This is a genomic window from Microvirga tunisiensis (assembly GCF_009296175.1).
Taxonomy (GTDB): Bacteria; Pseudomonadota; Alphaproteobacteria; order Rhizobiales; family Beijerinckiaceae; genus Microvirga; species Microvirga tunisiensis.
The window spans coordinates 1-40,547 of record NZ_VOSK01000041.1 but is presented as its reverse complement, the minus strand read 5'-3'; the positions used below and the strand labels follow the sequence as shown (position 1 = coordinate 40,547).

Genomic DNA, 40,547 nt, shown 5'->3' with positions numbered 1-40,547 from the left:
GCGGCGCCATGGACCTGGTGGCGGGCGTCAAGCGCGTCGTCGTGGTTATGGAGCATGTGGCGAAAGCCAAGGATGGCTCGGAGGACCCGAAGCTCCTGAAGGAGTGCAATCTGCCGCTCACAGGAACTGGCGTGGTGGATCTCGTCATCACCGATCTCGGTGTCTTTTCCATCGACAAGAAGGGCGGCTCCGGCATGACGCTCATCGAGCTCGCCGACGGCGTGACGGTGGATGAGATCAAGGCGAAGACGGCGGCGGATTTCAAGGTTGCCCTGAACGGCGGTCAGTCCGACGCTGCATAGCAATCAAGGCGCCAATGCGCGGCGATCGAAGGCTTCTACATAGGCCTCGGGTATGCCCGAGGCCTTTTCTTTGCACCTGAAAATTGGAAACGCTATTTCCGATATTCGAGCTGCATAGCGACGAGATCGGCCGTGGGCATTCCGTAGCGGGCGGCAATTCCCTGCAGGGCCTGGTCCAATGCCTGGGCCGGCCGCTGGCTGCCGATCGCCGGCAGCAGATGATCCGCAGACCAGCTCGTCGCAACCTTGTCGGGGATGATGCGGATGCGGCTGCGGGTCACAAGCGCATCTTCTGTGCGCGCGAACGTTACCGCGCGTGACCGATAGGTCCTCGACCAGGCGTCCGCCACGAGGGCAAGCGAGACTTCGTCGGCGCCGGGTCGAAGATCTATGCCGAGTTGCTCGCGGCCCCAGAAGGCGAGCGTGTTTCCGATGGCCGTCAGTGCAAAGGGGCGTGTGAATGTGAACGCGTCGCTCTTGTGGCGCGCGTCCCATTAGGGAAGACCGAGATCGGGGGCGACCGCATCGGCCTTGTCCCGGCCTGCGATGGCCTCGATCAAGGTAAGCGCCATCGGCATGGAGGCCGAGATCCCCGTCGTCGTTGCAACGCCCCGGTCGACCACAAGCCGCCGGTCCGCGACATAGCGGATCGCAGGATGCTTCTCGCGCAGTTTATCGAGATAATACCAGTGCGTCGTTGCGGCTTTGCCGTCGAGCAGTCCGGCCGCGCCAACGACCTTGGCGCCTGCGCAAACAGCGATGACGAATGCGCCCTTGGCGGCCTGATTCCTGATCCATTGCAGCACAACCGGATCGTCGTCTCGGCTCATGGCGGGAACGATGACGTAGTCGGCGCCGTCCGGATGCCGCGTGTCGAAATCCGCGACCGTCATGTCGGACACGACCTTGAATGCAGGATAAAGCGTCACTGGCCCGGGCTTCGTTGCCAGCGCCACCACATCGGCGACGTCGGCGCGCTGGAGAATGCCATAGGGCATGAGATAATCGGTGGTCTCGGTCGCGTCATTGATACCGACAATCGCGATGAGAGGGCGCTGGCGTTTGGGCGGCCTCAAGGCCGCGAGCATGGCATCGGCCTCTTCTTTTGCAATCGGCGGCGCGGCGCCGACATCCGGCGACGGAGGCAGGGAGAGGACCCAAGCCATACCAATTGTCGCGAGGAGCGTGGCGACACCCAGACCGCTCCACAAGACAAGCCGCTTCTTCATGCCACTCACGCTCCGATGAGCTTGCCGTAAGACATCCTAAAGCATCGGATCCAAAAGTGGACTCCACTTTTGGGATCAATTCCGATGCTTAATTCCTTGGCTACCGCATCCTAGGGGGTGGAAAATCGGATCCACTTTTCGCTGACGTAGACCTTCGGTTCCGCACGATGCTCGAGGTCGTGTTCCGGATGTGGCTCACCGCGTCTCCTTCAGTGCCGTTGCCTCTTCAGAGTCTGATCAGGCACGATGGCTACGGAGGCGAATTGTGTAGCTTTTCAAGGATCTCTCTCAATGCCGATCGTCCGGGCTCGGAGAGCCCGATGCCGCGCTGCTCGGGCTCTCCGCCACTCGCGGCCGGGCTTCGGCGCTGCGCACGAGCTGGATCACCGGGAGGAGGCCGACGAGGACGATGACGAGGGCGGCGAGGGATCCATCCTCGAAGCGGCCCCGCGAGGCATAGGTGTAGACGAGGGTCGAGAGCGTTTCCGTGTTGAGGGGCCGCAGCAGCAAGGTCGCCGGCAGTTCCTTGATGCAATCGACGAAGATGAGCAGGGCAGCGCTGGCCAGGGCCGGGCGCATGAGCGGGATCTGAATCGCCCAGACCATTTCCCGCCGTGAGGCGCCGAGGGTGCGCGCCGCATCCTCGAGACTCGGCGATACGCGGTCCAGCCCGGCCGACAGCGAGCCGGTCGCAATCGACAGGAAGCGGATCACGTATGCAATGACGATGCCGCCCGCGGCTCCCATGAGCAGGAGGCCGAGGCGCTCCCCGGTGAGGTTGCGCCAGAGGGTGCCGATCAGATTGTCGATCCCGACCAGTGGCGTCATCAGCCCCAGCGCGAGCACCGTGCCGGGAAGCGCATAGCCTAGGCCTGCGACAAAGAGTGCTCCCTTGGTCAGGGGCGTCTTGGCCAGGCGGACGGCCGAGACCAGCACGACGGCGAGGATCAGCACCGCGCAAGTCGCCACGACCGAGAGGCCGATGGTCGTCATGAAATGAGCGAGGAAATCCGCATCGAACTGATCGAAGAGGCTGCCGCGAAACGTCTCGCGCAGCAGGAAGGCCGTTGGCAGAACGAAGCCAAGGACAACCGGCATGGTGCAGAGAACAGTCGCAATCCAGCCGCGTGCTCCGACGAGAGGAACAGGATGCACCGTGCGGTGCCGCTTGGGCGAAGCGGCGTAGCGCCGGTCCCGCCGGCCGTAGCGTTCGATCAGGATCAGGCCCATCACGAAAGCGAGCATCACACAGGCAATCTGCGCCGCGCCCGGGAGGCTGCCGCGGTTGAGCCAGGTGTTGTAGACCGACACCGTAAGCGTGCGCACGCCGAGATACTCGCTCGCGCCGATGTCGTTCAGCGCTTCGAGAAGCGCGAGCGACACGCCGACTGCGAGAGCAGGACGGGCGAGGGGAAGCGCGATGATGCGGAAGAGCTTGATGCGGCTGGCGCCGAGGGTCCGCGCCACTTCCAGCATGCTCGCGCTCTGCGTCAGGAACATCGCGCGTGCCGCGATATAGATGTAAGGGTAGAGCACCGCAGACATCACGAGGATGCAGCCGGGGAGCGAGCGAACTTCAGGAAACCAGTAATCGCTTCGCGACTTCCAGCCCATGACATCGCGCAGAGCCATCTGCACGAGGCCGGCGGAGTCGAAGATCTCCACGTAGATATAAGCCGTGATGTAGGTCGGCACGGCGAGCGGCAGCGGCAGCAGCCACACCAGGATGCCGCGTCCCGGAAAGCGGTGAGCGGTGACGAGCCAGGCCGCCGTGATGCCCATCGAGCCCGCCACGACGCCGATCCCGGTCAGCAGCGCCAGGGTGTCCAGGGTGCTCGCCGGCAGAACGTTCGCGATGAGATGCGGCCAGATCTCCATATCGCCTTCGGCGGCGATGCCGATCAACGCGGCAAGCGGCAGAAGAACGATGAGACCGATCGCAGCCACGGCGGACGAGAGCCACCAGGGAAGGCTTTTTGCCTTTCGCGGGGCCGATGGGCGGATTGCGGTCTGCGTTTCTGCGATCACGGTGGAACTGAAATGGCGCTACCGTCGCCGGCAGCGCCTTGTGGAGCAGGAGAGGGCAGCTGGAAATGCTGCCCTTTGTCTTATTGGTCGAAGCGAACCTTGTCGACCAGCTCGCTCGCCTTCTTGCGCAGCTTGGCGATCTCGGCGACCGGCACGTTATCGGCCTTGAGCTCGCCGAAGGACGCGATGGTCGGGTGGATCTTGATGCCGGCCTTGATCGGATATTCGGAATTGGCTTCGGCGTGGATCTGCTGGGACGCATCCGAGACCATGTATTCCATGAACTTCACGGCATTGGCCTTGTTGGGCGCGTGCTTCGCCAGAGCGAGACCCGAAACGTTCACGTGCGTGCCGCCGCCCTCGAAGGTCGGCAGGATCACGTTGATCGCCTCGCCCCACTTCTTCTGTTCGGCATCGTTGCCGTTGAGCATGAGCGAGACGTAGTAGGTGTTGCCGACAGCGATGTCGCAGACGCCGGCGAGGATGTCCTTGGCCTGCTCGCGGTCGCCGCCCGAAGGCTTCTTGGCAAGGTTGGCCTTCACGCCCTTCAGCCACTCCTCCGCCTTCGCCTCGCCCTTGTGGGCGATCATGGCGGCGATCAGGCTGATGTTGTAGAGGTGCTGGCCCGAGCGGATGCAGACCTTGCCCTTCCACTTGGGATCGGCGAGTTCCTCATAGGTGATCTTGTCCTGCTTCACGCGCTCCTTCGAGGCGTAGACGACGCGGCCGCGCAGGGCGATGCCGAACCAATGCCCTTCCGGATCGCGGTAGGCTGCCGGGATGACCTTCTCGAGCGCCTCGGACTTCACCGGTTGCGTCACGCCGTAATCCTTCGCGGCCGCCAGACGGCCGATATCGACGGTGATGATCAGATCGGCAGGGCTGTTCTGGCCCTCGGTGCGGATGCGCTCTTCGAGACCGTTGGCGATGAAGATCGTGTTGACCTTGATTCCGGTCTCCTTGGTGAACTCGTCAAGGACGGGCTTGATCAGGCCCGGCTCGCGGGTGGTGTAGATGTTCAGCGCCTCTTCGGCCGAGGCCGAGAGCCCCGATCCTGCCAGGATACCGAGAGCCGCTGCACTGAGAAGGAGCCCGCGTCCGAACGAAAAGTTCACCATTATGCATTCCTCCAGCAACCGTGCCGGGCAGGCGTTTCATCCTGCCGCGTTGACGTTGCTAGAACCATGATCGGGATATCGGGTCAATTGAAAATCAAGTGATTTCAATACCTTATAAGAATTCTAAACTGCAGCTTCCTTATAGGCATTCTAAGCTGAGGCGGCCTTCTGAATCGGCTCGATGTCGGGGAGGGCGGCGCGAAGGCGGACGATCTCCTCTTCCATCTTCTCCATGTTGGAGAAGAGTCGTTCACTGGCGAGGCGCAGGAAGTAGAAGCCAAACTCGGGATTCTGGAAATAGAGCTGGCGCACCTCGTCATATGAGATGCTGAGCACCTCACCGGCTTCCAGGCATTCGAGGGTCTGGGTGCGCGTGTTGCTCGGGGACATGAAGCCCATCTCGCCGACGACCTGCCCCTGGAGCAGCTCGATATCGATCTCCTTCAGGCGATAGCGTCCGGAAATCGTGAAGAACATGCAGTCGGCCACATCGCCCTTCGCGAACAGCAATTCCCCGGTCCTCGTCTTGTGACGGGTCATGAAGGGCTTGAGCCAATCCATGGACAGGTCGCTCCTGGAGGCCTGCTTCACCCGCTTGATCAGGCCCAGCATCTGGTACAGACGCATGCCATTCAGCGGCAACAGGATCAGGTTGACGACGAGGCTCGGGTAATTGCCCGTGAAGGAGGAGAAGATCAGGGAGCAGATATTAGCCCCGATTCCGATGCAGCGCAGCGGGATGATGGTCCTCATAGCGCTGCCCGTGACGGCAAGGACTGCTCCGAGCCAGCCGATTGCTTCGAACCAAGTCATGAACACTCATCCCCGCATTCTGATCTATCGTTACGGCATATAGCACCAAGATAGGAATGTGCGCCAGCTACGCATTGGCGCAGTATAAAAGGCTCTTTAGGAGAGTGCCCATCCAGGGCGCAAGCATCGGCCAACCCGACGCGGCCAGTGCTTGCATTCCAAGGAGGTCAGGGGCGGGGAGTGGAGGCTTGGCGAGGCACGCTCAGACCCTGTCGCTGAGACGTGGCACCGGTCCGGGGCGCGGCGGAGGGACGCCTTGCGGCCTCACCCGAGACGGATGGTGGGGGCGGAACGGGATCACGCGGCAGGACTCCGACGGGGGTCGTGGAGGCGACGCAGCCGCTCAAGGCAAGCCCGGCAAGCACAACGGCAGGAAACGTTACGGAAAGACGCATGGTTTTACTCCACAAGGATCGTTGCAGAAGCTAGACCATAAGAAATGGAAGTCGAGTCTTGTGTCGATGCTCCGATTTTCACCGAGACACGGTCCAGCGTGCGAATCGAAGGCGCTTTTCTGTGGCTTACACGAGGAAAGTTGCATCGAAAGGGCTCCTCCGGACGGGCGTGATGCCTAAATATTGAAAGAGAAACTTGAGAGGACTTAATGGAGGATCGTTTCCGCGTGAAGATTGCAGGAGCCTTGATCACCGCTGTCGTGTGTGCCGGTCCGGCTTGGGCCAAGTGTCAGGATGGCCCGGGCCCCGGAATTGACTGGTCCGGATGCTCCAAGGCGCGCCTCATGCTGACCAACGAGGATCTGACGGGCACCATCTTCCAGCGCTCCCTTCTGACCCTGAGCGATTTTGCGTCCTCGAAGATGGCCGGTGCCAATTTGAGCGAAACGGAGGTCAGCCGCACCCGCTTCGAGGGGGCCGACCTGACAAAGGCGGATTTCACCAAGGCGCTCGGCTGGCGGGCCAATTTCGGACAGGCCAATCTCACCGGTGCGGTCTTCAGCGCGGCGGACATGAACCGCTCGAACTTTGCCCAGGCCAAAGCCGCAGGAGCGAATTTCAGCAAGGCCGAGCTGAACAGGTCCGACTTCAGCGGGGCCGATCTCTCAGGCGCCAATATATCGAAGGCGGAACTCGCGCGGGTTCTCTTTCAGAGCGCAAAAATTACCGGTGTGGACTTCAGTTATTCCAACCTGTCTCGAGCCCGTCTGGATGGCCTGGATCTGCAGGGCGTGAACCTCACGGGATCGTATCTGTACCTGACACAAATCGGCGGTGCGAATTTGAGTGGGGTCACAGGGCTCACCCAAGCGCAGGTCGATATTGCCTGCGGGACGGCGCAGACGAAGCTTCCCGCTGGCCTCAATCCACCGAAAGCCTGGCCCTGTAAGGAAGAAGAGGACTGAGACGCTGCTGTTTCTGGTGAAACCAAGCTGCAGCGTGGCCGTTGAATTTTGAGAAGGTCTTGTCTCGCGAGGTCCAGAGCATCAGACCCTTAAGTTGGCGCATCGTGCGGAAAAGTGCATCCGGTTTTCCGCACGATGCGTTAGGTTCCATTTCTTCGAAGGAGTGCGTTCGATTTGGCCACGCTCAAAGAATTCGAGGATGCCTTGCGTGAGCAGGGAATGCATATGGCCCTCGCCATCCTGGAGAAACTTCGGGAGCGGGATCGCACCAAGCGGTCGGTAGCTCCCGCTCGCCGCATCGCCGGCCGGAAGATGACGCCTGAACTCGCCCGACGGATCCTGGAGCTTCATGGAACGACGGAGATGACGCAGCAGGAAATCGCCTTCCAACTGGGCGTCAATCAGGGGCGGGTCAACGAGGTCATCAAGCGCGGCAAGTGGCTTCATGACGATCCGACCTCACCGGAGGCGGTTGCTAGAGACAAGGCCAAGGCGCGGATGGCCGGTGAGAGCAGCCGAAAGCGGCCCGAACATCGCGCAATGAAAACCGTCTCTTCATCTCAGAAAAAGAGCTCGAAGCTGAAGCCGAGCAACCAGGCGCAGCTTCTGCTGGGCGATCTTTAGTGGATCGTGAAGAACCAGAGGCCCGCGTCGGCGAAAAGTAGTCCCGGTTTTCGCGCCAAGCGATGCTCTAGCGCCTTCATTTCCAGAAAAAACCCCGCCCAAAGGGCAGGGTTGAGTGATCTCCTCGCCTTCGGTTGTCAAGCCGAAAACACGATTATTAGGACATGCCTTCCAAGTAATGTCAAATAACTTTAAAGGTCTTGTTAAGAAATTTATTTTCTGCAGTATTGGATAAAATTCTTTACATCGAAAGTAGTACTACTTTTGCACCCATTGAATACTGATCGAACATGTAGGTGTTGCCCCTTTGCAATAGCTTTCCCAAGTGGAACGGGCGTAAGTTTTCACCGTGAGTCCTCACACTAAGGGGTTACGGTTATGAGAAAGTGCGTAATTAGCCTCCTCGCAGGGGTTGCAAGCGTCACGCTTGCTGCAGCCGCTGCCTCTGCCGCCGATCTTCCAAGTCAGGCACCACCTCCTGCACCGATCATCACGGCGCCGATCTTCACGTGGACCGGATTCTACGCTGGTGTGAACGCCGGCTGGGGCTGGCGTGACAATGATCGGCAAACCGCCGTCCTCGGCGGTGCGGTCCCGGGCACCCTATTCTTCCCGGACAATGGTGACGGTGGGTTCACCGGCGGCGGTCAGATCGGTTACAACTACCAGATCGGCTCTTTCGTGATCGGTCTGGAAACCGACATCCAGTGGGCCGACACCGATCAGGAAGAGAATGTTGCGTTCATTCCGGCGGGCGTGCCCGGCACCTTCGTGCCCGGAACATTCAATAACGACCTGTCGGATTGGTTCGGCACGGTGCGTGCCCGTGCCGGTGTCGCGTTCGATCGCGTGTTGATCTACGCCACAGGCGGTCTGGCCTATACCGACGATAATACGGGCTGGGTGGCCGGCGGCGGTGTCGAATGGGCGCTGCCGGTAAATTGGTTCGGCTCTTCGGCGGTCACCTTCGGTCTCGAAGGCCTGTGGCTCAGCTTCGATGACGACGACGACTTTGGCGGTGGAGTTGTCGGCTCCTTCCAGCCGGCCGCCGGCGGACCGGCGTTCGACGTCGTTGCTCCCGCCGGAGGCAGCGACGACAACGACTTCTTCGTCGCTCGTGCCAAGCTGAACTTCAAGTTCGGCACCTACTGAGACGTTCCACCTAACAACAGAAAGGCCCGAGGGATCCTCTCGGGCCTTTTTTCTGTGCATCGTGCGGGGAAGCGGATCCAGCTTTCGGCGATGACCGATGCAACGGCCCCTCGCGCCTAATCCCGAATAGCCAAGCTTTGAGATGAAAATGGCCGCGACCCTGTCCTTTGAAGGATCTGTGGTCGCGGCCCCAGCCCGTGTTTGCCCCCACGGGAAGCTTTGGCCTAGACCCCGGAAACGTGACCTCATTGAGGCACAGGCTTGGCAAGAAATTTGAAAAACTTTGGAACCAACTTCAACTAAGGGCGTTTATTGGCATCTCCGGTCTTTTTTGCCCCTACGGCCGGACACCTTAAGAGCACCCCTATGGGTGCTCTTTCTTTTTGTAATTCCTGACTTTTCTCAGTTCGAATCACTATGAGCTTGAGCTTATGGAGCGCGAGTCCTGCGTTCAAGGCATCTTGGCTCGGCTTATTTTGCAATCCCGCAAAGCTGGATTGCCATTCTGAAAAGAGCTGCTCAATCGTATTTGCGTTCATCCGCGATGACCTTACCGTCGTTCGGGAGGCTTCCAGGCGTCGCGAGAGTCACCGACCCTTTCAGCTTCGCGATGATCTGAAGGGTCGCGCCTACCGCTGCCGAGAGGTCGTCGCTCGGCTCGGCCGTTTCGGCAGCGAGCATCATGACGTCCATCTCGCCTTCGCGGGTGATGACGAGGCGCAGCCGGCCGAGTTCGGGATGGCGCCGGCCGATCTCCGCCACCTGCTCGGGCCGAACGAACATGCCTTTGACCTTGGCGGCCTGATCTGCGCGGCCCATCCAGCCTTTGATGCGCATGCTGGTACGACCGCAGGAGCTGACCCCGCTCACGGCCGCTGTCAGGTCTCCGAGAGCGAGGCGGATGAACGGACGATGTGGATCGAGCGTCGTCACGACGATCTCGCCGACATCGCCCTCCGGCACCGGATCGCCCGTGCCCGGCCGCACGATCTCGACAATGATGTCTTCGTTGACGACGAGTCCGTCGCGGGCGGAGGTCTCGTAGGCAATGAAGCCGAGATCCGCCGTGGCATAGGCCTGATAGGACTCGATACCCTTGGACGAGAATTCCTCCTGCAGCGACTTCGGAAACGCCGCGCCCGACACGAGCGCGCGCCTGATGGAGGAGATGTCCCGCCCGGCCGCCGCAGCACCGTCGAGCAGGATCTTGAGAAAGTCCGGCGTGCCGCAATAGGCTACCGGGCGGTAGGCCTCGATCAACTCGAACTGCTGCTCGGTGTTGCCGGGCCCTGCCGGAATGACGGCGCAGCCCAAGGCCCGCGCGCCGGAATCCATGATGAAGCCGCCGGGCGTCAGGTGATAGCTGAAGGTGTTGAGCACCACGTCCCCGCGTCGGAACCCGGCGGCGAAGAGCCCGCGTGCGGAGCGCCAAGGATCCGAAACGGTTCCCTCCAGCTCGAAGATCGGACCGGGCGACGTGAAGAGACGGCCGAATGAGCCTGGTGCATCGGAGACGAAGCCACCGAAGGGCAGGGCGGTTTTCTGCAGAGCCGGCAATTCGGATTTGCGCAGCACCGGCAGGGTGGCGAGCGCCTCGCGGCTCCTGATGCTGTCGAGGTCGATGCCTTTGAAGCGTTCTGCATAGGTGGGAGCTTTGACGGCCTGTTTCAGGATCTCCGGAAGTCGCGCAAAGAGAGAAGCTTCGCGCTCGGCTCTGTCGCGCGTTTCAAGGGTATCGAAGGTGTCAGACATCAGTTCTCTTTTTCAGCTTCTAATACTTGTGGTTCAACTCTGAGCCATGGATAAGGATATTCATTAAAGTACCGCGCCATGATCTGGAGTGCGTCCCAAGCGTCACCACGTAGAATAGTGTCGAAATCTGCATCCTCACGGATCATACGTTGGATACTTGAGAGTTCATGAGCAGGTTCGCGAAAATGAGCGTACGAATTTCTGATCACGCGAAACTTCTCAAAATCATCGGCATGGTCTGCACTGAACAAACCTGTTTCTTGGCCCCTTTCCGATAAATTCTCGAAGCTCATTCTTTTAGCTGCCTCAAGGCCGGAAGCATAAAATGCACCAGCGAAATGCCTCTCCAGGGCAGCGAGAGCCATCAATATCGTCGATAGGTAGAGTCCGCTTATGTATGTGAGCTGTGCCTCAACGAAAGCTCTATAGGTTTGCTCACCTCCTGAGAACAGCCGGCCCATCTCTGTCTCGGGGAAGAGCTTCGATACTTCATTAGCCCGAGCTAATCGCTCATGCCGGGTTTGATCATCTGCTTCTCTAATCCAATTTTCCAAGGTCATTGTTTACGCCAGCCAGCGCTTGCGCCGCTTGTAGCTCTTCACGGCCCGGAACGATTTGCGGTCGCCCTCCGACACGCCGAGGTAGAATTCCTTCACGTCCTCGTTCTCGCGCAGCATCTGCGCGGGTCCGTCCATGACGACACGGCCCGTTTCGAGGATATAGCCGTAAGTGGCGTATTTCAGCGCCATGTTGGTGTTCTGCTCGGCGAGCAGAAAGGAGACGCCCTCCGTCGCGTTGAGCTTGCGCACGATCTCGAAGATCTCCGCCACAATCTGCGGCGCGAGACCCATAGAGGGTTCGTCCAGCAGGATCATCGAGGGCTTCGACATCATGGCCCGGCCGATGGCGCACATCTGCTGCTCGCCGCCGGAGGTATAACCCGCCATGGATGAGCGCCGCTGCTTCAGGCGCGGGAAGTACTCGTAAATCGCCTCGATATCGCGTCGGATGGCGGCGTTGCCGTCTTTGCGCGTGAAGGCGCCGGTGAGCAGGTTTTCCTCAATGGTAAGATGGCCGAAGCAGTGGCGGCCTTCAAGAACCTGGATGCAGCCCCGTCGCACCAACTCGTTGGGCGAGAGACGATCGATCCGCTCGCCTTTGAACTCGATCGAGCCCTTCGTCACCTCGCCGCGCTCGGCGCGGAGCAGGTTGGAGATGGCCTTGAGCGTCGTCGTCTTGCCGGCCCCGTTCGCACCGAGCAGCGCCACGATGCCGCCCTTGGGCACATTGAGGGAAACGCCTTTCAGCACAAGGATGACGTGGTCGTAGATGACCTCGATGTTATTGACGTTCAGAACAGTCTCCGCCGGTTGCGGCTTGTTCTGATCGTGCATCTGAACGGCGCTTGTCATAAGCGGTTCTCTCCTTTTCCCTCTCCTTGTGGGCAGGGTCAGGGCGGAGGTGCTGGCCTGAACCTTGATAGGTTAGCGCTCACACCCCCGCCTCGAACTCCTCCCCACACGGGGGAGGAGGGCAGGTTGCGGTTGGCCTCAGCTTGCCTTGTCGCAGGCTTCCGTGCGCTTGGGCCAGCCGGTATTCTTCTCGGCATAATCCTTCGCGGCCGCTTCGAGTTGGCCTTTCACGCGGTCGGTCATCGGCTCGATGGGATTGGAGATCTTCACCCATTTCGTGCCGTCCCATTCCTGCATGAAGGCGGCGCGGTGCCCGTTATGGTCCGAGCAGGAAAGCACGAGCTGATCGGTGAAGCCCTCTAACCCGAGCTCCTTCAGACGGGCCGGATCGAGCTTGATGTTCTCCATGCCGCGGCGCACGTCCTCGCCGGTCACCGCCTTCTTGCCTGTGAGCTTCTGCGCCGTGGCAATGCCTTCGGCGATCAGCAGCGAGTTGTAGATGCCGCGATTGTAGAGAAGCTCGCCGACCTTATCCTTCTGAGCCTTCGAGAAGCCCTTGTCGACCACGTGCTTCTGGATGTCCTGGACGGCAGGGAAGTTCGTTCCCACCGCATGCCAGTTGAGCATCTTGAAGCCCTTGGCGCCTGCGCCACCGCTCTTCGCGTCATCCTCGCCCGGCCACCAGACCGAGTAGAACTTATCCATCGGATAGCCAGAACGAACCGCTTCCTTGATGGCTGCGCCATTCATGGAGCCCCAACCCCACATGATCATGTAGTCGGGCCGGTCGCGGCGAGCGCTGAGCCATTGCGAGGACTGGTTCTGCATGTCCTGCGCGGCCACGGGATAGAGCGCGACCTCGAAGCCCAGCTCCTTCGACAGTTCCGTGAGCAGCGGAATCGGCTCCTTGCCGAAGCTGGCATCGAGATGCAGGAAGCCGATCTTCTTGCCCTTCAGCTTGTCGAGGCCGCCTTCCTTCTCGCCGATGTACTTGATGATCATCGACAGGCCGTCCCAGTACGTGGCCGGCGGGTTGAAGACCCAGGGAAAGATGTCGCCGCGGGCGGAGGCCGAGAGGCCATAGGCCATGGACAGGATCGGGATCTTGTCCACGGAGGCGCGCGGGATCAGCGGCAGGGTGATGCCCGTCGACCACGGATTGACCACGACCGGGTTCTTGCCCTTCACGGACTCGTAGCACTCGACACCCTTCTTAGTGTCGTAGCCGGTCTCGCATTCCTCGAGCACGAGCTTCACGCCCCCGATGCCGCCGTCACGCTCGTTGAGCATGCGCAGATAATCGTGCATGCCGTCGGCGATAGGCGTGCCGGACCCGGCGAAGGGGCCAGTGCGGTATGTGAAGAGAGGCACATAGATCGAATCCTGCGCGAAGGCAGGCAGGGCAACACCCGCCAGCATCGTCGCGGCGGCTAATCCAAGACCAAATTTGCGAAACGACATGGTTGCGTTTCCTCCCGTTGTATCGGCTGAAGGCCGAATTCTTGTTCCGTTTTGTCTCCTTGGCGGTCCACCGTCAGTAAGGGAACGGCCAGACCAGGAGCTTCTGTTTGCCGATCTGCCAGAGCCGCGCGAGGCCGTGCGGTTCGACGATCAGGAAAAAGATGATGAGCGCGCCGACGATCATGAAACGCAAATGCTCGATGACATCTGCGCCGACCGAGAGGCCGAATGGTGACAGGATGGCAGGCAGTACGATGCCAAGGATGATCGGCAGGATGAAGATGAGCGCCGCACCGAAGAACGAGCCGATCAGGCTGCCCAGCCCACCGATAATCACCATGAACAGGATGAAGAAGGATTGATTGATGTTGAACACGTCGTATTCCGCGCCGCCATACCAGAGGAAGACGAGCAGAGCGCCGGCGACGCCGCAATAATAGGACGAGACGGCGAAGGCCAGGAGCTTCGTCTGGAGCGGCCTGATGCCCATGAGCTCGGCCGCGAGATCCATGTCGCGGATGGCGATCCACATGCGTCCGATACGGCCGTGAACGAGGTTGGAGGCGAGCCAGGTGAGCAGGATCACGATGGTGAGCACGACGAGATAGCGCGTCTGCGGTGTCGCGTTGGGCCCCATGATCGGGATGCCGAAGAGGGTGCGCAGGGGGGCATCGAGGGCGCCCGAGACGTTGTAGTTCACGAGCCAAGGGATGCGGATGAAGCACCATTGCAGGAAGAACTGCGCGGCGAGCGTCGCCACGGCCAGATAGAAGCCCTTGATGCGCAGCGAGGGCAGGCCGAACAGGGCGCCGATGGCCGCGGAGAAGAAGCCCGATACGAAGATCCAGACGATCACGTTCACGCCGGGAAAGGCCGTCATCAGCTTGTAGCAGGCATAGGCCCCCACGCCCATGAAGGCGCCGGTGCCGAGCGACAGAAGGCCCGTATAGCCCGTGAGGATGTTGAGGCCAATTGCAGCAAGCGAGAACACCAGGAACGGTATCATCACCGCCTGCAGCAGGAAGCTGTTGCCGAGGAAAGCCAGCGCATAGGCCGCCAGGATGATGAGGGTGAGCCCGATCCGGTCTTCCCGCAGGGGAAAGATCGCGCTGTCCGCGACATAGTTGGTCTTGAACTGGCCGGCCTCGCGGTAGAGCACTGAGATGTCTCCCTAAATCCGTTCGATGATCTTTTCGCCGAACAGACCCTGCGGCCTGTAGAGCAGGAAGAGTAGGGCGATGACGTAAGCGAGCCAGGTCTCGATACCGCCGCCGACGAGCGGCCCCCAGTAGAACTCGCCGATCTTCTCTCCGACCCCGATGATCAGGCCGCCGATGATGGCGCCGGGAATGGAGGTGAAGCCGCCGAGAATGAGGACCGGCAGGGCCTTGAGTGCGATGATCTGGAGCGAGAACGACACGCCCGAGCGCGCCCCCCACATGATGCCGGCGACCAGCGCCACGATGCCGGCGGCGAACCACACAATGACCCAGATCTGGTTGAGCGAGATGCCAACGGAGAGCGCCGCCTTGTGGCTGTCGGCCACTGCCCGCAGGGCCCGGCCGATGCGGGTCTTAGAGAAGAATACAGCGAGCAGGCAGATCATGATCGAGGCGATCACGGCGGCGGCGATATCGAGATGCTGGAGGCGGATGGAGCCGCCAAGCGCATCGATCTCCGTCGTGCCCTGCGGCAGGAAGAGTTGCTCCGTGATCATTTCCCGCGGGCTGCCGCCAAAGATGAGCTCGCCGAAGCCGATGAGGAAGTAGGTAAGCCCGAAGGTCGCCATGAAGAGGATGATGTCGGGCTGGTTGACCAGCGGCCGCAGCACTACCCGTTCCACCACCATCGCAAGCACCAGCATGGCGAGAGCCGCCAGGATCAGCGCCAGAAAGGCCGGAACACCTTTCTCATAGAGGCCGACCAGTATCAGCGCCGAGAACACGACCATGATCCCTTGCGCGAAGTTGAACACGCCTGAGGCTTTGAAGATGAGCACGAAGCCGAGCGCGATCAGTGCATAGAGCACGCCCGAGACGAGCCCTTCCCAGAGCGTCTGGATCAGGAGATCCGGCGCCTCGCCCATAAAGACGAAGGGTTCGATGAAGACCTTGTACAGCATGTCCATCGTTCAGCCCTTCAATGCGCCACGCCGAGATAGGCGTCGATGACGCGCTGGTCGTTCTTGACCTCGGTCGGCGTGCCGTCGGCGATCTTGCGCCCGTATTCCAGCACCACGACGCGATCGGAGAGATCCATCACCACCCCCATGTCGTGCTCGATGAGGGCGATAGTGGTGCCGTATTGCTGATTCACCTCCAGGATGAAGCGTGACATGTCCTCCTTCTCTTCGAGATTCATGCCGGCCATAGGCTCGTCGAGCAGGAGAAGCTCCGGCTCCATGGCAAGCGCGCGCCCGAGTTCGACCCGCTTCTGCAGGCCGTAAGGCAGGCGCCCGACCGGGACCTTGCGGATGTGCTGGATTTCGAGGAAGTCGATGATCTCCTCGACGAAGCGGCGGTGCTCGACCTCCTCCTTCATGGCCGGACCATGACGGAAGAGCTGCCAGAAGAAGTTCGAACGCATCTTGATCGAACGGCCGGCCATGATGTTGTCCAAGGTCGACATGCTCTTGAAGAGTGCGACATTCTGGAAGGTGCGGGCGATGCCGCCACGCGCCGCCACATAGGGGCGCATCTTCGGGCGCTTGACGCCCTTGAAGGTGATGCGTCCCTCGGTCGGGTAATAAAAGCCGTTGATGCAGTTGAGCATCGAGGTCTTGCCCGCGCCGTTCGGTCCGATGATGGCGCGGATCTCGCTCTTACGGATGTCGAAGGATACGTCGGTGAGTGCCTTCACGCCGCCGAAGCCGAGAGATACGTTCTCGACCGCGAGCAGCACGTCGCCCTTGCTCATGACAGGATGATCGGGCGCTCTCATTCTGCCGCCTCCAGTACCGATCCGGGTTCTGTCGGCGGGTAGAGCTTCATATCCCTGATCTTGACCCGTGCCGAAATCACGCCCTTGCGTCCATCCTCGAAAGTGACCTCGGTCGAGATGTCGGCCTCCGACGAGCCGTCGTAGAGCGCGGTGATGAGCGGAGCGTAACGCTCGGCGATGAAGCCGCGTCGCACCTTCTGCGTGCGGGTGAGCTCGCCGTCATCGGCATCGAGCTCCTTGTGCAGGATCAGGAAGCGCTTGATCTGCGCGCCGCCCATGCGCGGTTCGGATGACAGCGAACGGTTCACCTCGTCCACGTGCTTTTCGATCATGTCATAGACCAGCGGGTGGCCGGCGAGCTCCTGATAGGAGGCATAGGTCACGCCGTTCCTCTCGGCCCAGTTGCTCACCGCCACGAGGTCGATGTTGATGAAGGCCGCGACATGGTCGTGCCCGTCGCCGAAGCAAACCGCTTCCTTGATGTTGGGATAGAACTTCAGCTTGTTCTCGACGTATTTCGGCGGGAAGAGCGCGCCGTCGCGCATCTTGCCGACGTCCTTCGCCCGGTCGATGATCTTCAAATGGCCGTTCTGGTCGAAGAAGCCGGCATCGCCCGAATGCACGAAACCGTCCGGTGTCTTCGTCTCCACCGTTTTCGCATCGTCCTTGTAGTATCCCACGAACACGCCGGGAGAGCGATAGAGAACCTCGCCATTGTCGGCGATGCGGATCTCCACCTGCGGTGCGGGGCGGCCCACCGTATCGGCGCGGATCTCGCCGTTCGGCTGCATGGTGATGTAGACGGAAGCCTCCGTCTGCCCGTAGAGCTGTTTTAGGTTCACGCCGATGGAGCGGTAGAAGCGGAAGATCTCCGGCCCGATGGCTTCGCCTGCCGTGTAGCCGACCTTCACCCGGGTCATGCCGAAGCGATTGCGCAGGGGCGCATAGACAAGCACGTTGCCGATGTTCCAGAGCAGGCGATCCCAGGCTCCCACGCCCGGCTCCCTGTTCAGGATCTTCTCGCCCACCTTATTGGCGTGGTTGATGAAGAAGTGAAACATGCGCCGCTTGAGAGCACCCGCGTCCTCAATGCGCACCATGGTCAGCGTGAGCATGCTCTCGAAGACGCGCGGCGGCGCGAAGACATAGGTCGCGCCGACCTCGCGACGGTCTTCCGCAATGGTTTCCGGGCTCTCGGGGCAATTGACGCACAGACCCGACAGGATCGCCTGCGCATAGGAGAAGATGTGATCGCCGACCCAGGCGATGGGCAGATAGGCGATGATCTCGTCCGTCTCGTCGAGCTTGTCGAAGTCGCAGCCGATCTCGGCGGCCGCGATCACCGCATCGGAGGTGAGCATCACGCCCTTCGGCCGTCCTGTCGTGCCGGAGGTGTAGAGAATAATGGCGAGATCGGAGCCTTTGCCCTCCTGCAGGGCTCGCTCGGTGGCAGTGGCCTCTTGCGCATCCGCCAGCCGCGCGCGGCCTTCCTCGACGACGGACGCTATGGAATGGAGCCGGCCGTGATCGTAGTCCCTCAGGCCCTTCTGCTCGTCATAGAGCACATGCCCCAGTTGCGGCAGTTGCTCCGAGACGGAGAGGATCTTGTCGACCTGCTCTTGGTCCTGCACCGCCGCATGGGTCACTTCGGCGTGGGCGAGCACATAGGCCATCTCCTCCGCGACGGAATCGGCATAGACCGGGATCGGGATCGCACCGAGCCACTGGGCGGCGCAGATGGTCCAGTAGAGATAGGGTCGGTTGTAGCCGATGATGGCGATCTTGCCGCCGCGCTCCAGGCCGAGGGATTGCAGGCCGCAGGCATAGGCGCGGACGATGTCATGGACCTCGCCCCAGGTCCAGGATTGCCAGATCCCGAGATCCTTGTGCCGAAACGCGGTGCGGTTCGGGCGTAGGCGCGCATTGCGCGTCAGCAGTTTCGGGAATGTATCCGCGCGCGCGTCCGCAGCCGTCGTCAACGACGTCAACCTCCCTGGCAGCCGCGCGCCTTGAAAACGCGTGGTATGGCTTCGCTTCCTCTGGCGCATGGAGATGCTTCTCTATGCGTCCGCCGATCTGTGCCGGCTTGCCCGTTTCGGGCTGTGTTGGAAGGTATTCTGTCGTGCCCATCAGGGGACGGCAAGGTGCCTTTCACCGCTACCATGGGCTAATACACCGGCGGACGTCCCCTAGGCAGGAGAGCCTACGCGGCCCCGGTTCCGGCAGGCCGGATCGTCATGGTACGGCCGTGAGGGCAGCCGGCTCGATTTCGTCGGATTTGACGAGGCGTTCGATGCCGACCGTGTTCTTGACGCGATAGAGCAGAGAGTCATCCTCGTCCGATACAAGGCAGACGATGCAATAGGTGCGGCGGTCCGCATGGCCCGAGGAGGGCTTGGTGATCCGGACGAGTTGCCCGATATGGAATGCCTCTTTCATCAGCGCCTCCAACACCCTGGGATGCGATGAACAGGAGCTTGGCCGATGGGCGGCACCACGAAGAATGTCGCCTGCCGATCCGTCAAGCTTGCATGCTCTCCCCGACCCCTTTCAGGATTCGAACCGGATCAAGACGGATGGCTGAGGCGAAACGATGGCGTTGTTCCATTTCTTCCCAATTCCGCGGCATGATGCCGTCTCTCGATCCGCAAGCGAGTCGAGGAAACCGCGAACAGGCTGTGGGCGCATTAACATGCGATAATCGCCATAAAAGCTTGGCCCCAAGGCCGGCGTTCCCCGGCCGCAATCCGCATATGGATGGTGAGGGTTATTGGGCCGGAGGCGGCGGGTTGCTGCGAGGATTGGCAGGAGCTGCGTTGTTGCCGGGCTGATTGGCGTTGTCCGTGCCGCCGGTCTCGTCCGGCCCGTCATCGCCGCAGGCGGCGAGAACCAGCAGGACAGCCAGGGGCAAGATCATTCGAAGGCGCATGATGGTCTCCTCGTCTGGTGCTGTTCAACTCCCCGCCTGACGGGATGTTCACTGACCAGCTTGGGCCCAAACGCGTATCCGACCGATCATCCATGGGCGATGGCGTGGAAGAAGCTCCCCGTCACGAGCCCCCTGCGATGCCCGGCGATGCCCAGATCGTTGCCTTCCGCATCCGTAATCGTGGCGAAGGCGGTCTCATGCGACGTGTCGCTCTGCGTGACCGAGGCATAGTGGAACTCATGGCCGACGAGGCGCCGGCCGGCTTGGCCCATCGCCCCGTCGCCGAGCAGATGCGCCACCCGGTAGCCGAGATGCATCTTGCGCTTGGCATAGCTCGTCTCGACCGGGAGCAGGCCCGCCATGGCATGCGCATGGCCGTCTCCGTCCTCGAGGGAGCGGCCCAGTACCATGTAGCCGCCGCACTCGCCATGAACTGTCCTGCTCTCGGCAAATCGGCGCAGTCCGTCGAGAAAGCGCGCCGCTCCGGCGATGCGGCCGGCGTGAAGCTCGGGATATCCCCCGGGCAGCCAGCAGACGTCGCAATCGGGCGGCGGAGGCTCGTTCGCCAAGGGCGAGAAGGTCACGATCTCCGCACCGGCCGCGCGCCAGCCCAACAGTACATGCGGATAGACGAAGGAGAAGGCCTGGTCCGAGGCCAGCGCGATGCGCTGCCCCGGCGGCGGCAGAGGCAGAGGCCTTGCGCCACCGGCGGATTGCAGCCGGGTCGGACGGGCCAGGGCAATGAGCCGGTCGATGTCGAGCGCAGCTTCCGCTGCATCGGCAAGACGTTCCAGGCGTCCGTCGAGTTCGTCGGTTTCTCCTGCCTGGACAAGTCCGAGATGCCGCTCGGGCAGGATCAGATCGCTGCTGCGCATCAGAGCTCCGAGAACCGGCAAGCCGATGCGCGCCATGCCGTCCTCGACCAGCCTGCGGTGGCGTTCGCTCGCGACCTTGTTCAGCACCACGCCGGCCACCTCGATCCGTGGGTCGAAGCGGGCGCAGCCGAGTGCGACGGCGGCGGCCGATTGCGCATGGCCCGACACGTCGAGGACGAGGATCACAGGCCAGCCGAACAGGGCTGCGATGTCCGCGCTCGCGCCGGTGCGGCCGGTCTCCTGGCGGATCCCGTCGAAGAGGCCCATCGAGCCTTCCGCGATGACAAGCTCCGCATCGCCGGCCGCCTCGGATGCGAGCGCATCCAGCAGCTGCGGGCTCATGGCAAAGCTGTCGAGGTTGAAGCTCGGCGCGCCGGTCGCAGCGGCGTGGAAGGCGGAATCGATGTAATCCGGCCCGCATTTCATGCCGCGCACGCGCAGGCCCCGGCGGGCCAGCGCCCGCTGGACCCCGAGCACGATTGTCGTCTTGCCCGCGCCCGAGCACGGTGCGGCGATGAGAAGGCCGGGACCGACGCTCACTGGGCCGCCTCGCTGCCGAATTCGAGCAGATGGTTGGCGATGGCTGAGCGGAAAGCCGCAATCGCCCCAATCGCCACGATAGCCGGCGAGCGGATGAGCCCTTCCTCCGCAAGCTTTGGCAGGGTTTCGAGTGTTCCTTCCACCACGCTTTCCTTGGCCGTCGTCGCCCCATGCACGGCCAGCGCGGGCGTGTCGCCCGCAAGCCCGCCCTCGAGGAGCCCTTTCACGATCGAGGGGAGGCTGGAAACCGCCATGTAGAGCACGATGGGGGCACCGGTGCGGGCAAGCCCGCTCCACTCGATCTCCGCGTCGGGCGCGGCATGGCCCGTGGCAAGGATGACCGCATGGTTCGTCTTGCGCATGGTCGCCGGGACGCCATGGATGGCGAGCGAGGCAAGGCCGCTCGACACGCCGGGGATGATGCGGAACGGAACGCCGGCGTCAGAGAGAGCCAGTGCTTCCTCGCCGCCACGGCCGAAGATGAAGGGATCGCCACCTTTGAGCCGCAGCACCCGCCTGCCTTCGCGGGCGAGCTGGATCAGCCGCTCGCAGATATCCCGCTGAACAGCGGAGGGCTTGCCACCGCGCTTCCCGGCAAATTCGAGCGTGGCCCCCTCGTGGGCAAACGACAGCACGGCCGGGTCGACGAGGGCGTCGTAGACGATGACGTCGGCCGTCGCGAGGGCATTCAGCGCATGGATGGTGAGCAGGCCGGGGTCGCCCGGGCCGGCGCCGACGAGCCAGACCGTGCCGGGCGCGAAAGGAGGCGAGAGGCGAGACAGGGAGATCATGAGGCCCTCCGCATCCGAACGCCAGTGACGGGATGACTGTTGGAATTCATGGGGACGATGTAAGAGGGCGTATGGACGAGAGTAAACCCGCCGGATCGTTGCGCCGGGGCTGGACCACGGGCGCCTGCGCCACGGCGGCGGCCAAGGCGGCATATCTTGGTTGGCAGGTCGGTGATTTTCCCGATCCCGTCGAGATCGCGCTTCCAGGCGGAGCGCGGCCCGCCTTCACCCTTGCAATGAGCGAGCCTTGCGATGGTGGCGCCCGGGTGGGTGTGGTCAAGGACGCGGGCGATGATCCGGACGTGACCCATGGCGCCTTGGTGGTTGCGACCGTCCGTGCCGGCGCGCCGGGCTCGGGCATCACGTTCCATGCAGGCGAGGGCGTCGGCACGGTCACGCGCGCCGGACTGCCCCTGCCGCCGGGCGAGCCTGCCATCAATCCGGCCCCACGCCACATGATCCGCGACAACCTGGAAGAGGCGGCACGCAGCATCCGCGGGCCCATGGATATCGAGGTCCATATCTCCATCCCGGGTGGCGAGGCACTTGCGCAGAAGACCCTCAATCCGCGTCTCGGCATCATGGGCGGACTTTCGATCCTCGGCACGACGGGAGTGGTGGTACCCTATTCCTGCTCGGCCTGGATCCACAGCATCTACCGGGGCATTGACGTGGCCCGCGCGGGCGGCCTCGAGCATGTGGCGGGAGCGACGGGTTCCACCTCCGAGAGGGCCGTGCAGATCCTGCACGACCTCCCGGACCATGCCCTCATCGATATGGGCGATTTCGCCGGCGGCATGCTGAAATACCTGCGCCGGAACCCGGTCCCGAGGGTCACCATCGCGGGTGGCGTCGCCAAGATGACGAAGCTCGGTCAAGGGCTGCTCGACCTGCATTCGCGCTCCGGCACGGTCGATCTCGCCTGGCTGTCCGAGCGTCTTGCCGAAGCCGGTGCGGAGCCGAGCGTCGTGGAGCAGGCGCGCAGCGCCAACACGGCGCTCGAAGTGCTGGAGACCGCGAAAAACCTCGGCCTTCCGCTCGGCGACATGGTGGCGCAGCATGCCTGGCGCACGGCCGCCAAGGCCTTGCGCGGTACCGAAATCGCTCTTGAGATCGCGGTGTTCGACCGCGACGGACAACTCGTTGGCCGCATGCCGTTCCATCCGGTTGCCTGACGCAACGTAATTCATCGGTTGTCCTCGCGGACGCCGGGACGGAAGCGGCGGTCGTAATCGGTCGAATAGAGTGCGCTGTCGCGGAAGTCCTTGGCTGCCAGCGTCCGTCCGACCAGGATCAACGCGGTGCGTTCCAGCTTATCGGCTCGGACCATGGCGGCAATCGTGGAGAGCGTGCCTTTGATCACCCGCTCGTCCGGCCAGGACGCGCGCCAGACCACCGCTGCGGGACAATCGGCGCCGTAGAACGGCAGCAAGTCTTCGACCACCTGCTCGATCACATGGATCGAGAGATGGATGGCGAGCGTAGACCCGGTCTGAGCGAAGGTGGCAAGCCGCTCTGTCTCCGGCATGGCCGACGCCCGCCCCGAGGTGCGGGTGAGCACCACAGATTGGCCGACTTCCGGCACGGTGAGCTCACGCCCCAATGCCGCCGCCGCCGCCGCGAAGGCAGGGACGCCGGGCGTGATCGTGTAGGGGATGCCGAGCGCATCGAGCCGCCGCAACTGCTCGCCCATGGCGCTCCAGATCGAAAGATCGCCGGAATGGAGCCGCGCCACGTCCTCAGCATTCTCATGCGCCCGCAGGTATTCGGCCGTGATGGCATCGAGATCGAGCGGCGCCGTGTCGACAAGACGCGCACCGGGTGGGCACCAGGACAGGATCTCCGGGGGCACGATGGAGCCGGCATAAAGGCAAACGGGACAGCGCTCGATGAGGGTGCGCCCACGCACGGTGATGAGATCGGCGGCGCCGGGGCCGGCTCCGATGAAATGAACGGTCATGGCTCGGTCTCCGGGCGGGCGAGGGCGCATGTGACGGAGGTTGACGCGATGCGCTCGAGAACGAGCGTAGCTCCGGGGCCTGCTGCGGCGAGGGCGGCGGCTTCCGCCACCGATCCGACGCCGCGAGCGGCGAGGGAGCGCGCCGATTGCGTGCGCACGCGTGGCCCGGCGGCAGACAGGTCCTGCTCCCCAACCGCCATCGTGGGAACCGCAAGTCGACGGGCAGCCTCAGTGAAAGCAGGAAGGTCGGCAAGGGCCTCGATGGTGCCGAGTTTCGCCAAGGCACCGCGCGCAAGTTCGGCACGGTTCAGTGCCAGCTCCACGAGCGTCACGATTTCCTCTGCGGCGGCACTGCGCCTGAAGCCTAGACCTGCCACGATCATGGCTTCGCCACCACCCATTGCGTAACGGGCATCGCCGCCCGCCAGCCATGCATGCCGCCGACCGGCTCCAGGCGCGAGACCGCCAAGCGCCGCATCGTGCCGCCGTGCTGCGCGTAAAGTGCGCCGAGCAGCATCTCGGTCTCAAGCGTGACGCCATTGATGGCGAGACGCCCGCCGGATTTCAGCGCGGCCCAGGCGGCGTCGAACACGCCGGCTTCCGATGCGCCGCCGCCGATGAAGATGGCATCCGGCGCCGAAAGATCAGCCAATGCTTCCGGCGCACGTCCGGTGCGAATATCGAGCGACGTAGCGCCGAGTTCGAGCGCATTGCGGCGCGCCCGCTCGGCCCGCCCACAACGTTCCTCGATCCCGATGCAGCGGTTGCGTGGATGGCGCAGGCACCATTCGATGCCGATGGAGCCTGCACCCGCGCCGATGTCCCATAGCAACTCACCGGCCTTGGGTGCGAGCGCGGCAAGGGTGAGCGCACGGATCTCGGCCTTCGTGAGCTGACCATCGTTCTCGAAAAAGGCATCGGGCAGACCCGGTGCAAGAGTGACGACTCTTGCCGCGCTCGCAGCCACGGCCTCGATAGCGACCGTGTTGAGCGGATCGATCTCGGCGATGGCGAACTCAGCAGCAACCGCGCGGCGGATGCGCTCGCGCGGGCCGCCCATGGCTTCGCAAACGGTGATCATCGAGGCTCCGAAGCCCCGTGCCTTCAGGAGGTCGGCGAGTTTGCCCGGCGTCGAGCCGTCCCATGACAGAGCTAGGATGCGGGCGCCCGGTTGCAGATGGGGAATGATGCGCTCCAGCGCGCGGCCGTGCAGGCTCACGCAATCGCAATCGGGCAGCGACCAGCCGAGGCGAGCGGCCGCAAGGCTGAAGGCGGATGCTTGCGGAAAGCAGGCGATTTCCTCCACCGGGAAGAGGCGCGCAAGCTCCGCGCCGATGCCGTAGTGGAACGGGTCGCCGGTCGCGAGAACGCAGGTCGGCTGGCCACGGCGGGCGAGGACGATCGCATAGCCGTCCACAAAGGGGCTCGGCCAAGTGAGCGTTTGCGCGGCAAGAGGGGCGGCGAGATCGAGATGGCGCGCTCCGCCGATCACGAGTTCAGCCTGATCGAGACCAGCCCGAGCCGCAGGGGAGAGCCCTGCGCGCCCATCCTCACCGATGCCGATGATGGTGAGCCAGGGACGGTTCTTCGCCATGCTCGACTCCTGCTCAGAATTCAGGGAAAAGGAGCTCATGCGCATCCTCATTCTGGGCGGCACGACCGAGGCCTCCGCACTCGCGGCGCGGCTTGCCGGCAAGCCTGACTTCAGTCCGCTCCTGTCCATGGCCGGTCGCACCAGCGATCCGCGTCCCATGCCGATCCCGACCCGCATCGGCGGCTTCGGTGGTGTGGCGGGGCTCGCCCGTTTCTTGCGTGACGAGCGGATCGAGTCCGTGATCGACGCGACCCATCCCTTCGCTGCCGTGATGTCCCGCAACGCGGCAGGGGCGTGCGCGCAGGCTGAGGTGCCGCTGCTCGCCCTGCGCCGCCCGGCCTGGACTCCGCACGAGGGGGATCGCTGGATCGAGGTGACTTCGATGAAAAGGGCTGTTCATGCCTTGGGAGATAGCCCCCGCCGCGTGTTCCTCACCGTGGGCCGCCTCGAACTCGCATCCTTCGCGACTGCGCCGCAGCATACATATCTCGTGCGCACCATCGAGCCCATCGGCGATGCGCTGCCGATTCCGAAGGTCATTGCCATTCAGGATCGTGCGCCGTTCGACGAGGCTGCCGAGCGCGCGCTCATGGAGCGCGAGCGCATCGACGTGGTGGTGACGAAGAATTCCGGCGGTGCTGCAACCTATCCGAAGATCGGGGCCGCGCGGGCTCTGGGCCTGCCGGTCATCGTCGTGGCCCGGCCCAAGAAGCCGCTCGGTGTCGAAGAAGTCGCCAGCGCCGAGGCGGCGCTCGTTTGGCTCGAGCGTCTTCATGGGCGCATTCCGTAAAAGCGCGGTGTATAGACGTAAGACTCTTCGCCGTCGGGCCGCTCGATCAGCCGTGTGGTGGTGGCGCCGATGATCACGATTGTCGACATGTCGGCCATGGCGGTTTCCACCTCGGCGAGTGGCAGAATCCTGATCCCCTCGTCGGGCCGTCCCACTGCGCGGGCCAGAATGACGGGCGTGCCGGGACCACGCGTCTCGGCGACGATCTTGAACGCTGCGCCGAGCTGCCAGGGCCGGGCGGAGGAAATCGGATTGTAGAGCGCCACAACGAAATCGGCCGCGACAGCGGCTCTCAGGCGTGCCTCGACAACCTCCCACTGCTTCAGGTTGTCCGACAGCGACATGGCGCAGAAATCGCCGCCGAGCGGTGCGCCGACGCGGGCCGCGGCCGCAAGCATCGCCGTGATGCCGGGCTCGACGCGAATATCGAGACTGCGCCAGGCCGGATCGCCATTGTCGACGGCCTCGAACACGGCCGCCGCCATGGCAAAGACGCCGGGATCGCCGCCGGAGACGACAGCCACGCGAGCTCCCTTCGCCGCGAGATCGAGCGAAAAGCGTGCGCGGTCGAGCTCGACGCGGTTGTCGGAGGCATGCCGCCGCAGGCCGGGCCTTTCCGGTACCCGGTCCACATAAGGACCGTAGCCGACGATGTCGGTGGCTGAGGCGAGCGCCTCGGATGCGGATGGCGTCAGGAAGCGCGGATTGCCCGGGCCGAGTCCAACGACCGTAAGGAGGCCCGTCATACGCGCCTCCCTTGTCCCGGCACGATGATGAGCGAGAAATACGGTGCGTCGAAATCCTCCGGAAGGTCGGGCAGCGGAACGATCTTCTCCTCCGCCATGGTCGCACGCTCCACATAGATGGCGCGCTCGAAAAGGCCGGTAGACTTTAGCACTGCGCGGACCTTCGGCAGATGGCTTCCGAGCTTCATCACCACGGCGGCATCGGTGCCGGAGAGACGGCGTGTCAGCTCGGCCTCGGGCAGCGTACCGGGCACGACGGTGAGCACGTCGTCGCCCCAGGTGATCGGCGCCCCGGCACGGGTCCAGGCGCCTGACATGGCTGTGACAGCGGGTACCACTTCGATCGGGACGCGGTCCTTCAGGCGCCACCAGAGATGCATGAAGGAGCCGTAGAAGAAGGGATCGCCTTCGCAGAGAACCGCAAGGGTGCGCCCCGTCTCGACCTCGGCGAGAAGCCTCACTGCCGCCTCCTCATAGAACGGGTTGAGGGCTGCCGCATAATCCGGATGGTCGGCCGGGATCTCGGTCGTCACCGGATAGGCAAGAGCGATCTCCCGCTCGGGGTTCTGGCCGACAATGGCATCCGCGATGGTGCGCGCATTCCCGCGCCGTCCACGCTTGCAGAAATGGACGAGCCGGTCGGCACTCTCCAACACCTTGCGGGCGCGCACGGTCATGTAGTCGGGGTTGCCGGGGCCGAGGCCCAGGCCGAAGAGACGGATGGGATCTTGCGTGGTCATCGGCTCACTCGACCGGGTTCGCGAGGGCATTGACGGCTGCGGCCGCAATGGCGCTGCCGCCTCGCCGGCCGTGGACGACCAGGTACGGCACGCGTCCGTCCCGTGCCAGCGCCTCCTTGGATTCCGCCGCGCCGATGAAGCCGACCGGAATGCCGATGACGGCGGCAGGCCTGGGCGCCCCGGCATCGAGCATTTCGAGAAGGTGGAAGAGAGCCGTGGGTGCATTGCCGAATACGACGAGGGCCCCCTCCAGCCGCTCGCGCCAGAGCTCCATGGCGGTGGCCGAGCGGGTGTTGCCGAGTTCAGTGGCGAGTGCCGGAACGCGTGGGTCGTCGAGGGTGCAAATCACTTCGTTGCTCGCCGGCAGCCGCGCGCGGGTGATGCCGTTCGCCACCATCTTGGCGTCGCACAGGATCGGCGCGCCGCACTTCAAGGCTGCTTCCGCCACTTCCGCGAATTCGGGCGAGAGATCGACATCGCGCGGCAGGTCCGTCATGCCGCAGGCATGGATCATGCGCACGACGACGCGTTCCGCCGTGCCGGAAAAGCGCGAGAGATCGGCCTCCGCGCGGATGATCGCGAACGAGCGGCGATAGATCTCCGCACCTTCGCGAATGTAATCGCGCGATCCGCTCATCGGGTGCGCTCCGGAAAGGCACGACGCAGGTCGGCAGAAGTCTTTGACAGCAACAAACGGGTCATAATCTCGTCGATGGAAAGGTGAAGAGTGGAAACATCGCGGGTGGAGCCATAGGGAACGACGTCATAGCGGCCATCGGCGCGGCCCACCAGCGTTAGATCGGCCCTGCCTGGATGGGCGCAGCCTTTCGGGCAGCCAGAGACGTGAAGATTGGTGCCCTGGGCGAGAAGATCGCTGCGGGCGCTCGCGAGCCGCAAGGCGTCTGCGGGGGCAGGCGTCAGAGCGTTGGCGCAGTCCGGCTTGCCCGGGCAGGCAAGCAGCGGTAGGCGAGGGTCGTTCGCGTCGGTGATAAAGCCGGCACCGGAGGCTTCTGCAATGAGCGTTGATACGTGTTCGTCCGCAATGCCCGGCAACAGGATGCCGCGCGTGAAGGACAGGCGGATCTCGGCCGTGCCGAAGCGTTCGCTCCACTGAGCTACCTGCAACAATTGCTCGGTCCCACACCGGCCGAAAGGTAGCGCGAGAAGAACGGCATGCCCGCCTTCGATCGGGATGACTCCCGCGCGTGGGGGCTCTGGGCGCTGCAGCATGGCGACTGCCGGTTCGAGAGCCGCCGATGCGATCAATTCTTGAACGAGGTGCGGCTGAAGATCACGAAGACGCCGCGCCTCGGTTCGTCCCGTGCGTCTCATGTCCGAGAAGCCCGAGAGGAACGTGCGGGTTGCAGCTGGCGCATGGGGGAGGGATGCCGCACCGATCCCATGCAGGTTCCCAGACGAGGAGATGCTGAAAGCAACGGTGCCGTCCTCGCCCGCCGTCAGTTGAAGATCGGCCCCAACGGCATCGAGGGGCAGGGAGCCGCCGCCATCGACAGCGACGAAGAATTTCGCAGGCAATCCTTCCTGTGCAGCGGCCGTACTCTCGATCGCCTGAGCCAGGGCGAAGGCGTCGATGCGATCGTGCGGGTCGAGGCCGGCCAGCGGCGAGAGAACCGTGGGCCGGTTCGGGCCCTCGCCTTCGGGTTCGGCCAAGTCCTCACGGGCGAGGAGGGCGAGCAGTTCGGGATAGGTCCCGTCGTTGACGCCGCGGATCTGCAGATTGCCGCGGGCGGTGATGTCGAGATGGCCGTTGCCGTGTTCGCGTGCAGCCTCGGCGATGAGGCGCGCCTGGTCGGCGGTGAGCCTGCCGCCGAACGGACTCAGGCGCACGAGCAGGCCGTCGCCGGTTGCCATGGGGCGGCGCACGCCCGGGCACCATCCGCGACGCCTCTCGCTGACAGGCTGCGCGCTCATTCAGCCGCTTCCTTTTGCTCATCGTAGAAGAAGGCTGCAACGGAATTGAGGCGGCTCTCCCACAGACCGCGTCGACGTGCATCGGACAGGCGGGCGCGGATCGCCTCCGCAGCGGCCGGATTGGCAGCCTCAAGTCGGTGCCAGATCTGCTCGTCGGCGATCAAGGCCGTGAAGACGAGATCGAGGGTTGCTGACGAAACTGCATCCGTGGTTGCCGCAAAAGCGAAGAGCGCATCGATTCCTTGCGCGATCTCGGCCGCGCCGCGCCAGCCGTGGCGCATCTGGCCAGCAATCCAGCGCGGGTTCGTCAGGCGGCCGCGTACGAGGCGATCCACGTCCTCCGTCAACGTGCGGGCTTTCGGGTGCTGCGGACGGCTCGTGTCGAGGCTGTAGACGGCCGGGGACGCGCCGAGCGCCTGGGCGGCAGCCGTGAAGCCTCCGATGGCATCGGCGGCGGAGTCGCCATCGAGAATATCGCGCTCGGCCACGTCGCTCACATGCACGAAGGCCTGGGCCCGCCCGATACGCTGCGGGAAACTTTGGTCGGCCTGCGCTTGGCCGCCGGCACTGAGGGCATGGGACGTGGCATCGAGATAGGTGCGGCCGAGATCGCTTCTCGTCGTCCATTCGCCGTCAAGCGCCCGAGCCGACACGCCCGCACCATAGGTGCCCGGCGCAGAGCCGAACACGCGCGACAACGCTTCGCCGCGCCGGCGCGCAGCGGCGAGTTCGTTCCACTCACCGTCCTCATTGAGCGCGGCGACCGCGCGGGCAGCCTGGTCGAGGAGCGCGATCTGATCCGGAAACGTGTCACGGAACGCGCCGGAGACGCGCAGGGTGACATCGGCACGCGGTCGGTCGAGGAGCGGCTGCGGTACGATCTCGAAGCCGGTCACGCGGGTGGAGGCATGATCCCAAGTCGGGCGCACGCCCATGAGGGCCAGCGCATGGGCGATATCCTCGCCGCCGGAACGGAGCGTCGGGGAGGCCCACAGGTCCATCACGATCCGGCGCGGCCAGTCGCCTTCCTCCTGCAGGTGACGACGCACCACTTCGGCTGCTGCGCGCCAGCCGAGTTCGGTTGCCGCACGGGTCGGGATTGCGCGCGGATCGAGGGTCGCGAGGTTGCGTCCCGTGGGCAGCACGTTGGTCTGACCGCGCGACGGCGAGCCGGAAGGGCCAGGCACCACGAAGAGGCCATCGAACGCCTTCAGCAATCCCTCGCGCTCGCCGGTGGCGCAGGCCTCAAGCCCGGCAGGAGCGCTGCCGAAGACGTGCAGCCCATCGCGGATCGTCACCTCGCCGAGATCGCAGAGATGAGCGTCGAGGCGCGTCAGCGCCTCGTCCATGGGCATGCGCCCATCGACGCCGCAAGCCGATGCGAGCCCGCTGGCCCTGGCGCGCTCCAGGATCTCGTTCGCAACAAGTTCGGCCCGGCCGGGATGGAGCACCTGGGCGGACGAGAATTCCTCGACCAGGTCGCGCAACGCCGCAGCCTCGCCGTGCAGGCCTGCTTCGCCGGTCTGCGGCGTGAGATGGCCGATGGTCACCGCGCCGATGCGGCGCTTGGCGGGAGCGGCCTCGCCCGGATCGTCGACGATGAATGGATAGATCACCGGCACGGCACCGATGACGAGGCGCGGCCAGCAGGTGGAGGACAATGCCACCGCCTTGCCGGGCAGCCATTCGGTGGTGCCGTGTGTGCCGAGATGCACGAGTGCGTGGATGTTCTCCAAAGCACGCAGGCCGAGGTAGAAGGCGAGATAGCCGTGGCTCGGCGGGCATTCGGGATCGTGGTAGAAGCCCTTGCGGTCGAGCCCGTGCGCTCGGTCGGGCTGAAGCGCAACGAGGACGTTTCCGGCACGAATCGCACGAAAGCGGAAGGCCTCCGCTTCGAACGTCGGATCGTTTTCGGGATGTCCCCAGCGCCCATCGATGACATCGCGCTGTTGTGCCGGCAGCGCGTCGAGCCACGCGCGATAGCTGGATAGCGGGACCTCGAACGACGTCTGGCCTTCGGTCAGACGCGGCATCAGTTCGGCGGCTGTAAAATCCCGTTCGGCCGCATAGCCTGCTTCTTTGAGAACGTCGATGATCTCGCAGGCGCTGGCCGGAGTGTCGAGGCCAACCGCGAAACCGGCACGTCCGCCCCGGGCCGGGTAATCGGAGAGAACCAGCGCGAGCCGTCGCTCGTGATGTGGGGTGCGAGCCAGACGCACCCATGCGGCGGCCATGTCTGCAACGGCATCGATGCCGGCTTCGTCCGGCGCCTGCACCCGGCGCGAGAAGGCGAGCGCCGGATCGGCAGTCTCTTCGGCCTTGAACGAGACAGGACCAGCGGCGATGCGGCCGTCGAACTCGGGCAGGGCGATCTGCATGGCGAGATCGGCGGCGGATAGCCCGCGCGGAGAGGTCTCCCAGGCTTCCTTGGCGCTGCCGACGGGAATCGCTTGCAGGATCGGGCAATCGGCTTCGTCGAGCACGAAGCTTCGATCGTCGCGTGATGAGAAGGCCGTGGTCGTGACGATGATGTCGGGTCGGCGCGCCCGGATCGCGCGCCCAACGACGGCCACCGCCTCAGGATCCTTTAGGCTTGAGATTGCGAGTACGAGCGAGTCGATGCTTCGCTCAGCAAGAGCCGCTGCGAGAGCCTTGAAAGCTTGCGTATCGCCGGAGAGGACGGTGGAGCGATAGACGAGAAGACAGGCGAGGGGCCGTTCAGTGGAGAGGTGGCTGAGCAGGGCTTCGGGCTCCACGATCCTGCCAGTTTCGCCCGAATAGACCTCATCCTGAGGAGCCTGCGCGGCAGGCATCTCGAAGGAGGATCCAGTGCTCTCTGGATCCTCCTTCGAGATGTAGCCTGACGGCTGCTCCTCAGGATGAGGGGTTTGTTTGAAGAGTAGAGTTTGATGCACCCATGCAAAAGCGCGCGGAGCTGCGCGCGGCAATTCGACGACTGCTTCGACTTCACCGATCTCAACGCCGATGCGCACGAGAAGGCGGCTCATATTGTCGATGCCGCCAGCCTGGAAATAGGATTCCAGTTCGTCGCAGAGCGCCTGCGGTACGGTGGCATAGGCCGACAGGCGTGGATCGGGCCGGTCGTCGCCCGGCAGCACCGCGAGCTTCACCCCATGGGAGCGGCAAGCCTGGGCGAGGTGCTCGATGCCATAGCGCCAGTAATCCAGACCGCCGAGGCAGCGCACGAGGACGAAGCGCGCCTTTACGACGGTCTTGTCGATATAGAGATCGACGGAGAGAGGATGGCGCAGGCGACGAAGCGAAGCGAGGCGGAGGGAAGGTCCGCCTGCCGCAAGCCGATGGGCGGCCGCCAGCGCTCCAAGGTCACTGTCCGCGAAGGAGAGGACGACGATATCTCCCGGCGGTTGCTGGAGGTCTGTGGCCTCCCCGCCCTCGTCGAGGGAAATCGCTGTGACCGGAAGGAGGTGCATGTCATCCGTTGCGCAAAGCGGCCTCGACGGCGTTCACGTCGAACCCTTTCAGACCAATCACGACCATGCGGCCGTCGCGGGCTTCGCCGGCCTTCCACGGCCGGTCGAAGTGGTGCCCGATGCGCTGGCCGACGCCCTGGACCACGAGGCGCATGGGCTTGCCATCGACGGGCGCGAAGCCCTTGATCCGCAGCACGCCGGCCGCTTCCGCCGCGCGCTCGACACGGGCGACGAGCACCTCTGGCGTAGCGACAGGCGCAACCGGAAACGCGATGCTGTCGAAATCGTCGTGGTCGTGATCCTCGGCGGTCTCATGGTGCGAAGGACGGGATTCGAGGTCGGCTTCCGCTGCAGCGCCGAGGCCGAGCAGAACGGTCGGGTCCACCTTGCCGTGAGTGGTCTCAATGACCTTCACGGCGCGGGGGAGATGCTCGTTGATCGCGGCGAGGACGTTGCCCCTGTCGCCGGCCGCCATCTGGTCGGTCTTGTTGAGGATGATGAGGTCGGCGCAGAGAAGCTGGTCCTCGAACACTTCCTCCAGCGGATTCTCGTGATCGACGGAGGCATCGGTCGCGCGCTGGGCTTCGAGCGCATCCGGGTCCTCCGCGAAGGCGCCGGAAGCGACGGCGGGTCCGTCGACGACGGCGATCACGCCGTCCACCGTCACACGGGAGCGAATATCCGGCCAGTTGAAGGCGCGCACCAGTGGCTTGGGCAGAGCAAGACCCGAGGTTTCGATCAGGATGTGCTCGGGCGGGTTCGGCCGGTTGAGCAGCGTGTTCAGGGCCGGCACGAAATCGTCGGCCACCGTGCAGCACAGGCAGCCGTTGGAAAGTTCGACGATGTCTTCCTGCGTGCAGCCTTCGATGCCGCAACCTTCGATGAAGGAGCCGTCGAAGCCGAGATCGCCGAATTCGTTGACGAGAACGGCGAGGCGCCGTCCGCCCGCATTTTCGAGCAGGTGGCGCACCAGGGTGGTTTTGCCGGCACCCAGGAAGCCGGTGACGATGGTGCAGGGGATCTTCTTGAGATCGCTCATGAGGTGAGCCTTTCGGCGGCTTCGTTCAGGCCGCGTCGTTTGTCTTGATAGGAGGAATGCGGGCGACAACGCCCTTGCGGAAGGCCTCGGGCCGCTCGCGCCAGGGCACGAGTCCGTCGGCAGTCGCGGCATAGCGGCGCAGTCCGTCGAGGATCGTCTCGACCGAGGTCTCGGCGCTCAGGTCACCATAGATGTAGGTCCAGCGTCCGGGGCCGGAGACCGCAATCGTACAGGGGCGCTTGCAGACGGAAAGGCACTCGACCGCCTCCACGCGCACCTTTGGCGCGTCAGAGTGCTCAAGCGCCTCCGTGAGAGCCCGGTGAAGGATGGCACCGGGCCGGAGCGCCTTGTCGTCCGGGCCACCCGCCTGACGGCAGGTGACGCAGACGTGCAGGCAGATCTCCTCATGGAATGAGGTCATGGCTTCTGGCCGATGCGATCAGGCGGATGCCGAAAAGGCCAGGGCCAGGGTTGCCGCCCCCATCACCGTGACCGCGAGACCGGCAAGGCGCAGCTGCAGCGAAGGCACCTGGAGCGAAGCGTTCGCAAAGCGGCGAGCCGCGAAGGCGATGCCGATCGTGAGCGCGGTCTGAATCACGATGAGGCCAATGAGATAGGCCACGAGCGGGGTGGATTCCGCGCCGACGATGGATTCACCCAGGGCATAGCCGTGCACCGCTCCGCCGATGGCGAAGAGAGCGGCGATCGCCGCATAGGGAAGGGTTGTGCGCAAGGTCGCTGCAATGCCGATGATGACGACGCTCAGCGCTACGAGCAGTTCCGCATGGGGCAGGTCGGCGCTCGCCAGGTGCAGGCCGACGCCGGCCGCCATGGCGACGACCCAGAAGGCCGGCAGGGCGAGGCCGCGTGCGAAGCGGGAGGCGACGAGGCCGACGCCGATGAGCGCGGCGAGGTGATCGAAGCCGATGACCGGGTGGCCGAGGCCCGAAAGCAGTCCCTGAACGAAGGTGGAGGGCATCTGGCCGTCCATGACATGGTGCGCCAGGGCGGGGGTCGCGGCGACGAGGCCGGCGAGCGTCAGGGCAAGGAGGCGGGTCTTGGGCAGGATCGGTGCGGTCATCGTTCTCTCCGTCGGGAGACTCTGGTTCTGAGTCTGTTGCGCTTCCACGGACGGAACCGAACGACGAAACGTCATTCGACTACGGTCACCGTCGGCACACCCCGTCCGACAGACCCGATAGAAGCAAAGGCTGACGGCAGGTCTCCTGGCTCGCGGGTCGATGCTTTTCGCCGCCACCTTCCCGGGCGTCATGACCCAGTGGCATTTGGAGCGAAGGCTCGCCGCTTACAGTTGCGGGGGCAGCCGCGGTGTCTCACCGCATTCCCTTTTCACCCCGTTTCCGGGGCACCGTCCATTACATGCTTACCGGGGCAAGGAGCATCTTTCAAGCCTGAGTATTGAAAACGGCCCGGCCTTGAAATCGGGCCCGGGGCTGTTCATGGTGCGGCCCTCTCATGCTGAAAGCAGGTTGGGATGACCCAGGACGAAGAGGCGCGCCATCGCGCCAAGATGATCAAGCGCAAGGAAGTCCAGGACCGGGAGGTCGCCTCGAAGATGGTCGAGAAGGGGCTCCTCATCGTCCATACGGGGCCTGGCAAGGGCAAGTCGACGGCCGCCTTCGGTCTCATGCTGCGGGCGCTCGGGCGCGGATTTCACGTGGGCGTGGTGCAGTTCATCAAGGGCGCCTGGGAAACCGGCGAGCGCCTGGCCCTCGACCGGTTCTCCGATCAGGTCGAGTGGCACACCATGGGCGAGGGTTTCACCTGGGAGACGCAGGACCGCTCCCGCGACGTGGCGGCCGCGGAACGCGCGTGGGACAAGGCAAAGGGCCTGATGGCCCGCGAGGACATCCGCCTGCTGGTGCTCGACGAGCTCAACATCGCCCTTCGCTACGATTACCTGGACCTGGCGCAGGTTGTCGAAACACTGCGGCAGCGCAGGCCCGATCTTCACGTGGTCGTCACCGGCCGCAACGCCAAGCCGGAACTCATCGAGGCGGCCGATCTCGTCACCGAGATGAATCTGGTGAAGCACCATTTCGCGGCGGGCGTGAAGGCGCAGGAAGGCGTCGAGTTCTGATGCGCGCGCTCATGGTGCAGGGCACCGGCTCCAATGTGGGCAAGTCGCTCCTGGTGGCCGGCCTGTGCCGGGTTTTCGCGCGCAAGGGCTTGAAGGTCCGGCCCTTCAAGCCGCAGAACATGTCGAACAACGCCGCCGTCACCGCCGACGGCGGCGAGATCGGCCGCGCCCAGGCGTTGCAGGCCCGGGCGGCCGGTGTCGCGCCCAGCGTCCACATGAACCCCGTGTTGCTCAAACCCCAGAGTGAGATCGGCTCTCAGGTAGTGGTGCAGGGCCGCGTGGTCGGCAGCGCCAAGGCGCGGGAGTACCAATCCTGGAAGCCGCGCCTTATGGAGGCGGTGCTCGACAGCTTTGGCCGGCTCTCGGAAGAGGCCGATCTCGTCCTCGTTGAAGGCGCAGGCTCGGCATCCGAGGTCAACCTCCGCGCCGGCGACATTGCCAATATGGGCTTTGCCCGCGCGGCCGATGTGCCCGTGGTGCTCGTGGGCGATATCGACCGAGGCGGCGTGATCGCGAGCCTCGTCGGCACGAAAGCGGTGCTCGACGCGGCGGATGCCGCGATGATCCGCGGCTTCATCGTCAATCGCTTCCGGGGTGATCCCGCCCTGTTCGACAGCGGCATGCGCTTTGTGGCCGAGCGCACCGGCTGGCCGGCTCTCGGCCTCGTGCCGCATTTCGCCGATGCCGCGCGCCTTCCGGCCGAGGACGGTCTCGGGCTACGGCGCGAAGGGCGCAAGGGCTCGGTTGTCATTGCCGTCCCAGTGACGCCCTGGATCTCCAACTTCGACGATCTCGATCCTTTGCGCGAGGAACCGGGTGTCGAGGTGGTACTGGTCGAGCCTGGTCGGCCGCTCCCTGCTGCTGCTGCCCTCGTCCTGCTGCCGGGTTCCAAGACCACCATCGAGGATCTCACGTTCATTCGGGCACAGGGCTGGGACATCGATCTCAAAGCCCATGTGCGCCGGGGAGGGCGTGTCCTCGGTCTCTGCGGCGGCTACCAGATGCTCGGGCAGCGCATCGACGATCCCTCTGGGATCGAAGGCGAGGCGGGCCGCTCCATCGAGGGCTTGGGTCTGCTCGATGTCGCAACGACCCTCACCGCGAAGAAGCGGCTTGAGGCCGTGACCGGGACCACGCTCACAGATGGTGCGCCGCTCTCCGGATACGAGATGCATATCGGCGAGACGTCAGGGCCGGATGCTTCTTCGCGCGCTTTCTCGCGATTGGCGAACGGGCAACACGACGGCGCCATTTCAGCAGACGGGCGCGTCGTCGGCACCTATGTCCACGGTCTCTTCGCGGATGACCGCCAACGGGCGCGGTGGCTCAACCTGCTTGGAGCCGAAACGAGCGATCTCGCCTATGAAGCCCTCGTCGACGATATCCTCGACCGCTTTGCCGATCACCTGGAAATGCATCTCGACTGCGAGCGAATCCTCGCCATCAGCGCGCGATAATCCAGATCAACAGCGTCAATGCCGCCGCGAGTGCAAAAAGCAGCGCGCATGCCGTGCGGTAGAGGGCGAGGGCGCGCTCGATGTCGTCCGCCGTCGCCTCGGCACGCCCGTTGCCCATCCAGCTGTCCTCGACCTGCACATCGCCATAGATGCGCGGTCCGGCCAATCGCAGCCCCAGCGCTCCGGCCATTGCAGCCTCAGGCCAGCCGGCATTGGGCGAGCGGTGATGCGAGGCGTCGCGCCGGACGGCTTGCCAGGCACCGCGAGGCGAGGTGTCCCGGTTCAGGGCGGCGGCTGAAACAATGAGGAGGGCCGACAGGCGCGAGGCGGGCAGGTTCACGAGGTCGTCGAACCGTGCGGCAGCCCAGCCGAAGGCCTCGTGCCGGGGGGTGCGATGGCCTATCATGCTGTCGGCAGTGTTCGTGGCCTTGTAAAGAGCCGCTCCGGCGAGGCCGCCGAGCGCGAGCCAGAAGGCGGGCGCCACGATCCCGTCGGAGAAGTTCTCGGCCAGACTTTCGATGGCGGCGCGGGAGACACCGGCCCCGTCCAGGCTTTGCGGGTTGCGCCCGACGATCATCGAGACGGCCGAACGCCCACCGCCGAGTCCACCCTCGCGCAACCCTTTCGACACGGCTGCGACATGCTCATGCAGGCTGCGCTGGGCAATGAGAGTGCTGGAGAGAAGGGCGAGCAGTCCCACACCGACGGTGCCGAGCGGCAATAGAAATCGTTCCAGCATCCACGCCGCCAGGCCCGTGACGGTCACGAGGATCAGCAGAGCCAGAATGCCGGCAGCGCGCCGCCAGCTGAAGGACCAGTTCTCACGGTTCGAGACTCGGTCGAGGCCTTTGATCAGCCATCCGATCCAGGTGACGGGATGCCCAATCCACGTGTAAAGGCGGTGGGGATAGCCGAATGCCGCTTCGGCCGCGAGGGCGAGGCTCAGGATCAGCAGGCTATCGGAGAGGGGCATGGGTGAATCGGATGAGTGAGGCGCGGATCTGGCATGGGGGCGATCTGGACGAAGCCCGGCGGCTCTTTCCGGAAGCACCCGAGCCGTGGATCGACCTGTCGACGGGGATCAACCCCATACCCTATCCCATGCCCTTCTTGCCAGCCTCCCTGTTCGAGCGACTGCCGTCGCCTGCCGGTCATAAGGATCTGGAGGCGGCTGCCGCCGAAGCCTATGGGGCATCGGATGCCGCAACGGTGGTGGCCGCGCCGGGAACCCAGGTTCTCATCAGCTTGCTGCCCGACCTGTGGACCCGGTCGCGCGTCGCAATCCTCGGGCCCACCTATGCGGAACATGCGCATGCCTGGCATGGGGCAGGGCACGAGGTTGCGGAAATCGGCTCGACCGACGGGGCAGGCGATGCGGATATCGTCGTTGTGGTGAACCCCAACAATCCCGATGGCCGCATGCTCCGACGGGGGGCGTTGCTCGATATAGCGGGTCACCTGCGACAGCGCGGGGGCTGGCTCGTGGTCGATGAAGCCTTCGCCGACTTCGCTGAGTGCGAGACACTTGCTCCCGTTCTGCCGGAGAACGTCATCGTCCTGCGTTCCTTCGGCAAGACATACGGCCTCGCGGGTGTGCGGCTCGGATTTGCGATCACAGCTGACGGCTTTGCCGAGAAGCTGAGAAAAGCGCTCGGCCCGTGGTCCGTATCCGGCCCCGCCATGGAGGTCGGGCGCCGGGCGCTGCGTGATCGCGCGTGGAGACGGGCTGCGCTGCGGGCGCGAGCCGACGATGCCAGTCGCTTGGATGCGCTGCTTGCACCTCATTCGGATCGGTCGCCGAGAGGTACGATCCTCTACCGTCTCATGGACAGTAGCCGCGCGCCGGAGTTGTTCTCTCATCTGGGGCGTCACGGCATCTGGATCCGCCGCTTCCAATACGATCCGCGCCTCCTGCGGTTCGGGCTTCCGGGTCCGGAGGAGAATTGGCTACGTCTTGAGCGCGCTTTTGCGAGCTTTTCCTGATGAGCTCAGTTGAATCCGAGAAAAAGAAAAAGCCGCGTCTGATCTTTCAACCAGAACCGCGGCTTGTATCCGTGCGAAGCCCCCCAAGCACGGTAGTTTTTTGAATATATATTTGGTGACTGTTGTTTTGAATTGCCCCGCATCAATGGGTTCAGTCTATAGCCCAGTGCCCCAAAAAAGAAATAGTGGAAAATACGTACCGTAAATGGTCAAGCTTGACGGTAAGCTGCGTATTGCCAAGTTCAAAGATGATTATCCTGTCCCGCGTTAAGAATTCTGAAGAGTATTGATTTCACTTTAAAGCTTGGCTTTGGGGATCTTTCGTCCGATCATATGGATAGAGTGGCCATGTGCCCATGCCATCCGCAAAGTCCCAGAGCTTTGGAACAGATCCGGCGGAGTTCGAGTCTGAATGAGACTGATGAGACATCGGCAGGAGATAAGTGTGAATGTCGTCCGGTCGCATTGAGAAGAAGACGGTCAGGCCCTGGAACACACCCGGGCTGGCGTATCTCGGGGCTTGTCTCGGCATTGCGCTCGCAACTGCCCATCACATCCATCATGTGAGCGCCGGCGATCTCTCTGAGAACAACGCCGTTGTTCACATCTTCGGCGAACTCTTTGCGGCGACGAGCGCCGGCGCTTTATTGCTGGGGATCGTCTCCGAAATTCGGAACCGGCTCGTGACACGTGGTGACTGAAGGGAAAGCCGCTCACGGATCGATTTCGAGCCTTAATCTGATCTTCTCGGCTGGCGAGCAGATGCGACGGTAATGTGTTGGCGCATCGTGCGGAACCGGAGGTCCGCGTCAACGAGAAGTGGATCAGGGTTCCCGCGCTGAGCGATGCGCTCATCTAGGAAGGAGCATCGGATCAATCCCAAAAAAGAAGTCTATTTGTGGCTATTTGTGGGCTATTTGTGGCTATTTGTGGGTCCGATGCTCCAGCGGGAGGAAAGGCCATCTAGCGCTTCAGGCGCTTCACATTGGCACGGACCTTCCTGCGGTATCCCCTTACGACCTTATGAGCCGATCCACCCGTTGCAAGCGTCGCCGCCGCCTCTGCAAAGGCGGTGACCTTTTCCGTCACCATCAGCAGGTTTTCTGCCGTTGACCCCTGACCCATGGCGGCTTGGGACACGCGGGTCCAGATCACCATCTGAGCCTCGAAGGCCAGCATCGTGGTGTCTGTCGCAAGTTTCATCCAGGGCAAAAGCATCGGAACTCCTGAAAAGGGGGACGGCGGATTGGCAGCTTCGGACTTTGGCATCCGATCTGCTAGAGCGCGTTGACATTCAGGCTTTCGACGGACTCGCAAATCTGATTCAAGCTCCTTTTGGGCGCGGAGGCTTGGGTGAGCGGAGTTCGTCTGATGTTGAAAGATCACCAGTGGGATCGGATGGAGCCGCATTTGCCGGGCAAACGCAT

Annotated in this window: 38 protein-coding genes, 1 pseudogene and 1 riboswitch; of the genes and pseudogenes, 10 read left to right on the top strand and 29 right to left on the bottom strand. The window is 63.7% G+C overall.

Translation table 11 applies throughout. The annotated features are described in order from the left end of the window. Positions 1-302, top strand: a 302-nt coding sequence (locus FS320_RS13300) for a CoA-transferase (protein ID WP_280178279.1), incomplete at its 5' end; no start/stop codon positions are given. Positions 303-394: 92 nt separating this feature from the next. Here the strand turns inward: FS320_RS13300 and FS320_RS13295 are convergent. The 4 genes and pseudogenes from FS320_RS13295 to FS320_RS13280 all read right to left on the bottom strand — a co-directional run bounded on the left by FS320_RS13295 (position 395) and on the right by FS320_RS13280 (position 5,490). Further along, a pseudogene (locus FS320_RS13295) lies at positions 395-1,531 on the bottom strand (DJ-1/PfpI family protein). A gap of 288 nt (positions 1,532-1,819) precedes the next feature. Continuing rightward, complete coding sequence (locus FS320_RS13290) at positions 1,820-3,478, bottom strand: ABC transporter permease subunit (protein ID WP_162002965.1); 1,659 nt, start codon at positions 3,476-3,478, stop codon at positions 1,820-1,822. A gap of 161 nt (positions 3,479-3,639) precedes the next feature. Further along, entirely contained in the window at positions 3,640-4,677 is a 1,038-nt protein-coding gene (locus FS320_RS13285) for a Fe(3+) ABC transporter substrate-binding protein (RefSeq protein WP_152712242.1), read from the bottom strand. Positions 4,678-4,827: 150 nt separating this feature from the next. Then, on the bottom strand, positions 4,828-5,490 hold the full coding sequence (locus FS320_RS13280; protein WP_152712240.1) for a Crp/Fnr family transcriptional regulator: 663 nt from the start codon (positions 5,488-5,490) through the stop codon (positions 4,828-4,830). A 604-nt stretch (positions 5,491-6,094) separates the two neighbouring features. On the opposite strand from FS320_RS13280, the gene FS320_RS13275 reads away from it, so the two are divergent. The 3 genes from FS320_RS13275 (at position 6,095) to FS320_RS13265 (ending at position 8,626) form a co-directional block, all read left to right on the top strand. Beyond that, a complete protein-coding gene (locus FS320_RS13275; protein WP_152712238.1) occupies positions 6,095-6,850 on the top strand; it encodes a pentapeptide repeat-containing protein in 756 nt (251 codons plus the stop codon). Between the two features lie 174 nt (positions 6,851-7,024). After that, positions 7,025-7,474 (top strand): sigma factor-like helix-turn-helix DNA-binding protein, encoded by a 450-nt coding sequence (locus FS320_RS13270; RefSeq protein WP_152712236.1) that lies wholly within the window; start codon positions 7,025-7,027, stop codon positions 7,472-7,474. A gap of 531 nt (positions 7,475-8,005) precedes the next feature. Beyond that, a complete protein-coding gene (locus FS320_RS13265; protein WP_338105325.1) occupies positions 8,006-8,626 on the top strand; it encodes an outer membrane protein in 621 nt (206 codons plus the stop codon). Between the two features lie 519 nt (positions 8,627-9,145). Here FS320_RS13265 and FS320_RS13260 read toward each other — a convergent pair. The 12 genes from FS320_RS13260 to cobA form a co-directional block, all read right to left on the bottom strand. Further along, on the bottom strand, positions 9,146-10,378 hold the full coding sequence (locus tag FS320_RS13260; protein WP_152712232.1) for a phenylacetate--CoA ligase family protein: 1,233 nt from the start codon (positions 10,376-10,378) through the stop codon (positions 9,146-9,148). Then, a complete protein-coding gene (locus FS320_RS13255; RefSeq protein ID WP_152712230.1) occupies positions 10,378-10,938 on the bottom strand; it encodes a hypothetical protein in 561 nt (186 codons plus the stop codon). Before FS320_RS13255 ends, FS320_RS13260 begins: the two co-directional genes overlap by 1 nt. A 3-nt stretch (positions 10,939-10,941) precedes the next feature. Next, positions 10,942-11,790, bottom strand: coding sequence for an ABC transporter ATP-binding protein (locus FS320_RS13250; RefSeq protein WP_152712228.1), 849 nt, complete (start codon positions 11,788-11,790; stop codon positions 10,942-10,944). Between the two features lie 138 nt (positions 11,791-11,928). Further along, positions 11,929-13,251 (bottom strand): ABC transporter substrate-binding protein, encoded by a 1,323-nt coding sequence (locus FS320_RS13245; protein ID WP_152712226.1) that lies wholly within the window; start codon positions 13,249-13,251, stop codon positions 11,929-11,931. Between the two features lie 73 nt (positions 13,252-13,324). Further along, positions 13,325-14,410, bottom strand: a complete 1,086-nt coding sequence (locus tag FS320_RS13240) for an ABC transporter permease subunit (protein ID WP_162002964.1) — start codon at positions 14,408-14,410, stop codon at positions 13,325-13,327. 12 nt (positions 14,411-14,422) lie between these two features. Then, positions 14,423-15,373: a branched-chain amino acid ABC transporter permease gene (locus FS320_RS13235; protein WP_152712247.1), complete on the bottom strand. Its 951-nt coding sequence runs from the start codon at positions 15,371-15,373 to the stop codon at positions 14,423-14,425. Between the two features lie 17 nt (positions 15,374-15,390). Beyond that, positions 15,391-16,191: an ABC transporter ATP-binding protein gene (locus FS320_RS13230; RefSeq protein ID WP_152712224.1), complete on the bottom strand. Its 801-nt coding sequence runs from the start codon at positions 16,189-16,191 to the stop codon at positions 15,391-15,393. Further along, complete coding sequence (locus FS320_RS13225) at positions 16,188-18,239, bottom strand: AMP-dependent synthetase/ligase (protein WP_152712222.1); 2,052 nt, start codon at positions 18,237-18,239, stop codon at positions 16,188-16,190. The genes FS320_RS13230 and FS320_RS13225 overlap by 4 nt, the downstream gene beginning before the upstream one ends. Before the next feature lie 187 nt (positions 18,240-18,426). After that, entirely contained in the window at positions 18,427-18,630 is a 204-nt protein-coding gene (locus FS320_RS13220; protein ID WP_152712220.1) for a hypothetical protein, read from the bottom strand. 328 nt (positions 18,631-18,958) lie between these two features. Then, on the bottom strand, positions 18,959-19,120 hold the full coding sequence (locus FS320_RS45140; RefSeq protein WP_153885301.1) for a hypothetical protein: 162 nt from the start codon (positions 19,118-19,120) through the stop codon (positions 18,959-18,961). 86 nt (positions 19,121-19,206) lie between these two features. Continuing rightward, positions 19,207-20,535 (bottom strand): cobyrinic acid a,c-diamide synthase CobB, encoded by a 1,329-nt coding sequence (locus FS320_RS13215; protein WP_162002963.1) that lies wholly within the window; start codon positions 20,533-20,535, stop codon positions 19,207-19,209. Further along, positions 20,532-21,326: a uroporphyrinogen-III C-methyltransferase gene (gene cobA / locus FS320_RS13210; RefSeq protein WP_152712218.1), complete on the bottom strand. Its 795-nt coding sequence runs from the start codon at positions 21,324-21,326 to the stop codon at positions 20,532-20,534. The genes FS320_RS13215 and cobA overlap by 4 nt, the downstream gene beginning before the upstream one ends. A gap of 71 nt (positions 21,327-21,397) precedes the next feature. Between cobA and FS320_RS13205 the strand changes: the two genes are divergently transcribed. After that, the gene (locus FS320_RS13205) at positions 21,398-22,501 is read left to right on the top strand and encodes a cobalt-precorrin-5B (C(1))-methyltransferase (protein ID WP_152712216.1); all 1,104 of its coding nucleotides are present in this window, start codon (positions 21,398-21,400) and stop codon (positions 22,499-22,501) included. 11 nt (positions 22,502-22,512) lie between these two features. On the opposite strand, the gene cobM is transcribed toward FS320_RS13205, so the two are convergent. From cobM to cbiE, 3 genes are read right to left on the bottom strand one after another with little or no spacing between them, the layout of a single operon-like run. Continuing rightward, a complete protein-coding gene (cobM, locus tag FS320_RS13200) occupies positions 22,513-23,286 on the bottom strand; it encodes a precorrin-4 C(11)-methyltransferase (protein ID WP_152712214.1) in 774 nt (257 codons plus the stop codon). Beyond that, on the bottom strand, positions 23,283-23,669 hold the full coding sequence (locus tag FS320_RS13195; protein ID WP_162002962.1) for a cobalamin biosynthesis protein: 387 nt from the start codon (positions 23,667-23,669) through the stop codon (positions 23,283-23,285). The genes cobM and FS320_RS13195 overlap by 4 nt, the downstream gene beginning before the upstream one ends. After that, positions 23,666-24,880: a precorrin-6y C5,15-methyltransferase (decarboxylating) subunit CbiE gene (cbiE, locus tag FS320_RS13190; RefSeq protein WP_192926279.1), complete on the bottom strand. Its 1,215-nt coding sequence runs from the start codon at positions 24,878-24,880 to the stop codon at positions 23,666-23,668. The genes FS320_RS13195 and cbiE overlap by 4 nt, the downstream gene beginning before the upstream one ends. 37 nt (positions 24,881-24,917) lie before the next feature. Here cbiE and FS320_RS13185 point away from each other — a divergent pair, with 37 nt between their 5' ends. Beyond that, positions 24,918-25,670: a cobalt-precorrin-6A reductase gene (locus FS320_RS13185; protein WP_152712210.1), complete on the top strand. Its 753-nt coding sequence runs from the start codon at positions 24,918-24,920 to the stop codon at positions 25,668-25,670. On the opposite strand, the gene cobJ is transcribed toward FS320_RS13185, so the two are convergent. From cobJ to FS320_RS13145, 8 genes are read right to left on the bottom strand one after another with little or no spacing between them, the layout of a single operon-like run. Beyond that, a complete protein-coding gene (cobJ, locus tag FS320_RS13180) occupies positions 25,652-26,416 on the bottom strand; it encodes a precorrin-3B C(17)-methyltransferase (protein WP_152712208.1) in 765 nt (254 codons plus the stop codon). The genes FS320_RS13185 and cobJ overlap by 19 nt on opposite strands. Beyond that, on the bottom strand, positions 26,413-27,156 hold the full coding sequence (locus FS320_RS13175) for a precorrin-2 C(20)-methyltransferase (protein WP_152712206.1): 744 nt from the start codon (positions 27,154-27,156) through the stop codon (positions 26,413-26,415). Before FS320_RS13175 ends, cobJ begins: the two co-directional genes overlap by 4 nt. A 4-nt stretch (positions 27,157-27,160) precedes the next feature. Next, positions 27,161-27,793 carry a precorrin-8X methylmutase gene (locus FS320_RS13170; protein ID WP_152712204.1) on the bottom strand — a complete coding sequence of 211 codons (633 nt, stop codon included), beginning with the start codon at positions 27,791-27,793 and terminating at the stop codon, positions 27,161-27,163. After that, a complete protein-coding gene (cobG, locus tag FS320_RS13165; protein ID WP_152712202.1) occupies positions 27,790-29,088 on the bottom strand; it encodes a precorrin-3B synthase in 1,299 nt (432 codons plus the stop codon). The genes FS320_RS13170 and cobG overlap by 4 nt, the downstream gene beginning before the upstream one ends. After that, the gene (cobN, locus tag FS320_RS13160; RefSeq protein WP_152712200.1) at positions 29,085-32,540 is read right to left on the bottom strand and encodes a cobaltochelatase subunit CobN; all 3,456 of its coding nucleotides are present in this window, start codon (positions 32,538-32,540) and stop codon (positions 29,085-29,087) included. The genes cobG and cobN overlap by 4 nt, the downstream gene beginning before the upstream one ends. A gap of 1 nt (position 32,541) precedes the next feature. Then, positions 32,542-33,579, bottom strand: a complete 1,038-nt coding sequence (gene cobW, locus FS320_RS13155) for a cobalamin biosynthesis protein CobW (protein WP_152712198.1) — start codon at positions 33,577-33,579, stop codon at positions 32,542-32,544. A gap of 25 nt (positions 33,580-33,604) precedes the next feature. Beyond that, entirely contained in the window at positions 33,605-34,000 is a 396-nt protein-coding gene (locus tag FS320_RS13150) for a DUF1636 family protein (RefSeq protein ID WP_152712196.1), read from the bottom strand. An 18-nt stretch (positions 34,001-34,018) separates the two neighbouring features. Beyond that, positions 34,019-34,660 carry a HupE/UreJ family protein gene (locus FS320_RS13145; protein WP_152712194.1) on the bottom strand — a complete coding sequence of 214 codons (642 nt, stop codon included), beginning with the start codon at positions 34,658-34,660 and terminating at the stop codon, positions 34,019-34,021. Positions 34,661-34,778: 118 nt separating this feature from the next. Next, positions 34,779-34,968, bottom strand: a riboswitch (cobalamin riboswitch). A gap of 106 nt (positions 34,969-35,074) precedes the next feature. Between FS320_RS13145 and cobO the strand changes: the two genes are divergently transcribed. Both cobO and FS320_RS13135 read left to right on the top strand, forming a co-directional pair. Next, on the top strand, positions 35,075-35,680 hold the full coding sequence (cobO, locus tag FS320_RS13140; protein WP_152712192.1) for a cob(I)yrinic acid a,c-diamide adenosyltransferase: 606 nt from the start codon (positions 35,075-35,077) through the stop codon (positions 35,678-35,680). 11 nt (positions 35,681-35,691) lie between these two features. Next, positions 35,692-37,137: a cobyric acid synthase gene (locus FS320_RS13135; RefSeq protein ID WP_152712244.1), complete on the top strand. Its 1,446-nt coding sequence runs from the start codon at positions 35,692-35,694 to the stop codon at positions 37,135-37,137. On the opposite strand, the gene cbiB is transcribed toward FS320_RS13135, so the two are convergent. Further along, complete coding sequence (gene cbiB / locus FS320_RS13130) at positions 37,124-38,110, bottom strand: adenosylcobinamide-phosphate synthase CbiB (RefSeq protein ID WP_152712190.1); 987 nt, start codon at positions 38,108-38,110, stop codon at positions 37,124-37,126. The genes FS320_RS13135 and cbiB overlap by 14 nt on opposite strands. Before the next feature lie 11 nt (positions 38,111-38,121). Between cbiB and cobD the strand changes: the two genes are divergently transcribed. Both cobD and FS320_RS13120 read left to right on the top strand, forming a co-directional pair. Continuing rightward, the gene (gene cobD, locus FS320_RS13125) at positions 38,122-39,120 is read left to right on the top strand and encodes a threonine-phosphate decarboxylase CobD (RefSeq protein ID WP_152712188.1); all 999 of its coding nucleotides are present in this window, start codon (positions 38,122-38,124) and stop codon (positions 39,118-39,120) included. A 449-nt stretch (positions 39,121-39,569) separates the two neighbouring features. Continuing rightward, positions 39,570-39,821, top strand: coding sequence for a hypothetical protein (locus tag FS320_RS13120; protein WP_152712186.1), 252 nt, complete (start codon positions 39,570-39,572; stop codon positions 39,819-39,821). Between the two features lie 262 nt (positions 39,822-40,083). On the opposite strand, the gene FS320_RS13115 is transcribed toward FS320_RS13120, so the two are convergent. Further along, positions 40,084-40,338: a hypothetical protein gene (locus FS320_RS13115; protein ID WP_152712183.1), complete on the bottom strand. Its 255-nt coding sequence runs from the start codon at positions 40,336-40,338 to the stop codon at positions 40,084-40,086. Positions 40,339-40,547: the final 209 nt, after the last annotated feature.

Coding starts and splice junctions, on each gene's coding strand:
- FS320_RS13285 (WP_152712242.1), bottom strand. CDS start 4,677: ATGGTGAACTTTTCGTTCGGACGCGGGCTCCTTCTCAGTGCAGCGGCT.
- FS320_RS13280 (WP_152712240.1), bottom strand. CDS start 5,490: ATGACTTGGTTCGAAGCAATCGGCTGGCTCGGAGCAGTCCTTGCCGTC.
- FS320_RS13275 (WP_152712238.1), top strand. CDS start 6,095: ATGGAGGATCGTTTCCGCGTGAAGATTGCAGGAGCCTTGATCACCGCT.
- FS320_RS13260 (WP_152712232.1), bottom strand. CDS start 10,378: ATGTCTGACACCTTCGATACCCTTGAAACGCGCGACAGAGCCGAGCGC.
- FS320_RS13255 (WP_152712230.1), bottom strand. CDS start 10,938: ATGACCTTGGAAAATTGGATTAGAGAAGCAGATGATCAAACCCGGCAT.
- FS320_RS13250 (WP_152712228.1), bottom strand. CDS start 11,790: ATGACAAGCGCCGTTCAGATGCACGATCAGAACAAGCCGCAACCGGCG.
- FS320_RS13245 (WP_152712226.1), bottom strand. CDS start 13,251: ATGTCGTTTCGCAAATTTGGTCTTGGATTAGCCGCCGCGACGATGCTG.
- FS320_RS13235 (WP_152712247.1), bottom strand. CDS start 15,373: ATGCTGTACAAGGTCTTCATCGAACCCTTCGTCTTTATGGGCGAGGCG.
- FS320_RS13230 (WP_152712224.1), bottom strand. CDS start 16,191: ATGAGAGCGCCCGATCATCCTGTCATGAGCAAGGGCGACGTGCTGCTC.
- FS320_RS13225 (WP_152712222.1), bottom strand. CDS start 18,239: ATGCGCCAGAGGAAGCGAAGCCATACCACGCGTTTTCAAGGCGCGCGG.
- FS320_RS13220 (WP_152712220.1), bottom strand. CDS start 18,630: ATGAAAGAGGCATTCCATATCGGGCAACTCGTCCGGATCACCAAGCCC.
- FS320_RS45140 (WP_153885301.1), bottom strand. CDS start 19,120: ATGCGCCTTCGAATGATCTTGCCCCTGGCTGTCCTGCTGGTTCTCGCC.
- cobA (WP_152712218.1), bottom strand. CDS start 21,326: ATGATCTCCCTGTCTCGCCTCTCGCCTCCTTTCGCGCCCGGCACGGTC.
- FS320_RS13205 (WP_152712216.1), top strand. CDS start 21,398: ATGGACGAGAGTAAACCCGCCGGATCGTTGCGCCGGGGCTGGACCACG.
- cobM (WP_152712214.1), bottom strand. CDS start 23,286: ATGACCGTTCATTTCATCGGAGCCGGCCCCGGCGCCGCCGATCTCATC.
- FS320_RS13195 (WP_162002962.1), bottom strand. CDS start 23,669: ATGATCGTGGCAGGTCTAGGCTTCAGGCGCAGTGCCGCCGCAGAGGAA.
- cbiE (WP_192926279.1), bottom strand. CDS start 24,880: ATGGCGAAGAACCGTCCCTGGCTCACCATCATCGGCATCGGTGAGGAT.
- FS320_RS13185 (WP_152712210.1), top strand. CDS start 24,918: ATGCGCATCCTCATTCTGGGCGGCACGACCGAGGCCTCCGCACTCGCG.
- cobJ (WP_152712208.1), bottom strand. CDS start 26,416: ATGACGGGCCTCCTTACGGTCGTTGGACTCGGCCCGGGCAATCCGCGC.
- FS320_RS13175 (WP_152712206.1), bottom strand. CDS start 27,156: ATGACCACGCAAGATCCCATCCGTCTCTTCGGCCTGGGCCTCGGCCCC.
- FS320_RS13170 (WP_152712204.1), bottom strand. CDS start 27,793: ATGAGCGGATCGCGCGATTACATTCGCGAAGGTGCGGAGATCTATCGC.
- cobG (WP_152712202.1), bottom strand. CDS start 29,088: ATGAGCGCGCAGCCTGTCAGCGAGAGGCGTCGCGGATGGTGCCCGGGC.
- cobN (WP_152712200.1), bottom strand. CDS start 32,540: ATGCACCTCCTTCCGGTCACAGCGATTTCCCTCGACGAGGGCGGGGAG.
- cobW (WP_152712198.1), bottom strand. CDS start 33,579: ATGAGCGATCTCAAGAAGATCCCCTGCACCATCGTCACCGGCTTCCTG.
- FS320_RS13150 (WP_152712196.1), bottom strand. CDS start 34,000: ATGACCTCATTCCATGAGGAGATCTGCCTGCACGTCTGCGTCACCTGC.
- FS320_RS13145 (WP_152712194.1), bottom strand. CDS start 34,660: ATGACCGCACCGATCCTGCCCAAGACCCGCCTCCTTGCCCTGACGCTC.
- cobO (WP_152712192.1), top strand. CDS start 35,075: ATGACCCAGGACGAAGAGGCGCGCCATCGCGCCAAGATGATCAAGCGC.
- FS320_RS13135 (WP_152712244.1), top strand. CDS start 35,692: ATGGTGCAGGGCACCGGCTCCAATGTGGGCAAGTCGCTCCTGGTGGCC.
- cbiB (WP_152712190.1), bottom strand. CDS start 38,110: ATGCCCCTCTCCGATAGCCTGCTGATCCTGAGCCTCGCCCTCGCGGCC.
- cobD (WP_152712188.1), top strand. CDS start 38,122: ATGAGTGAGGCGCGGATCTGGCATGGGGGCGATCTGGACGAAGCCCGG.
- FS320_RS13120 (WP_152712186.1), top strand. CDS start 39,570: ATGTCGTCCGGTCGCATTGAGAAGAAGACGGTCAGGCCCTGGAACACA.
- FS320_RS13115 (WP_152712183.1), bottom strand. CDS start 40,338: ATGCTTTTGCCCTGGATGAAACTTGCGACAGACACCACGATGCTGGCC.